This is a genomic window from Fodinibius sp. SL11, assembly GCF_052060035.1.
GTDB lineage: Bacteria > Bacteroidota > Rhodothermia > Balneolales > Balneolaceae > Fodinibius.
Window position 1 is genome coordinate 57,672 of record NZ_JBPOEA010000004.1, and the last position, 57,671, is coordinate 115,342.

The window sequence follows — 57,671 nt, forward strand, 5'->3', positions numbered from 1 at the left end:
CCGGTGGCCAAGCAGAAGTTATTGACGAGATGCTCAATCAACGTCGTTATGAACTATTCTTCGAAGGTCACCGATGGGTTGATATGCGTCGCTATGATCGACTCAATGACCTTCCTATTGACCGACAGGGGGATGAAGTATGGGTTTCCTTCCCCATCCCCGAAAATGAAAATATCAGTTCGTAATAAATAAATTACTACCCTTTAGCCAAGGTCATCTCAACAAAAAAATTTGGGATGGCCTTTTTTATTTATTTATCCCCAACCTCTGTTTTTGTATTTTAGGCGACTAATTATCGTGACGAATAAAATCAATCCATGCAAACATACGATTTCATCATCATTGGAGCCGGGATCGTCGGTCTTTCTACCGCTTATAAACTCTCCGAAGCGTATCCTGATTTAAATATTTTGGTGCTTGAAAAAGAAGACGAAGTGGCTGCCCATCAAACCGGAAATAATTCCGGCGTTATTCACTCAGGCATCTATTATCAACCCAACAGCTACCGTGCTAAAAACTGTGTGGAAGGGCGCCATCAACTTGTTGATTTTTGCAACCAACATGAGGTTAGTTATGAGATTTGCGGAAAAGTCATTGTCGCTACCAAAGAGGATGACCTTCCTCGTTTGGATAACATTTTTCAAACCGGTCAGATTAATGAGATTGAAGGGGTCAAAAAAATTGATCGACAGGAGTTAAAAGAAATTGAACCTTATGCCGAGGGCGTAAAAGCCATCCATGTGCCTTGCTCGGGCATCGTAGATTATGTGGGGGTCTGCAAAAAACTGCGACAGCTCATTGAAGCAAATGGCAATTATGTGAGTTGTAGCCAAAAAGTAACAAATATTAGTCAGAAGGCCGGCTCGCTTGTAGTTAAAACGACAACCGACTCCCTTACCGGCAAACATTTAATTAACTGTGCAGGGTTGTACAGCGACCATGTAGCCGAATCAGCAGGGGTAAATCCCGATATCCAAATTGTGCCCTTCCGAGGTGAGTATTATGAACTAAAGCCCGAGGTCCAGCATTTTGTCAACGGATTAATTTATCCCATGCCCAATCCTGCTTTCCCTTTTTTAGGCGTTCACTTTACCAAGATGGTTCGAGGCGCAATAGAATGCGGACCCAATGCCGTTTTCGCCTTCAAGCGCGAAGGCTACGACAAGCTCTCTTTTGATATGGAAGAAACCATCGAAACCCTCAACTTCCCCGGCTTCTATAATCTGGCCCGCAAATACTGGAAGATGGGTCTGGATGAATGGTATCGATCCTTTTCCAAAAGAGCGTTTGTCAAAGGACTCCAAGAACTAATTCCTGCCATTCGTTCCGAACATTTAAAGCCATCCCCATCCGGCGTGCGAGCCATGGCCCTAAAACCAAATGGCGAAATCCTTGATGATTTTCAGTTTGAGGTCACACAAAATGAAATTCACGTGCTCAATGCCCCAAGCCCCGCAGCCACTGCCGGACTTGCCATCGGTGATGAAATTCTAAAGCGAGCTGAAAAGGCTTTCATGTAGATTCGCTAACAAACAACACCTTAGTACTGCAAGATCCACTGCTTCAAGGAACATCCTTTTACCTTGCAAAGGCATCTAAATATTGGTATATCTTCCTTCTATGGATATACCTGTTCAAACCTCCGCTCCAAAAATTCACACTGACGAACAAACCCTTCGACTGTATGCCAATGATGCATCCAGCTATGAGGAATTGCCCGAAGGTGTAGCTTTTCCAAAGTCGCGAAAAGACATTACAAAACTTGTTCAATGGGCCAGCGAAAATGGCAAGAATATCACTGCCCGTGGAGCCGGTACCAGCCTTGCAGGGCAAACAACCGGCGGTGGCATCATCATGGATGTGGGACGAAATATGAACCGCATCTTTGCGATCAACCCTGATCGACAAATTGCCCACGTACAGCCGGGCGTTATTCGGGATAGCTTAAATCGCCAAGCCGACCAATATAATCTGCTATTTGGACCTGATACGGCAACGACCAATCGCTGCATGATTGGCGGGATGATCGGCAACAATTCTTGCGGCATATTTTCTATCAAATACCAAACCACCCGAGAGCACCTCCTTGAAATTGAGACTGTATTAAGTGACGGGTCACATGCTACATTCAGACCGCTTTCGGAGACAGAACTGGCAGCAAAAATGGAGCTCGATACCTTCGAGGGCCACATCTATCGAGAAATCATTTCGCTGGTCCAAGACCATCGCGACAAAATTCTGGAAAACTACCCGCATCCGGAAATCATACGCCGAAATACGGGATACGCCCTCGATCGCCTTTGCGAGATGCAGCCATTTAATTCGGACGGACGTAAGTTCAATATGGCTGAGCTGTTATGCGGTAGTGAGGGGACGCTGGCTATGACGGCTTCGGCCAAACTAAATCTACTGCCCCAAGATTCCGAATCCATAATTTTAGCGCCCCATTTTTCTACCATTCGAAAAGCACTTGAAGCCACGGTCGAAATCGTCGAAGAAGATCCCGCAGCCGTAGAACTGGTTGATGATGTTATCCTCAACGCTACTAAAGGAAATATCGAACAGCGCGAAAACCGATTCTTTTTGGATGGGGATCCCAAGGCAGTTCTCATTGTCCAGCTCGATGGGGATGATATTGATCAGCTCCGACCTAAAGCCGAGCGACTTTCTGAAAAGTTACAGAAGCTTAGGCTCAGTGAATATACGCCGATCATCACAGATGAAAGTAAAATGCAGCGTGTCTGGAATCTTCGTAAAGCGGGGTTAGGATTACTGATGGGACTCGGATCGGAAGGACGAACCCCTACTTTCGCTGAAGATACGGCTGTTCGCGTTCCTGATTTGCCTGACTATATTGATGATTTCCAAAAGATTTTAGATAAACACGACACCAACTGCGTGTTTTATGCACACGCTTCGGTGGGAGAACTACACTTACGTCCGGTGATCAACCTGCAAAAATCGGATGAGATTGAGAAAATGAAAACGATGGCCGGTGAAATTGCTGATCTGGTACGGAATTACCGCGGATCGCTGTCCGGCGAACATGGTGATGGCCGAGCACGAGCTCCATATATCGAAAAAGTACTTGGACCAGAAATGATGCCGCTGCTTAAAAAGGTAAAGCAGATCTGGGATCCCGAAAATATATTCAATCCCGGTAAAATTACGGAACCAAAGCCGATGGAACAGGACCTGCGATACTCTCCATCGTATCAAAAACCTAAAGTGAACACCCAGTTCAACTGGCGAAAAGAGGAAAGTTTTGCGGATGCTGTTGAGCTTTGCAATGGAGCCGGTGTTTGCCGAAAGCTGGCTGACAGCGGTGGAACCATGTGTCCAAGCTATATGGCCACGAAAGAGGAAAAAGATTCTACCCGCGGACGTGCGAATCTGTTTCGTCAGCTTTTTTCCGGCAAGCAAAAAGAAGCGTTTAAATCAGAAGAACTTAAAGATGCCCTTGACTTGTGCCTGAGTTGTAAAGCCTGTAAAAGTGAATGTCCTGCCAATGTGGATATGGCTAAGATGAAAGCTGAGTTTACCCAAGGTTGGCATGAAGAATACGGAATTTCGCTGGGAGAACGATTTTTCGGTCAGGCAGCTAAGCTCTACCCAATAGCTTCTCTGTTTCCAAAAGTTACCAATTGGGCTATAAACCAAAATTCTATCAAAGAATTATTGTACAAGTTTTTGGGAATCGACAAGCGGCGAGACCTACCGACTTTTGCTGATCAAACATTTCTAAATTGGTATAGAAATCGAAGTAAACAAAGCGACGGGAAAGAAGTAATGCTCTTAGTAGATATCTTTACCAATTACCATGAACCGCAAATTGGTAAAGCAGCTGTTCAGTTTCTGGAGTCGCATGGCTATAAGGTAATAGTACCTGGTTTTCACGAAACAGGCCGACCTCAAATTTCTAAAGGCATGCTTGATCATGCGAAACAAATTCTTGAGCAAAACCTGCCCAGGCTGGCACAATTTGCGAGCCGGGAAATTCCTATTGTGGGCCTTGAGCCCTCTGAAATTCTTACCCTCCGAGATGAATACCTCGATTTATGTGATGAAGAGCAGGTTCAATCAGCACAAAAAGTAGCTGATAGCAGTTACACCTTTGAGGAATTCGCGGCTAATATACTGGCCGAATCTCCTTTATCCCCAAAAAACAAGAAGGTATTTGTACACGGACATTGCCACGCCAAATCACTTATTGGCAATTCGGCCATTCGCAAAATGCTGGAAGGGGCCGGTTATGAAGTTGTAGTTGGCGACACCGGCTGCTGCGGGATGGCCGGCAGCTTTGGTTATGAGGCCGATCACTACGAGGTATCAATGAATATTGGGAAACAACGGCTATTCCCCGCCCTGCAAAATCTCACGGAAGATACACTAATCTGTGCACCGGGATTTTCGTGCCGTCATCAGATAAAAGATGGAAGCAATTTAGAAGCACACCATCCCGCACAACTGCTCGCTGAAAATTTAGGCTAAAAAATCATTCCGGAGGCAACCCTCATAACAATACTGCTGTATAGGTAAGAAACGGACTCCAGCAATCTAATCACAATTATGGGGGATTTATTATGCTTATCAGCAACCATCGCAATATACTTTTGACTATTGTTGTGTCTTTGTTTCTGACTATCGCAGGATGCAGCGAATCGAGTACAGACACCGGCAACGAAAACAATAACAACAACCAAAATCAATCTACAAGCTTTCAGAGCGGAAACATAGCACCCGGAGGAACGTTTAGCTACATATTTGAGGAAGAGGAAACAGTTGATTATTACTGTACTATCCATTCACCGGATATGACCGGTCAAATTACTGTTACGAGTAATGTGGCAGCCGTAGATCGAGATACCGTTAGCATGGAAGGCGACCAGTTTGTCCCCGAAAACCTTGAGGTAGCACCCAATACCGAGGTCGTATGGGTCAACAACCAAGATCACGATCATAATATACAAACAGGTAGTCCCTCCTCAGGTAGTAGCGGAGGTGACCCAAACTATTGATTCATTCAATGTAAATCTACACTGATCTCATCTGGTCCTAATCTGCAGACTTCTATTATCCAGCTTCCCTTGCTTTGAGGTTGGATGCGCAAGTATCCAACCTCTTTTTTATATCTTTTTCTTTTCAATCGGAAAACCGGCTTCCATCCAGGATCGAATTCCACCGGCCAGCGATTTCACATTGTGATATCCCATCTTCTGGAGGTTGTCAGCAGCCAGAGCTGAGCGATACCCACCCCCGCAGTACAATATAATTTCTTCATCCATATCGGGATACTCTTCTTCGATGTCACGTTCTAAAATTCCCCGTCCAAGATATTCAGCCCCTGCAATACGTGTACTTTCCCATTCATCCTGCTCGCGGATATCTAACAACACAAAATCCGCATTAGATTTCTGCTTCTTTCTCACTTCTTCAGGGGTGATTTCGTCAATACGGGTTTTGGAATCATCAACAAGTGTTACAAACCGATCAGAGTGAGGTTTTCCCATAACAAAATAATTTTTATCCTACCTGATTTGCACCAATGTTAACAGATTAGAATGTCAATACATTTTATCTATATGCTATCGGTAAAAATAGGTGGCAAATTCAAAAGATACTCTAACAAAAATCTGTCTCGGAGCCTCGGAATTCAAGATGACAGATTAATTTTTAAAAGTATTTTTATTGATTAATTCTTGTGCACTTTCAAGCGCAGCTTCCGTAATATCCTCGCCACTCATCAGCGTTGCTACTTCCGTTACATGCTCATTATCATTTAATGGAATTATACGGGATACCGTTCGCCCATCTTCTTCTACCTTCTGCACTTTGTAATGTTTGTGAGCCTGACTTGCAATCTGCGGCTGATGCGTAATAGCAATAATCTGGCACCGCTCAGAAAGTCGCCGCATCATACGCCCTACTTTTTCTGATATCTCACCACTAATTCCAGTATCAATCTCATCAAATATCATTACTGGCAAGCTCTGCTCGCGGGCTATAATAGATTTAAGCGCAAGCATTACACGGCTAATTTCTCCACCGGATGCAATTTTGGCCAGCGGCTTTGGCTCTTCGCCCTTATTGGTAGAAATATACAGTCGAACCTCATCACTCCCATGCTCGGTGCATGCCACCGGTTGACCATCAATCGTTATCCAGCCTTGAGATTCCGACGTTACCATCCAATCCACTCGCACCTCAAAATTAGCATGTGGTATTCCCAGCTTATTTAGTTCATTCTCAATCTGATTCGACAGTTGCTCACCAACCTTTTTGCGAACATTGTGTAAGGTCCGTGCTTTCTCGGTCAGCGCCTCAGCTTGGTCAGCAATCTTCTTCTCCAGCTTCTCAATTTCAAGATCAAAATTTTCGGCCAGACTCAGTTCTTTTTTTATCTCGCGCAAGTATTCTATCAGTTCCGGAATGCTACGATGATATTTTTTCTGCAAACTGTTAAGCAGGTTCTGGCGCTGACGAAGTTTTTCAAGCCGATTTGGATTAAATTCGATCTTGCTGCGATATCGTTCAGCAAACTGTACCGTTTCTCGAATACTAATGCGCGCCGAGGAAATTTCTTCTAAATAACTTTTAAATTCGGGTTCAATACGGGCAATGTCTTCTAAGTGCAACTTAATCTGATTCAGCAATTCCATCACATTGATCTCGTCACGGTCACCCATTTCCACGATTGCCCCTGCTTTCTGATCAAGTTCTTCGGCATTATCCAGCAGATGAATCTCCTCATCAAGTTTTTCCTCCTCATCAGGATCGAGCTCAGCGTCCTCCAGTTCTTCAACCTGGAATCGGTACAATTCAACTTTTTCCTGGAGCTCGGCCTCACGCTTTTTCAGGCTCCGCAATTCTTTTCGAAGTTCCAGCATCTCTTCATACGATTGACTATATGCTTTCAATGCCGGCTTCACATCAGCAAATCCATCAATAACCCCTCGATGATTTTCATCCTTAAGTAACATCTGATGATCGTGTTGCCCATGCAGATCTACCAAGTAATTTCCCACTTCTCGTAATACCGAAATATTTACCGGCGTATCATTAATAAAACCCCTGCTGCCCGACGAGCGAATCTCGCGTCTAAGAATAAGTTCAGAACGAACTTCAACGGCATTTTTTTCGAGAAGAGTATTGATCTCATCATATTTTCCAACCTGTATAATCGCTTCGGCAATAGCTTTATCGGCCCCCTGGCGAATGACTTCGGTATCAGCACGTTCACCTAAAATCATATTCAGCGCTCCGATGATAATTGACTTACCCGCTCCAGTTTGACCGGTTAGAATATTCAACCCTTCCTGAAACGAGACTTCCAGCTCATCGATCAGTGCAAAATCTTTTATGTAAAGTGATTGTATCATAGCCGTCTGTTTTTCAATTGGGAACTAAAAGTACAAAAAATTGAACACGGATTTTCGCAAAACTGGTTCGTGAACTTTAATTAAAAATATAACCATCCAACGCCACTTATCTCCTGATCATTTTGATCCTAAAATAAAAAAGGCCCCCGCTTTTACGGGAGCCTAATTTGTTTATGCCCTCAAGGTATCTATCTTAATGAACAGTCATAGGTAAGACCCTTAAGGAGGTCAATCCTTACAAAATAATTTCAAAAATTTTGTAATTTCTTTAGCAGTTATAAAAATATTTATTTAAAACCACCTGATGCCCAATAATAACAGCGATCAATTTCAAGAATACCATCTGAAAGTTCCGGTTAATGAAACAACGGGCACTCGTTTAGACAAATACCTGGCTTCCCAAATCGATGATACATCACGCACCAAGATACAGGCAGCAATTAAAGAGGGTTATGTAACAGTCAATGGGAAAGAAGAAAAATCATCTTATAATGTAGAGCCCGGTGATGTTTTGGATGTACGCATTCCCATTCCAAAACCTCCTGAAGTAACCCCTGAAGAAATACCACTGGATATTGTTTATGAGGATGATGATCTGCTGCTTGTAAATAAAAGTGCCAATATGGTTGTTCATCCCGCTACCGGGAACTGGTCGGGCACGCTGGTTAATGGGTTAATGTGGCACACCGATGAGCTTTCGGAGCCTGAGGAAGATACTGTTCGACCCGGCATTGTACACCGGCTCGATAAAGACACGAGCGGATTGCTCGTTGTCGCCAAAAACGACAAAACCCATCGCATTCTCAGTAAATATTTCAGGGAAAAGGATATTGAACGTACCTACTGGGCTATCGTCTGGGGTACACCGGAGGAAAAAGAAGGAACGATTACCGGAGCTATTGGGCGCGATCCGCATAACAGAAAACGAATGGCAGTAGTCCCGGAAGACAAAGGAAAAAGTGCCACGACCCATTACAAAGTTCTTGAATATTTTGATCATTTAACGCTGCTGGAACTCAAACTGGAGACCGGCCGCACGCATCAGATTCGCGTGCACCTGGCCGATAACAACCTGTGGGTTTTGGGGGATAAAAAATACGGCGGTGATTCAGTACGATACGGTCCCAACACCGGGAGCCGCAGGCAGATGTTCCAGAATCTTTTTGCTTCCCTTCAACGTCAGTGCCTGCATGCCAAAACGCTTGGATTTGAACATCCTACTACGGGAGAAATGGTGGAGTTTGATTCGGAACTGCCGGGCGACTTTCAACAGGTATTGGGGATGCTTCGACAGAATTGTAAGCCGAAGCATATTTATTAAATAAAAGCACCCTACTTTATTATACCCCTGATATATCTATATACAGAAGTATAAGATTAGAAATATCAGATATTAAAATAATATCCCTCAAAGTAGATCCTGAAACGAGTTCAGGATTACACTATAGTCGATTCTTCTGATAACTTTAGTTTTATTTTAAAAAGCCAATCAATAAAAAGGGAGTCCATTTTAAAATGGACTCCCTTTAATTTTCTGCGACCTGAATAAAAAACTAACTCTCGATATCAAAGCTCGCTTCTAATGCCGCTTTAATTCTTGAGATAGTCTCTTCTAAATGAGCTTTTGTATAATTGTTAAAGTCGTAAGTGGGTGGAGCAAGACGAGCTTCTAAATTATTTTGCAACATTTGAAGTTGCTGTCGTGCTATTGAACGAGCATCTGCAGGCATATCATCGGGCGTCACTGTTATCAGTTTCACCATTCTATTCAAGTGATTCCGTTGTAAATCCCGGCGGTTACTATCAATATTTTGTCCGGGAGATGTCAGTGCCTCCGACCAGATCGATTCGGTCAACACACTCATCAACTCTGGAATGGTCACCGTTTGGTCTGCCCCAAACTTTACCTCGGTATCTCTTATCCGGGACAACCGAACGGGATCTAACAGCTGCTCCAGCAATGAGCTCTGAATACCCAGCATCGTTTCGTGCAGCGGATAATCTACACGACCGCCGTAAGTTGTATTATTGCCCCAGTGGCTCCAGCGATTGGCTCCCATTTTCTGGAAAATATCCTGTGGTAACTGTACGGCATCTTCTGCAAATGCAAAATCCACGATCATATTGAGCGCTTCTTTCTGCTCTTGGTAATCCACCGGCTCAAACGGCATACGTCCATCAGGATCGCCTACATGATCACGATACTGATGCTGCCCGCCGATATATTTAATGGCCGGCGTCAGCACACGGGCATACTGGTACAGATAACTTTGAAACAGATCCGTCGCTTTATAATAGGGAGCGTTATCCGCTAATTTTATATCACTGATTTTAGGAATCAACCCTTTAAGCAACTCGGCTCGTTCCTTACCCCAGGCCAGTGGATCAGATCCCAAATCAAATACATTCACATGCGGATCTACGGCCCCTACTCCACGGGCATCTTCATCTGTGCCATAAGCGTGACCGGGTTGTGCTGCCTGGCGTGCAATTTCTTTAGCTTTTTCATCATCAGGGGTATATCCGTACGAAATCACCCACCGGTCATAAGATCCCACCCCAGGATTATAATAGTAAGCATCTTCGGATTTATCTTTAGGATGGAGATTGATCGACGGATATTCCATTGCCGAGCTGAACACTCCGTTTTCTTCTCCCCACTCCTTATCATAGAGCTTATCAAGGGGCGTATCTATAGACGAACGGAAGTTATGACGCAGGCCCAGCGTATGGCCCACTTCGTGCATGGTCACCCACTTTAGTGCCTGATCCACAAATTCCTTGGGCACCGGATCACCGGGCTTAATCTGTCCATTTGCCAACAAAAAGCTATGTATAAGATCAAACTGGGCATTCATTTCGCTATAGAAAGATTTCGTTTTAACTCCCTGACTCATGTAGGCCAACTCTTCTTCACTAACATTGAAAACCTCATCAATAGCCGTCCGGGGCTCAACCAGGTTTCGGTAAGCATCCTTGTCACCCAACAGCATTGAGGCTTCAAAAAGGATATCAGCATCCAGGATCTCCCCTGTCCGGGGATCAACCACTGACGGACCAATAGCTCCATAACCGGGCTGATCTGATGTACTCCAGCGCAAGGTTGGGTACCGAATATCTTCGGCCATTGCCTCTTCGGGCAACATTTTTGCCTGTACTGCATCTTTGAATCCGGCATCTTCAAAGGCATCAGACCACGCCTCGATACCATCCATCATTGCCTCACGATATTTTTCGGGAACGGTGTGATCGATATAATATGTGATCGGTTTTTTGGGCGTACAAAGCTCTCCTTCGTCTACTTCCTCTTCGCACTGCAGTCGCCAGCGGTTAACGTAGCGTTTGAAAAAATCGTTGGATTCATCCGAAAAGTCTTTATGCACTGTCATAAAATAGCCCGTCCGATCATCAGCCATACGAGGTTTCATCGGCTCCTCGGGAAGCTTCACCATCGTATAAAACAACGAAAGGGGGATATATCGTCCGTCAGGAACTGTTCTGGGAGCATTGTTTCCGGAGGGATTATTAAATGTCAACTTGGCCTGAATATTCACGTTATCAGGAAAGGCCTGTATTCTTTCAAGATGAGATCGGTTCTTATCAAACGTAACACGTCCCGGCTGACCATTTTCTCCGACCGTATACGCCAATCTCTGTGAAATTCCTGACAGGTCACCGACAAACCAATCATAAACGTTGATCAACATTTGCGAACTGTCGGCATTGAATGCCTCAACTTTCGATGTCTCTACAACAGAACTGCCATAAGCAAGATTCAGCGCCTTATTCAGTACCTTATCTCCGCCCGCTGTATAACGATGCGGATGTTGAATCAACATAATTTTACCTTCATGTTTTTCAAGGGATACAACCAGCCCTTCAAAAATAGAAAGCATGCTACCACCATAAAGTCCGGCTGCTCCAATACCGCGAGCAAGTTCAAAATTCATCAGGAAAAGTTCATTTAACTGATCCTCGGATACCGATAAATAAAGATCGCTGTCTTTTTTATAGAAATCGAAATAACCTTCGTACTTATCGGCGTCTTTGGTAAGCTCCTCGTATTTATTTTCCTGCTGTGCATCTTTTTTCTGTTTATTTACTGCTTGCTCGGACGTTGAACAACTCGTAAATACCAAACCGACGCACAATAGTATCAGAAATGAGTGTTTCATATCGTTTTATTTTTAGTGATAGATTAGGGTATAAATTATTTAAAAATATTAAAACAGAATGCTTTACGGTGAGAAATAAAAAATGTTTTGACATGTTAATATCAAACGCGAAAATTTCCAAGACAATAGAGTTGAAATGATATAAATATAGGCGTATCTTTGCCCTCTTATTGAATTGCGCCTGTAGCTCAACTGGATAGAGCACCTGATTACGGATCAGGAGGTTAGGGGTTCGAATCCTCTCAGGCGTACTTTTCTTTTTTAGCTCAAAAACCCCGTTTATTAACCGATAAGCGGGGTTTTTTGTTGGTATATACACTAACTACCATCCCACCTTTTCGGGAAACCTTTTCCCTATTCGCCCCTATTTTCCTTGTTCGGTACTACATATGGTACTACATTACTGGTGTATACTTAAACCAACACGATCCAATTTGTCATGGCCAGTTTAACCAAACGAAACGGGTACTACTCGATAGTTTTTAAAACCACCGTAAATGGAAAGTCTTACAAAAAGACCTATGCCCTCGGGACCAAATACAAAAAGATAGCCGATCAAAAAAAGCTGGAATACCAAAAGCTGTATGATGCAGGCAAAATAAATCCGTTTGACGATAATTGGAACCTCCAGGAATATGAAAAAGAACAAGAGCTGGAAGGCACCTCTCTTACCAGTCCAATTATTAGTACTCTTCAGAAACAGTTTTTAAAGGATAAAACAAACGTAACAGCCAAGACCAAAAAAACTTATCGGCAAATTATTAGCCAATTTATGGAAGAGGTGGGATACAGTATGCCTGTAACCATGATCAACAGTAGTGATATCAAAAAGTTTTGCTTGAAGCCTCACCTGGCCAACGCCTCCAAAAAGAACTATCTCATACATCTTAAAGCTTTTTTCAACTGGATCGTAGATAAAGAAATTCTGGATTCCAATCCTTGCGATAATATTGGCATCCCTAAAACGCGTGATAACCTCGTAGATAAAATTATCGATGAGGAACAGCTCAACGAAATATTCGAGAAGTTTAAAGCCTATCAGAAAAAGCACCAAGAGTCGGGAGCTATCAAAACCGATCAGCAAAAACAGCATTGGTTTATTCCACTTATCACCCTCGCCTTTTATACCGGACTACGAAGAAAGGAAATCATTCAGCTTCGATGGGAGCATGTAAATCTTGGTAGTCGGTTTCTCCGCGTTACCGACACCAAGAATGGTTACGAACGTACTGTACCAATTTTTGATACTCTTTACACCGAACTTAAACGATGGAAAGTATTTAACGGCAATCCTAAGAAGGGGCTCGTGTTTCCAAGTCCAATGTCAGTACCCGGTGGAGAAAAAGCCCTAAGAGGAGGTAATGTATCCAAACGCTTCAAATACTTTGCAACTGAAGAAGCCAACCTTAAAGACTCTATCCATTTTCATGGTCTCCGGCACTCTTGTGCTACATTTCTATTGCGCAACGGTTTCAACGTAATAGAAGTAAAGAACATGCTGGGACACAAAAGCCTGGAAGTGACTAACAAATATGTTCATTTGGTCGCTAATGACTTGCTGAATACGGCCAATAGAAATGGCCTTATAACGAACCAGACCGGATAGAGATTTTTCTTAAAAAATGTTGATTTAAAAAGTGCATTTTGTTCTGAAAAGTCATTTCTTTTTGCGGCAAAAAATAACGCATCAAAGGACGATTCATGACAGAACAGAACCCCAAAGATTCTCTGCTCCAAACAATAGCTACCCTCGAAGCCAAACTAGATTTCGTATTAGATTCCATCATGGTCAAACCTGACAAATCGAAATATATGACCGCTAAAGACATTCAGGTGGAATTTGGAATCTCTCATCGCACTGTCCTAAACCGAAGTAATTTTCTTCCAGGCCACAAAAAACATATTCCCAGTTTTCAGGCAGGTGATCGTCGTAAGTACTTTGAACGGCGTGTAATTGAACGGCTATTCAAGCAGAATGAATAGCATGCCTGCTACAACTAAATGGCCTTCTTCAACAAATCCAACAAAGCTGACATGACATCCGGATCCAGCTTGAGCTCCGGATGTTCTTCCAACTGCTGGTCGATATCTGACACCAATCCCTTGATCTCCTCCATCCTATTCTCAAGCAACTGCTTTTGTTTCAGCTCAGTTTTTAGCTCCTCTTCATTACCAATCACAAAATGTGGTCCCTCTCCTGTCAAGAGCCAGTTTATGTTGATACCCGCCTCTGCAAAATGACGTAAAGTGGAACTATTCACTTCACTCTTTGTCCCATTCTTTAGTTCAGAAATTACAGAGCGATTCGCTCCCGTTTGGCGTTGCATTTCTGAGACGTTCCCGTCATAATATTCATCCAGCAAATACTGGACATTTTCCCGGAGGATGTCTTCTTCAATTTCTTTCACTTTTTTTGTCCTTACTTAAGTGGTTGTTTTAGCCGTACTTGCACTCTCTCTTCATAGTAAATGACGCTTTCACGACATATTTATATTGTTTCGTTGTTATCGCATCACTAAATTAGCACCTGCGGTAACGGTAGTGCTTACCTACAACGCGCTTATAATACTACTAACCTACAATATTAAAAAGACAATTTTTCAGTGCATCCAGCTATAACAAAATATGATATAAACCGACTGCGGCTACACATGATCAAAGGTGAGATAATCGATCAATATGAAACATATAATGAGTTTAGGGAGACCCTCTTCCCTAACATTAAACTCAATACTTTCCGGCAGTGGTTCAAAAAACCCTACTACATTTCGGACGCTCGACTTTGCAAAATGGAGCAAGCTCTCGGCATTTCAACCCAGACATTATGTGATCGCATTACTGATGAGTTTGAGATTGCAACCGATGTTCTTTGTCAGGTAAAAGGAATCCGCCTTCCTAACTTTGAAAATCAGTTATAACCACAGATATGGCAAAGATTATCACCCGATATACCCTTGGGGATACCATCGAGTTTATCGATCCGGATGGAAACTATAAAACAGAAACCGTACGAATGATTGAAACAAAGCTGGTCGAAGGATTTGGCCTGTGGGTCATTTATGGCTTTGGGGATGATATTTATAACCCCACCCATGTTAGCGAACATCAAATTTTAATCTCTCAACAAAAGGTACATGAGCGCCGAAAAGCAGGCAATACTCCCCGATTATCCCGACACGGAAAATAACTCACAAACATCCTTTAAAAACGGAACAGATCCCTTTGAATATATTGATAGCTCAAATCATGTGGACTTCGGATGGTTCCGCAATGAGTCGGACGGCACAAGCCGGAAGATTGGTAGCTTCGACATTGAAATTCATTCTAAAATCATCCGATATAATCCTGAAACACTTAAATGGGATGAAACCCTATATGAGTGTCAGGTAAGTTGGCTGCTGCCCGATAGTCGTAGCCTTACGCAAAGCGAGCTATTTATATTGGAGCCCGTTGACCTACTCTCAAAGAAAGCATTCCAGGTACAGATTTTTAAGCATTCCTACCAGTCCGCCCGATTTAAGTCTGATGATGAGATCCTCTTCTTTATGAGTTTTCTGTGTAACCGGTGGCAGCCACAAACTGTGTATGAGTTTAATTATTACGGTTTCATCGAACACCATGGGTATAAATTCTATCTGACGCGCAATGCGTTAATCAATATTCCTAACGACCATCTTCGGGAGCCACAATATATTATCGCACCCAATGCAGATTCCGGCCTGTTCCCCATGGTAGCTGCGGACACTACCTTCTTTGTTAAACCCGGTCGAATTGAGCCCGCGCCCCAACTGGACCTTAAACGTCCTATTGATGGATTCTATACCGATGACGAGCATCATCTTTACACTGACCAAAACCTGCGATACTTCATTGATACCGTTCGGGATAAGTTTGGCGAACTCATAGCTGGACAACAGCCTGAAAAACGAGCAGAGGGTCACCTCATTTTCTCCTACATGCTCTCATTCCTATTCTTCGATGAAATTTATGATGTATTCAAACATGTGGTCTTTCTCTATTTGTATGGTGATCCCTCGACAGGTAAGGGACAGCTATCACAGATTATGCTGAACTTCTTTGGACAGTCGTTTACGGACGTGGATTCGAACCCCACCCTAAAGTCAGCAGAAAACAAGTTAGCGAACCACAGCAAGATACCAGTGATCATGGACGAGTTTGTCCCCGGAAAAGGCAAGATCACACCACAAGTGTTTAACATGTGGTACGAGTTGAGACAACGTGGCGTTAGTGCATCCCACGACCGCTCGAAGAATGCCTGGAGCCCGGTACGATCACAGCTGATGTTTATTTCCAACTACAAACCCAGCGAAGATCACTTCCGATCGCGGTGTATCATGATTGAATATGCCAAAGAAAAACGGGGAGACGTGCAAAACCTCTGGTGGTTTGAGAATCATAAGCGGGAGATGCAGCGACTTTTTATTTCTCTACTGTACAAGTTCAATGACTTTAACCGGACGCTGTTTAAAAGCGAACTTCACTGGATCAAACGCTTGCTTACCGAAGCCGTAGAGGAAGAGCTTGGCAAACGTAGCGACAAAGAAGGAACCCAATTCCAAATTAAAGACCGGCAAATCGAAAATATGGCGGCCCTTATTACGGTTGACCTATTTGTTTGCCGGCCAGGTGATGTTGAATTCGCTGAGTTTTTTACTCCTTCTCTTGATACTAAAAGTAACCGGCACGTGTCCAGTGAGGAAGATTTAAACGAACTGCAGGCCTTAATAAAAGAGAATCGCGTCAACTCTGAGATCTTTCGATATAGCGTGGAGTTTTTAGCAAATTCGGCCGAACGTGAGATTCAGCAAACCCCACTACAGCAATTTCTTTCCAGCCTCGAAATCATGAATGAAAATGGCGAACTCCCTAATCGCTATTACGGCTGGAATACCAAAGATGAGCTGGTAATATACTGGAGTGGCATTTGGGATGCCTACACCAACTATAACAAGGGACGCGACTATATTAGCCAAGATGTTATCCGGGAAGAGATAGAAGCGTTGGACCTGAACGGAAAAGCGAAAACCAATTATTACAGTTACGAGGATCCAATTAAAGGCACCGTCAAAGAAAACAGGCATGGTTACCGCATACCCAGAACGAACCTAACACCTTCGTGGCTGCGGGCTTTTGGTAAACGGGAAGAGGCCAACTTGATGATGGAACGAAATTCCCAAGAAACCACAGAATATGTTGTAGCGGAAACCGAAAGTACAGCACCTTTTTAACCAAAATAGCCTGAAATATGAGACATGCTAAGAAACTGAAATAACCATCTTATTTTCTTAGTAACTCAAATTTCGGGCCTAACAACATACCGTAAGTATATAATATATAGTTAGTTAGTAAATAATAATATAACTAAGAAATCCACTAAGAAACGACTAAGAAGTCTAAGATCGGTCTAAGATATCTAAGATGAATCTTAGCGGATTTCTTAGACAGTTAACCATCAGTTTTTATTGTACTTAACACCACCCACTAAGAAAATAAGAAAGATGATGTCTAATTTTGAAAATCCTGAAAACACCAACAATTCATCGACGGAAACCGGCTCCAACTATGAAGACTTTATGACCATCGGAGAAGCAATAAGCTATATGTGTGAGAAGCTGGGACGCATCTCCCGGACCACCTTTTACCGGTGCGGTTATCGCAAAATGATAACCGTGCGCAGTTACGGACGGAATAAAAGTACCGGGCGTGAAGCCGTTAAGTTATGCCGAAAGTCAGAAGTAGATTATATCATTCAGACCATTCAGGAGAATCCCCATGGCGAAAACCTATAACCGTATAGATGAAATGCCAATTACCAGACAAAAAGTGATAGAACCATCTATATCAGCTGAGCTTCTGGCAGCAAAAGTAGATGAAATCAACAGTCAGTACCATGATTACAACAAACTGCATCTCGCTGTAGATAAAACAGGTCAGTTACTGCAGATCAGCTATACAAATGATGAGGATATAGATGTAATCCTCACTGGTTGGCTCGATATGGAACAAGTTGGGACATACCTTGAGAACTACCAGCGTATGTTCTGCCTGGATCCCAACCATATAGATCATTTTTTCGATATGAATGAAGCTACGGCCATTATTCCCATCAGCTGGCTCCGTCCGACAAGAAAACGCCCAAAGGGAGTTGCTAATGCTTACATTTATATGCGTCAGGCATATCATGGAATAATACCCCGGCGAAAATCCATTTCTATTAGACCAAGTGAAGAAAAAGGTTTTTTTGATATCGTAGATGGAAATTCAACCTACTATGTGGCCAAACAAATTGGGATAAAATCTTTACCCGTTAACTGTTAAAATCTGCTTTTATTAAAAGTTTCTTTTCAAATGAGGGACATTTGTTGAAATGTAACTCATAAAGCAATATATATTGAAATTTTTCAAATTTCTTTATTTTTATTGTTTATAATGGTATTTTTAGATTGAAATATTTCAAATTTAATTAAGATAGTATGTCTGAGGAGATTTTTTTAGATCATATTAACAATATCCTGAAGTCATCAAGCCATGATCGTAACCTCCATGAAATCTATGACCAAAGGAAGGAAGAGCTTGATTTGTCTGATTCTCAGATAGCGAATGTCTTACAAATAGATTACAATACTTTAAAACGGATACTAAGAAAGGAAGCAAAAAAAATAGATTATTTTCTGCTTTTAAAGTTAAGTCATTTTCTAAAGATAGAGCCAAACGAACTAGCCAATATTTATCATCAAGATGATACTCACAAGGTTAGTGAATTGGGGTCAGTTAGCAAACGAACTTATCTTGTTGAAAATTTTGACCTAAAATCCTTAAAAAGTATTGGTTTCATTGATTCGATAAATGACTTTGAGTCAATCGAAAATAGGATTTTAGAGTATTTCGGCTTAGATAGACTTTCAGATTACGATAGGTTAATGACTGGGGTAATGTTTAGCAATTCTAACCAGAAACCTCAGGAAAAAATGAGGACTTTTTGGATTAAGTCCTGTTACGCCATGTTTGAAAAGATTCATAATCCTAATGAATATGACCGTAATAGCTTAAAAGAATTGATCCCTAAAATCAGACCTTATACTAAGGATTTAAAAAAAGGATTTAAAATTGTTATCCAAGCCCTGTACAACGCAGGAGTTACTGTAATTTATCAACCCTACCTAAAAAACACTCAAGTTAGAGGAGGTACTTTTATAGTTAATGGGAAACCATGCATAGTTATTACAAATTATCAAAAAAGATATCCAACCATTTGGTTTGCTCTAATACATGAGCTACACCATGTTCTTTATGACTTAGATGATATAAAAAGGAATAATACTTTTCATTTAACTGGAGAAGAACGATCAGAACTATTTCTACTACAAGAAGATAAAGCAGATGAATTTGCCCGAGAAATTCTATTCTCAGATGACAAAATGAAGTATGTCGAGCCTATGATTAATAACAAGCATATTGTGGAATCCCAAGCTGAAAAGTATAATGTACACCCATCAATAATATATGTATTCTATCAGTGGGATCATCAAGATGAGAATCCAAACATATGGGGAGCTTTTAACGATTTAATTCCAGATTCTGATGAGGCTGTAAATGACTTAAATTTAATTCCGTGGGAAAAAGAAACCATAGAACAAGGAGTTAAAGAGCTCAAAAGCAAAATTCAAACTTTCAACTAATTAGCATTATGAATAAAGAGGATTCAAATAATAAAACTGACCAAAAGCAAGAACAAGAGGTTTCAGAGGACGATTTAGAAAAAGCCTCCTTGTTTCAAGAAGCTGATAATATTAAAGGAAAACAGTTAGATATATCACCTGATGGGGATTTAATTAAGGTTGATGAAATTAACACAGCTGTAGAGAATATCGATGACCCAGAAAAGAAACACGATATTTACTATAAAGGTATTCAATCATTACTTATAGAACATCTCCCATCTGGAGACTATTACAAAGAAATGCGGGATACCATATATGAAGAAAAGAATATCCTGCTGACACGAGGACATAAATTAGATGAAAATGGTATTCGTGGGGCTGATAGCAGAATGGGGTATCTTGAGGATATGAAGATGGTTTTATCAATAGTTGCTGAATGGATTACGCAAAATGGTAGTCCTCAAGAAATCTATGATAAGTTTAGGGAAAAAAATATTGAACTTGGGTACCATGAAAACACTGAAGATTAGTCAATAACACTTAATCTAAACTACAGGAGCCCATTACATCCTTACCGGGAATTTGATCCCATTCCCGACCGTCTAATTCTCGGTCGGCTTTTGCTCTAATTCTTGAGTCCTAATATTTACCGGTTTGTTCAACATATTATAGGTCTCTGGCATAAGCACGATCTGAATAAAAATAGCTTTCCTTTTGGTAAACTAGTAGGCTTTCTAAAAGAACTATTCAAAAAATTTGGAATGAGGCTTACTTAACCCCATAGCGTTATTCCTTTTTGCTCTTTCCCCTCCCAGTCCTTAGAATGAGGTCAAACTAACGTTGGTTTATTTAACAATTACTGATGCAGATAGAGACGATTTCCCCAAGACGAGCTGTTGATAATGCGTTCCTACAAGAGTCTATTACCGAGACGGAATTCGAAACCTTTCGCCAGCGGCTGTTAAAACTATTGAACCAGGCTGACGATGCGGTGGAGGAAGGCGAATCCGAAGAGCATCTGAAAAACCTGATCAAACCCTTCTTCAGCAATACCAACTTTGAAGAAGACCACTACATCAACACCAAAGAGCGGCAGGATCTGGCCATCCATAATGGCAAAACCCGAAAGTCGAACGTGGGCGTCATCATTGAAGCCAAGCGTCCATCCAACAGCTCGGAGATGGTTACCGGGGATGACCTAAACCGTAAGGCATTTCACGAGGCTATTCTCTACTACCTTCGGGAGCGCATCGATAACGGCAACGAGGATATCAAACACATCATTATTACGGATGTGTATCACTGGTATATCTTTGATGCCCAGGATTTCGAACGTTATTTCTACGAATCTAAAAAGCTTCAAAACTGGTATGAGGAGTGGAAACAGGGACAAAAAGTAAGTTCCCGCACGCAGTTTGTCTATGATCACCTGGCGGAATTTGTGGAGGAGCTGGATGCAAACATTACAGCAGCCGAATTAGATCTGAGCAGGTACCGAAGGCTGCTGGAAAAGGACGAACTCAGCCGCGACGAGCAGAAAAAGCTGGTGCCGGTCTTTAAGCTCTTTACGCCTACGCACCTGCTCAAACAGCCCTTTGCCAGCGACAGCAACGAACTCAACAAAGCGTTTTACCGTGAGCTGCTCTATATTATGGGGCTGAAAGAATACAAGGAGAAAGGCACCCACTATATTACCCGGCTGGATGAGGAAAACCGCCAGCATGCTTCCTTAATTGAAAACACCATCACCCAGCTTAAAAGCCTGAACGTGATATCGCGACTCCCCAACCGATCGGAGTTTGGCGAAGATGAACAGGAGCAGCTATTTAATGTGGGGATCCAGCTATTGATCACCTGGATCAACCGTATCCTGTTTCTGAAGCTACTGGAATCCCAGCTCTTTAAATACCACAGGGAAGACGAGCGATTTCGATTTCTAAGCCATCGCGACATTGACGAATATGATGGATTAAATAAGCTCTTCTTCCAGGTATTGGCCGTCCCTCAGGAAGATCGCTCCGAGCGCATCAACCAACACTTTGGGCATATTCCCTACCTAAACAGCTCCCTGTTTGATGTGGCTGATATCGAGCAGGATACGATTCGCATCTCGGAGCTGGAGGACGGGCTACAAATGCCGGTGTACAGTCGCAGTAAAATTCGCAACCGTGACGGTGAGCGACTCAAAGGCGAAAAGCTGTCTGCCCTAGAATACCTGCTACGTTTTCTGGATGCCTATAACTTTAACACGGAAGGTACGGCTGAGGTCCAGAAAGAAGCCAAGACGCTTATTAACGCTTCGGTGCTGGGACGCATCTTTGAGAAGATTAACGGCTACAAGGATGGTTCGTTCTTTACTCCCGGCTATATTACCGAATACATGTGTCGGGAAACCATTCGTCGGGCGGTTGTTCAAAAGTTTAATGAAACCTACGAGAACTGGGGCTGTGAGGACATTGATGATGTAGCCGCCAAGATATCCCGCCACGAAATTCCATACGATAAGGCTAACGAAGTTGTTAATAGCATCACTATTTGTGATCCGGCCGTGGGCTCCGGACACTTTTTGGTTTCGGCTCTTAATGAATTGATAGCCATTAAAAGTGATCTTCGCATCTTTGTGGATGAGAATAACCACCGCATTCGGGATGTGGAAATCAGCGTGGACAATGATGAGCTTAGCATCTCGGTGGGACAAGATCCGTTTTTTGAATACCGTGCGCATTCGGAGTGGAAAGAAAATGGAACCATTGAACGTACGGTTGGCCCCGACACCCAGCGCCTGCAGAAAGCCCTGTTCCGGGAAAAGAATATCCTTATTGAAAACTGCCTGTTTGGGGTAGATATCAATCCCAACTCGGTCAATATCTGTCGGCTCCGGCTGTGGATTGAGCTGCTTAAGCATGCTTACTACAAGGAAAATACGGACTTTCAACAGCTCGAAGTGCTGCCCAATATTGATATCAACATCAAACAAGGTAACTCACTGGTAAGCCGCTTCGACCTAGATGCCGACCTTTCCCAGATCCTGTCTAACAACGAAGATCTGACAATTGAGGAATACAAAAAGGCCGTTCGCAGCTATAAGGAAACTGGCGACCGGGAGGACAAACGGGCACTAAAAGAACAGATTAAATCGATAAAAAATAATTTTGAAGCTGGCCTAAAGGAACAACATGAAGTACGACAAGAACTGAAAAAGCAGGAAGAGATACTAATACGTGAAGAAACTAAACTGGACCTATTTGAGGGTGAAAAGAAGAGCAAAAAGGAGCAGAAAAAGATAAAAAAGACCAAGAAGAAAATTGATAAACTGGAAGAGGAGCTCGAAGAACTTGAGAATGCCACCTTTTACGACCAAGCTTTTGAATGGCGTTTTGAGTTTCCCGAGGTACTGAACGAGGATGGTAGCTTTACCGGTTTTGATGCAGTAATTGGAAATCCTCCATATGGCACTTTATTTACTGGCAAACTGGATACATTTTTACGGGAAAAATTTAAAACCTCAGACTATCAAATTAATAGTTTTTCCATCTTCGTTGAAATATCGAAATCAATATTAAATACTAACTCGTATTGTAGCTTTATTATACCTACAAGTTGGATTGGAGCTAAATATGATCAGAGTTTCCGTGAATTTATTCTCAATGAGTTACGGATAAAAAAGGTTACTGTGTGTCCTAAAAACACATTTGAAGATGCCGTAGTTGAAACCTTAATCTTATTGTACCAGAAAGCTACTCCCGCCCAAGAGTTTGAAGTCAACCATATTACAAATACAGATGACGTAAAGAAATTTGAAACCAAGCATTTTGTTGAGGAATCGCACAAAATATTCCCTATTCATCTTTCCCCCTATGAACTACATTTAATCAAGAAAATTCAAAATAATACCAAAAGATTAAATGATATCGCAGAGGTTGTTTGGGGCGTCAAAGTATATGAGAAAGGAAAAGGAACTCCACCACAAAAACCTTCAGCTTCTAAAAACAAAATTTTTCATAGTGACAAAAAAGAAAATGATACATACCTAAAGGTAATTGGAGGGAGAGATATTGACCGATATAAAATCAATTTTAAAGATAAATATCTTAGTTATGGCCCTTGGCTAGCCGCCCCGAGGGATGAGGATTGGTTCAAAGATAGCAAAGTAATAGTTGTGAGAGAAATTACTACAGGTGGAAGAATTCAAGCTTCTATATCAGATGAGGATTTTGTTTTCACAAACTCAGTTGATGGTATAAGAATTAAAGACTCATCTGATATACCAATTGAATATTTGTTAGGCATTTTAAATTCAAAGCTCATTTCATTTTACCACAACATATCTTCATCTAATAGCCATAAAGATTCTTTCCCTAAATTACTCGTCTACGAAATAAGAGATTTACCTATCCCAGTAAATAATAATGAGAGTTACCATAAAAAGATTAAAAGTAAAGTAGAACAAATTCTCACCGCCAAAGACAAAGACCCCGAAGCCGACACCAGCGAGCTGGAAGAGGAAATAGACCAGCTTGTATATAAGCTTTATGGGTTGAGTGAGGAGGAGATTGGGATAGTAGAAGAGAGTGTTTAATTCATATCAATAAGGTATACAAAGATTATGATCAAAAGAATTCAAGAGATTAAAAGTGTTGGATGTTTTAAAGAAATGACAGCACATCCTTTACAGTTTGAACCTATTACAATTATCTACGGAGAAAATACTTATGGGAAATCTACTTTATGTGATGTGCTAAGATCATTAGCTGATGAAAATCCTGAGTATATCACAAATAGAAAAAGTATTCCTAATCCGAATAATATCAGCCAGTCTGTAGAAATTAATTTTGAACCCAATGGTGACAGTAGTGAAACTACTTATAAATTTAATGGAGGGGAATGGGATAAAACACTACCGGATGATTTACACCTGTTAGTCTTCGATACAAATTTTATATATAGAAATGTTTTTACTGGCTTAACAATTGAAAGAAACAATTATGAAAATGTCACCCAGTTTGTATTAGGAGAAGAAAGTGTTAAAAAAGCTGAAGAAATAGCAGAAATTAAGTCAAAGCTTCGAAAACAAAAGAAGGGGTTAAAAGAACTTGAATCTGAATCGTTTGAAGGGGTTCAAGATATTAAGAGATTTATAGAACTTGAGGTGCAGGAGGATTTAGAAAGTTTAGATAGACAACTTGAACAAGTTACATCAAAACTTACTAACCAGCGTGAATTAAGGGAGAACATCAAAGATATCCAATCAAGAGAAGAGCCAGGTTTTTTAAATTTAAACGCTGATTTATCTCTTTTTATAGAAGAATTCAATGCGATTTTAAAATCTTCTATTGAACAGATTCATGAAGAAGTAAAAAATAAAGTACTAACTCATATTAAAAATAAAACACAGAATTTAGATACAACTCAGTCATGGATCTTTAAAGGTTTAGATCATATCAAAGATGAAGAATGTCCTTTCTGTGGCCAAGAATTGGATGATGCTATTGAATTAATAGAACTCTACAAAAAGTTTTTTGACCTTTCTTACAAACAAAATGTCAAGGAGACCAAAAAGAAACTTAGCAATATTGAAAATGATATAAATGGTTTTCAGCTCAATAGTATTAGAGATACAATAGACAAGAATAAAGCCATTATCAATCAGTACGACGAGATAAAAAATGAAGATTTTAAAGATCTTGTAACAAAACTGGAGAAATTTAGTGAATCTTTAATTAAGAAAATCAATCACTGGGATAAGATATATCCCGAATTAAAAAAAGAGATTAAAGACAGAATACAGACTAAGCGAAATGCAATACAAGAGAAGATATCTCCATTTTCCTGTAACGATGAACTGAAGCTATTTAAAAATATAGAAAAAGATATTTCTCAGTATGAAACAGTTTTAAAAAAAATAATTGAAGGAATTCAAAATTTTAAAACTTCTCTTAATACAGAAGAAATAAGTGAAAAGATTTCTAATTATAAAACTGAACTAAGTAATATTGAATTACAAAAACGAAGAATTAATTCGAAAAATGCTTGCCAGAAATATATCGATTTAGAGCAACAGATTGATAAAACTCAATCTTTGAAAGAAAATTTAGAGGATCAATTAGAAAAGGAACAAACAGCATTTTTGGATAAATATTTTGATGATATAAATAAAATTTTCAATAAGCTTGGTAGCACAAAATTTAGCATATATAAAAAGGTTAGTAAACGGGGTGATTTACCAACTATTCAAATTAAGGCTAAATATGCGGGTAAAACTATCAAAAAGGATAAAATAAAAGCTTTTTTTAGTGAGTCTGATAAAAGAGCTCTAGCATTAGCTATTTTTTGGGCTAAAATCGAGTCCTTTACAGATGATCAAAGAAATAATACAGTTGTCGTACTTGATGATCCTGTAACTAGCTTTGATGATGGTAGGATTGAACAAAGTATACGTTTGTTCAATACAGAAAAATATAACTTGCGACAGTTAGTGATTATCTCACATTATCCCAGGTATCTTAAATCTTTTTTTGATCGACTGTACAATGATTCAGGTACCATCAAGCTATTACGATTAGAAAAAGACACAACTGGATCAAAATTAGTTGAAGCCAATAGGGCAGATTTTATCGAAACTCCCCATCAAAAAATGTTGCGCCGAATTAATGGATTTGTTGAAAGAAAACATACAGAAGATATTGAAAAAGATTTAAGAGTGTATCTCGAAAATGAACTGCGATCAAGATACCGTAAACAAATTCTCGAGTTGTCGTTAAAAAATGAACAATTTGGTAATCTAATTAATGAGTTAAATACTAATGGTATAATCAAGGATCCAATTGCTAAAGAACTCCATGAATTGAGAAAGTCACTTAATCCCTCTCACCATAAAATTAGAGACAGATCAGATGAAGATATGATCCTACTTGCGAGAGATGTTTTGGATTTTATTTACAATAAAATGTGATTGTATAATTATATCTACCATAAAAATCCATGGTATATAATTTCAGTTTACAAACAAAAATCTTCTCCAAAAACACATCAAACACAACTAAGAAGAAACAACTCAATCCCGACTAGTTCCAGGAAGATTGGTCCGAGCGTAAGATTTACTCTAAATGAGCAAACTTAAAAAAACAGATGTTGAATTTTATTCTGGGTATAATCCCAACCTTATGGGATTAGTTGATCCAATCAGGGAGGGTTATTATAGAGTAGGTGATGTTAAAGTCCCTGGGAATGCTCCCAAAGACTTTATCAGAATTTATGAATATGGAGAAGCCCGAAAAGACAGTCCCCTGAAGTGGCCTACCTATATTGCAAAAGTAGGTCACAAGTGGTATCCCAATGAATCTATAACTGAACAGTTCATGACGCGAGTTGGTCAGGAATTGGGTTTCAAAGTAGCAGATTCAAAGCTGATGCTGGCGAAAGGTCAGTTGCGTTTTCTTTCTAAGTATTTCCTCAATGCTGAAGATGAACAGTTAGTTCACGGTTCTGAAATATTTTCGGCTCATTTTGAAGATGAGGAGTTTGTTCAACAAGTTGATGAGGCCGAGAAAACAAAAGAACTTTTTACATTTCAGTCGATAAAAGACGCAATAACGGATGTTTATCCTGATTCTTCAGAAAACATTTTAAAGGATTTTGTAAAGATGCTGTTTTTTGATGCGGTGGTTGGAAATAATGACCGGCATTTTGAAAACTGGGGTGTCATTGAAAGTATTAAAGAAGATGCTGAGCCCAGGTTTTCTCCTATATATGATACTGCAAGGGGTTTGTTTTGGAATTATCCGGAGTCGAACCTTGATGCTTATCTCGATCATGAAAGCAAATTAGAGTCATATATTAATGGGTCAATGCCAACGACAGGATGGGATAAAAAGGGAGTATTGAATCATTTTGGGTTACTTGAACATGTGATTTATAACTCCTCAGAATATTGTGATTTTATACTTGCATTTGATTTCAATCAAGCGATAAGTGATATTAAAGTTGTACTAAATGACGAGTTTAAAGAATTTTTTAGTGCTAAAAGACGTTGTTTAATTGAGAAATGCTTAATTAAACGAGTTAACCGGATTAAGAGCTTACTCCCATAATATGCTTGAAAAAGCAAAAAATAAGTTATTTAAATATCTCAATCAGCATTCTGAGGGGCATGAAGATCTTGAAACACCTTCAGGTATCAAAGCTGAGTTTGAGTTAAAGTATAAATCCCTTACTGTCGGTTATTTAGAACTGAAAGATGGGATTTGGAAGTTTTCCTATTCTGATGAATTTAAAGAGCAGGATGAACTGCGTCCGATTGTACAGTTCCCGGATACCAACAAAGTGTATGAAAATGAGGAGCTTTGGCCTTTCTTTACTATCCGCATACCTGGTTTAAACCAACCTGAAATAGAGAATATTCTGGAATCTGAGAATATCGATCGATCAAATGAGGTTGAATTATTGAAGCGCTTTGGAGAAAAAACCATTTCTAACCCTTACGAACTTGTTGGTGCTGCCTAAAATTGTCTCCACAAAATTGTATTAAGATTTACAGTCTTCACGAGTTCTAGGGAGATTTAACAATCGTTAAAGCTTATCCCAATTCATAAGAAGTAACAACTAGTTCATAAGAAGTAACAACTAGGATATTAAGCCCACAACTTGAAGTTTTCTCCTTCAAAAAGATATTAATAAAGCTTATTAACACTCCTAATATGTCAAGTAAACAACGTAAAAAACTTGACATATCTAACGATTAAATGCTATATTGATACAAGCTGTTAAAAGGCCATTAGCATAACACCTAGCATTATGAGTACGGCACAAAGAATTAAAGACAAAGTTTCTTCCTTTGACGAAGGAACGACATTTAAATATGATCAGCTCAGCATAAAAAATAGCGAGTACGGGGCTGCTACCAAGGCCATCGAACGGATGATATCCAAGGGTACCGTCAAAAGGATTTCCAAAGGCCTGTTTTACAAGCCCAAGAAGTCAGTTTTTGGCGATTTAAAGCCTAATGAAGAGCAGCTGCTTAAACCCTATATGTACGAAGGTGACAATCGTATTGCCTATATCACCGGCTTGTCCTTGTACAATCGAATGGGGCTTACGACGCAGGTCCCCAAAACAGTTACCCTTGCCTGTAACAAAAAGAGAATCAATACAGAGATCGATAACCTGAAGATAAAATCGGTCAAAAGTTATGTGGATCCCACTGACGAGAACATCTGTTTCCTTGAGATCCTGGATGCTATAAAGGATTTCAAGAAAATCCCAGACCTGGATATCGATAATGCTATCGAGCAACTGCAAAGCCGCATTCGTGATTTGAGTAATACCGACAGAAATAAGCTGATTACCTATGCCCTGCAATATCCTCCCCGCGTACGTGCGCTGTTGGGTGCCTTGCTTACCGACCAGGAATTCAACAGTGCTTTCCCAAAATTGAAGAATAGCTTAAATCCGTTATCGAGTTATGAGTTCGGGAGTCTTGGCAGTAGCTTATCCACAGCCCAAAACTGGAATATTGTTTAGATGAACCTACACGAAGATGCCGAAATATTTCGGGATGCCATAAGGGCTACCGCTGACCAGAAGAATATTCGGGAAATCTATATTGAGAAAGACTACTGGGTAACCTATGCCCTTCACGCGATCTTTCATTCTGATATGAAAGACGTTGCCGTATTTAAGGGAGGCACCTCGCTCTCCAAATGCTACCAGGCGATCAACCGGTTTTCGGAGGATATAGATCTTGTGGTGTTAGAAGATCCCGACCTATCCAACAACCAAATGGACAAAAGAGTCCGGGACGTCAGCAAAGTGGTTAACGATACAGACTTAGAGGAAGTAGAATTACCGGGGATTACCATGAAACGTGGGAAAAATAGAAAAGTAGCCTACGAGTATGCGAAACATGGATATGACCAAACCTATGGCCAGGTTCGCGATAAAATCATTGTAGAGGTATCAAGGCTGGGACATTTTGAGCCTCATGAAGAGGTAGAGATTCATTCTTTTATCGCCGACATGATGAAAGCAAGAGGTCAGGAAGAGCTAGTTGAAAAATATGGATTAGCCCCCTTCCCTTTGAAAGTACTAACAATAGAACGGACCTTTTGCGAAAAAATAATGTCCCTGGTCCGCTTCTCACATGCCGAAAACCCATATGAGTATCTCGGAAATAAAGTCCGCCATACCTACGATATTCACATGCTCTTAAAGCAACCCGCAATTCAAGAATTCTTCGAAAGCAATAAGCTGGATGAAATGCTGCTCCAAGTTGGAGCCGACGATATCGAAAGCTATAGCGACCAGTACGATTGGCTATACGAGCATCCTGCCTCAGCTCTGCTTTTTGACAAACCCGAAGAGACCTGGGATAAGATCAAGTCCGTTTATAACGGTACTTTTAAGGAGTTGGTTATTGGCGATCTTCCAGAAGATGATGCTGTACTGAGAGATATTAAAAGGGTTGCCAAGCGCCTTAAATCTATCGATTGGGATCTTGGAGAGGTACTGTAATTAATTAGACAAACCAACTTACTCAGTATTTCCTATTCCAAAATACTTGCTGAAAAACTCTTTTGAACGCCTCTCCCCTTCTTCTGTTACTACGACTGATTTATTCTTGTTTTTGGGATCGCCGATATATCCTTTCTCATGGAGCCGATCCAGGTGTTCCCAGCTATGTCCCTTCCAAGCCCGAGTCCCAGGACTTTCATTAAATGTCGTTAGCCACAATAAGGCAAGTACTACTTCATCAACTTTCTCTTTGTCGTATTCCATAGCTTTTGTAGTTAATTAATGAAATAACAGCTTTCTGTTCTCATTTGATGTATAGAAAATAATGAAGTTTTCTGTTATAGTGATCAGTTCTAATCTATATGTGTTAGCTAGGTCACTCCGGCGGGTTCAGTAGCGTATTATACCACCGTAGTTGTAATCTAAAGGCGGGTTAGGTGGCTTACTTTTTAAACGTTTTAAATTCTTCGAGTTTATTAACAGGATCATGAACAAAATAGGTATAACGAAGTTGCCAGTGATCAGTTGAATCCTTTCTGAAAAAGAATGTGTAAGAACCTGTTGTTGGATTTCCTTTCACATTTATTGTAAAACGTCCAATATGATATGCTTCGCCATTTTCTTGATAAGAATATAGGGCATAGACTTCCAGTCCGTCCGTTTGTTCCATTTTGTTAATACTATCATTTAAAACAGCTTCTTTACCCTTCAACATGCTATGGCTACCATCAGCTGAACTAGCTACATCGTCAGAATAAAAGCTTTTGAGTGCCTGAGCATCGTCGGAATTCCATATATGTACCCACTTGTCCATCAGAGAATCTGCAACTGTTGAGGACGGTGTTTGTGCTATCGAGGGCTGTGAGAAAAGGACAAGGAGTACTAATAATGTAAGAAAACGCATAATATATTCTCTTTGATGAAAGTTATCGTTGAAGCCACCTAACGTTCTGGCGGATAAGTGGTGCACGTACTGTTGTTAAATCAATTTTCAGTTTACTATTTAGCAAAAAGAAAACAAAACGAGCAAGAGAGGGCGAGGTGCTTCCCCTTAATACGCGAGTTAGGCCGCTTTTCATAATGATATGGGATTAAATTATTGAGTTTATGATTGGATACATATTTTCTATCAACCATTCAGATGAAGTAAGCCACCAATCTGATTCAGCAGCCCATAAAAAACGAGTAAGTTTGAAAAATAAAAATCCAAGTCCTATCCAATAGACCTTATGGATACGTCCTTGTTTCCAGCGGTCATAGCCCATTGCAATAAAAACTGGGGAAAGGCTCACCAAAACTAAAACCAAAAAACCTTCAGGCATTCCTATTTCTCTTGCAATTCGAGCAACAGGAGCTTCCATGAGTGATGCGGTAGCCAATACCATGAAGCGTTTATGCATAGCAGCTTTTTTTCGGTATAGAATAGCAGCAGCAAGAAGAATAGCGAATGCTAACAAATCGCCGAGAGAAGCTATTAGTGGGACAGCATAATTTTGGACCTCATGTTCTTCTCCTATACCAGGAGAAATAACAGCAAAGGTAACGATAAACCCAAGTATCAGAAGGAGAATACCCCAAGGTATTCCAAAATAACTACCAATCTGTCGATGAAAATTGATTTTATCTTTGGAAGCGAGAATTGCCTGCCCAAGAAAAAGAACCAGCCAAGAACCAAAGACAACGACATGAACATGAATTAACCAATGAGCATCCAGTGAACCAAATAAGAAAGGGCCAAAATAATTGTTCCAAAAACCAATAATGGCGATTGCTATCATAAATAGGGCTAAACCCATATAAAAATAGCTATCTACTATTGGCTGGGAATCTTTATCTATAATACTGCCCACCCTTTGTGAAGTTTGAGTATCCATAACCACCCCATTATTTACTTTTGATCTTGATGACGTATGTTTTCACAAAAACATTAAAAACTAATCAAATTTTCTTAAAGGGAGCCAGAAATGCAAATTAAGAGCCCTTACGCATAAGGTGCCTTTAGATTATCGGTAGTAAAATAATCATATCTTGGAATAATCGAAGAGCAACTGGGAGCTGCCGGGGTGACCTAGATAAGGGGCTAGCTTTACGGGCTAGCGCGCGTATGAGTCCCCGGCAGTTTTCCGACCAAAGTGCACTAGTTAGAATGTAAGCTCCAAGGGAGCTAGTAAAGGTAATAGTGGTTGGTCGTAATCCCAGTTTAACATTCACTACATAATATAGGAGAAACCGTGATGGAAGGGAACTATTGGATTGGGATTGACATATCGAAACGGCAGCTGGATTGGCAAGTGAACAAGGTTCAGAATACACCATTAGCCGCCGGAAACGTTCAAAATAGTCCTTGCGGGATTACCAAGTTGCTGGACCAATGGTCTCGTCAGGGTATATGCCTGGAAGAGACGATCATTTGTTTTGAGCATACCGGTCCCTATGGATTGCTGTTGGCGGCGATGCTCGAAGAGGCCGGGGTTCGGTACGTGATGGTGGCCGCCGCCCAGGTTCAGCGCTCCCTTGGTATCCGCCGAGGAAAGTCGGACCCCATTGATGCCCGGCGGCTGGCCGAATACGTCTGGCGCTTTCGGGATCGCCTGCAGCCTAGCCGGCTTCCTTCAAAAGCGTTGCTAGAGCTACGTGGATGGCTGCTGTGGCGGGAGAAGCTCATAAAAATGCGAACAGGGTTAACCAATGGCATCAAAGCAAATATCCTTACCAGCCAAGTAGCAGATCTCGGCGAAATAAACGATCAAATGCAAGCCCACCACGAGGGGTTGACCGAGCAACTGAAGTTGGTTGATCGGAAGATTCGGGGTCTGCTTCGCCGGTACAATACCACCAGCGGTCAATATGATCTGTTGGTAAGTATCCCGGGCATCGGACCTGTAATTGCCGGTTGGCTGCTGGTATATACGGAAGGGTTTACCCGGTTTGCCAACGCCCGCCAGCTGGCCTGTTTTGCCGGCAGTGCTCCATTTCCTAACCAATCCGGCAACATCAAGAATCCCGACCGGGTCAGCGAGTGGCGTTGCGTACGACTAAAGACCCTGCTGCTCAATGGGGTACATTCGGCTATCCAGTATGACCCGGAGCTGCGAGCCTACTACCAACGTAAATGTGAGGAGGGGAAACATCCGAAGAGCGTAAAGAATGCCGTGGTTTGTAAGCTGTTGTATCGGGTCTTTGCGGTCATTAATCGTGGGACGCCTTATGTGAAATTATATGAGCACAAGACTACAACAATAGCTTGACTTAGTCTTAGAATACGTGCGCTAACATGTTGAAATTGTTTTAAAATGTACTTTGGAAACTGACGAAATCGAAACCGGCAGCCAACGGCGAGGCACGTCCCACTTAATGCGTATTCTAAGACTAAGTCAACTCATTTTATTGCCTCATGTTGATGTATCTTTACGTACGGAGTACCTCGATCAATAACGGCAAAGACCCGATACAGTAACTTACAGATGACGGCATTTCTCACGCTTTGGGGATGTTTTCCTTCGGCGCATTTGCGTTTGTAATACCCTCTCAGCTCCGGGTCATATTGGATGGCTGAGTGTACGCCATTCCCTAATAGTGATTTTAGTCGTTGGCATCTCCACCGGCTGACTCGGTCGGGACTCTTGTGTTGGCCCGATTGCTTGGGAAACGGGGCACTGCCGGCAAAACAGGCCAGTTGCCGCCCATTGGCAAACCGGGTAAATCCTTCCGTATAGACCAGCAGCCAACCGGCAATGATTGGACCAATGCCGGGAATGCTTACCAGTAGATCATATTGGCCTTCGGTGGTATTGTACCTGCGGAGGAGCCCATTAATGGTGCGATCGACTTGTTTTAGCAGGATTGTTAGTTGATCATGTTGCGCCTGCATCTGATTGTTAATTTCGCCCAAATCTGCTACTTGACTCGTTAGGGTATTTGCTTTGATGCCATTGGTAAGGGCCGTTCGCATTTTTACCAGCTTTTCACGCCATAGCAGCCATCCCCGCAATTCCAATAACGCCTTGGATGGCAGCCGACTGGGAGACAATCGGTCCCGGAAACGCCACAGATACTCAGCCAGGCGCCGGGCGTCAATGGGGTCTGACTTTCCCCGACGGATTCCCAACGAAAGCTGAACCTGAGCGGCCGAAACCATGACATAACAAACCCCGGACTGCTCTAAGAGCGTAGCCAATAACAGTCCGTACGGCCCGGTATGCTCAAAGCAGACGATGAGCTCGTCTAAACAAATCTTCCTTCGCTTCCATCGGGCTACCATCTTTTGGATTCCTTTTGGGGTGTTTGCAGCCTGACCGGTTGTGAGTGCAGTATTTTGGGCATCATTTACGTGCCAATCCAACCGATGTTTCCCAATATCAATACCTACATAATAGCTGGCTTCCATGAGATTTTCTCCTATATTTATTAGTGAATGACTACCGCTCACTGGATAGGACCAGCCACTATTACCTTTATGAGCTCGTTGGGCTTACATTCTAACTAGTGCCTTCTGGTCTGGAACCTGCCGGGGACTCATACGCATGATAGCTCGAAAGCTAGCGGGTTAGCTAGGTCACCCCGGCGGGTCCAGTGGCGGATATACCGCCAAAGTACGTCATTTTTGGATAGGAGTAATCTAAAGGCGGGTTAGGTTTACGTCAATAAAACTAATTTTCTGAATGCGTGTTATTAAATTTCTCATTTAACTTTTCAGCTATTTCTTCGGATGACAAACCATCAAATTGCATATTTACAATTTTTTTATTGAATTTTTTCCAAACAAATAAGGCTTTGTCTGAGCTCCATCCGTAATTTGTAGTTAACTCTTGTTCGATTTCCTGAAATAATTTTTTTCCTTTATTTCCAATTTTAATCCACCAAAAAATTACTATACCAACTAAAAGTATTAGGAAGAATAATTCCATAATGGATTTTGAAATTTCAGTTACAAGAAGTTGTATAGTTTTTCGGCTATTTTTTCTGGATCTGTATTATTTTTGTGCAAATCAACAACGAAACGTTGGTTTCGATCAAATAAAGCTATAGCCTCAACTCTATTTAAATCGTATTTATTTGTTAGAATAAAAATAACTTTGTCTTTAATAACATATGCTTCTCTAGCACCTTTAAACCACCATATTATAAAGAGTGCAATAAGACCAAGAATAATAGTAGTTGTGGACATGATAATTGATATTCAAAAGATTGAAGCAGAAAATTTTATGAAACTTGTTTCTTTAAATCCTCAACTGCTGTTTGGACAGAATCCCTTCTGACATATAGTTTTATTTCCTCATGTCCAAGAGAGGGTACGTTAACTTTATAGGGACCAACAAAAATATCGGTATTGAAGTCTAAATGCATACCGGAGTTATCAATGATTTTACAAATATTTGGCTTAGACTTTGCCCATTCATAAACTACTTGTGGTTGATTTCTTATTTTTTTGATTAAAAAGAGATCACCTCTTTGCGAAGCTTTTGAACGTAGAAAAAAGAAAAGAAGGCCAATCCCTATAACAATTACTATAATCCAAGTGCTCATAATAAATAGTTTAATTAAAATTTATTGGAAATTAGGCTTGATGTTTTTGAGTAAACCTAACGGTGGAGCGCATAACCGGAGCGATTAAGGATAATAGATAATTGAAAAGCAAATATTATGGATACTGAAAACAGTGAGCGCTTTAGAAATAAAATGAAGCAAGTGAGAGATATTTACGGACTTAATAAAACTGACATGAGTAGAGTTTGCGGCTTTGGGGCTAATACTTGGCGGCGTTATGAGGCAGGAAAGGCGACACCGGAAAGTTCTAATAAAAAGCTTATTGAGCAGACGTTTAAGCCGCATGGCATGGCAAAACTTTTAGAAATGGTGAGTGATGATGACCGTGCGAAAATGGGCTACAGATGGGAAAATGCCAGAAATAAAGCATTAAGATACAAAGAGGGTATTGAGCAAAAAGCTACTGAATATAAGAGCAAACTCGCTGACAACTTTTTAGCGAACGTTAGAGAAGGAAGCGACGGCGAGTCGCTTCCGACTTAATGCGCTGGTTATCTTTTAAACAAAACTTATACTGATTATGACACAAGTAAAATGGGACGAAATGAGCAAAGAAGAAAAAGCCGAATATTTGAGACAGGCTGGGAGTGAGATTAAAAGCCAACAGTTTTTAGATGGCAGTAAAAAAGTAGGCGACAATTCTGCTGTTAGCCGAAAATATAAAATGATTATGGGCGGTGTGTCTATGAGTGGTTGGTGTGACACTGAGGAACAAGCCAAAGAAGAGGGACAGCAAAACTTCAAAAGTTTTGTTTAAGAAGATAACCTAGTCTTATACATATGACTCACCATACTATTCATTGTCATCATAACATGCAAAATAGCCCTTATCTTTATTCAAAAGCACATTGGAAATATATTATTCATCCAAGAGAATTAATTCATTGTACAAATAACATGTACACATAATATTGTTTATTCATATCCTCACTTTTTCAGGTTATTTCTCAAATCTTCACATCCTGTCTCATCTTTTCCCATTCTGTCCCAAACGGAAACAGTCAATTACACTCTGTTCCAGCCCATCCCGGGGTATTTTTCCTGATTTGATTTAGTGTTACGTTAGCATCAGTTATTGACAACAGTGGTGCTATTGCATTACGCTAACCAACGTTAAACCGATGCCTGAAACGCTGGAAAATAAGCCACAAGAAACCCAAGATCGGGACTATGCCACCTGCCTAGAAGAATTAGAGCAGGGCCTACCGACTTTTGGCCGTATTACCGGTACCACCGACGAACTCCAGCAAGTAGAAAAGGAGCTCCCATTCAATTTCCGGCAGCCCTTCAATGTGGTAAAAGCCATATTCAAACTGGAACCGGGGCTCTACTCTCTCCACACGGGCATCTCAGAAGATATTGTGATCGGATTTCGCATTGAACCAGCAGATGAGAAGCCGGGTACTCTGATCCAAGAAACTGTAGATGTCAGCAGAACTGCTCCTGAGAATTATTACCAGCAACGGGCCCTACGCCTGGAAGGTGAGCTGCATGACGCCGACCGCAAAATTCGTCAGCTCGTCGATGAAATCATGGGCCTTAAGCGACAACTCTCCGAAGACAAAACGGCTACGCTATTGACCCACCAAAAAGAGCTGGGCGACCTCAAGGAATCCCACCGCAACGAAATTGACCGCCTCAAAGAAATTCAACGAAGTAACCTGAAGGCTCTCGAAAAGGAGCTTGGCGAACTGGAAAAGGTAAAATTCCGCATGGAGATGGAGCAGCGGGCCGGCGGCCGCGATGCCGGAAGCCGCATGCTGGATATGCTGGAAGAAAATGCCCCCATGTTTTTTACCGTAATCTCCCAACTGTTTGCGGGTCAGGGCGGGCAAAATCAACAATTAAATCCCACGCCTGCTGGCTCTGATATCAACGAAGAGCAGGCCAAGGCCATGGCTGAATCTCTTAAAAGCCAATTACGACCTACTTCCGGCTCGCTACCCCAACAACCCCATAGCCCCTCTACCGACGAGGCGAGCCAACCCAAAGGTGCCGGGGACCAGACTCCTCGGCACCTTCCCTCCCAGGAGAACTCAGAGGATTCCGATGAATTTAAAACATCACCTACGCTAAACGGCATGTTTGAACCGCCCCATACCAACGGCCACGCCGAACCAACCATTAGCCTGTAACGAACACGATGAACCCCGGACAACTTACCCTTTTGAAAATGGCCTTGGAATACCTGGCGGGTCAACCTTGCGGATACGCCTGCTATGCCAAGCGCATAACCTCGCAGCTGGCCTTAATGCAACAGGGCGGGAATCCCATCACTATGGCCGACTGGGTCCGGATGGCAAAGATACTTTCTGTGGAAGCGATAAGCAGGGATATAGGAGCCGAACGCATTGCAAAAACAATATATCCCCTTGTGGATGGATTAGGGCAACACGCTAATACGCTTTGCTATATCCCTGCCCCTTTCGCTTGTAATCAATTGTTGAGTTTCACGGGCACGACCGTCAGCCCACAAGTCCGGCGACTGCTCACTGATGTCATCGCCGAACTACAAAAGCTCGTCAAAACCAACCGGTAATCATATCCATATCAACGATATCAACAACTATTGAGTAGCAGCTATCCCATACCAACTTCCCGCAACGCAGTCACGACCCATGGTTCAGTGACGAGCACTAAGGCGGCAGCAAGCCCCCACCAAGGAGATGCTGCCGCCTCTATTATTGCCCAGCGCAAGCAATACCCGGGAATCGAAGGTGTCCTGGAACTAGCCTCGAAGCTGGTCACCAAATATACCGGACGCGAGGATATCCGCGGGTTAGCGCTAAAAATTACCCGCAAGGTTCCCCGAAATATTAACACCGGTCTTCCTGACCTGCGGAATGTAGATCAAATTTCGGGTGCCATTTACAAGTGGATAACCAAAAATATCAACTACGTGCGGGACCCATGGAATATCGAGCGGATTCAATCTCCGGACGTGACCATTCGGCAACAAGCCGGGGATTGCGACGACCACGCGATCCTTTCGGCGGCCCTACTGCAAAGCCTGGGCATCCAAACCGGGTTTCGCATTGTCAGCCGAACGGGGCGAACCTACGACCATATTTATACCGTCTTTCGCTCCCCGCAGGGGTGGAAATCTTTTGATACGACCGTCGCCAAATATCCCGGGTTCAGGTTTGACGAGCGGCTGATCAAAAAGTCCAAGCACCTGCCCAACCGGATGCCGGACGGATTAGGCATTGACCCCATTACCCTGACGGCTGCTGCCACGACAGCCTTGAAAACGGGAGCCGCAATGAAACCACTGTTTTCCAAGTGGTTTGGCGCCAAAGATAAGGGCGAACGCACCCAGCGCGGGCAATGGCGGGACTACCTGATGGCCCGAGGGGTTCGTTCGGACGTGATTTCATTTTCACAAAAAGATAACGCCATCCTCCAGCAGTATGCCATGATTATCCAAGACCATGGGCAACCGGCCGTTGATTACTTGAACAAATTTGGAAGCTTGGACAACAGTTTCCTGGCCAACCAACAACAATCTCGAAACAAAAAATGGCTCCTGTACGGCGGACTCTCGGCCGGGCTTGCCGCGCTCGGCGGGATTAGCTACTGGGCCCTCAACCATTAACAACTGTTTATGAGTAGTTCCTATCTGCAACCCGTTGCTATACAACCCGAAAATGATCAATTAATCATATCCAGCCAGCTGCCTAGCGGTGGATTAGGAGGCTGGGAAGAAGATGATCCCTGCCGGTATGCCAATCAAAGCTGTAAGGGCAAAATGTTCGGAAAACTCAAACGCTGCCGACGCAAACGCGAAAAATCGCAAGCCCTCTGCAAAGCTCACGAGCGTAAGCTATCTGAAAAGAAGAGAATAGAACAGGAAAAACAGCAGCTTATGACCGCCTTACAGCACAACGTCACCGATACGGCAGCCAAACAAGAGACCGCAAGCACGGCCATGATTGCGGGTGCAGCGGTGGGCGGGGTTGCCATCCTGGGAGCCGCCATCATGTTGGTCCTCAAAAAGAAAAAATCCAAATCCCAATAGCATACCCCAACCCCTATGAACAACAGCTCCTACGATCAGTTAGACTTTTTGCAAACGACCCAGCCGTTTAACTACACAAACAGTTTCCTCCCTCCCGTGGGATCCACAACCAGCACCTCAAAGAAAACCAAGTTTGGCAGTATCCTCAATGACCTGTCCAGCTTTTTAACCACAGCGGCCGATACCGCCGTAACTGTGGATGGAGTTATCAATGGCGGGAAATCCCAATCTGGGGGCAGTGCCCTGACGCCCGAGCAACAGATGGCGTTGATGCAAGCCCAGAAGTCAAATGGAAATATGACCTCCCTTCTACTTATTGGCGGCGTTGTCGTCGTTGGTGGAGCTGTCACGTACACCCTGTTAAAAAAGAAATCCTGATATGACCGAAGCTATTCAAACAACAACCCATCCGATTGGGATCTCTCACTTTATTGACGGACATATTCCCAACGGGCGGTATCCCAATCCAACGACCTCGCAAGAAACAGTGTATCTGCAACCCACCGTCCAGTTGCAAGAAGTAGCGAAGGGTGCGGAAGTAACGGACCAACCCAAGCAAACCCTCTGCGAGCGCCTGGTCGAAGGGGATCCCACCAAAGGCATTCGCGCATGGTTTGATCGAAACAAGTCTACGCTGGGATGGATCGCCGGGGGATACCTGACGCTTCGAATCATAACCCGAGGGAGGTAACCGATGAGCCATTCTAACTATAGTGACAACGGGTTAGGCTCCCCAGCTATATCGGGTAATATCATAAGCTCGGAGGCCGGAGAACTGCGCATCATCGGGCGTCACCCCGAGCGGGGACTACCGAAATCTGGCGTGCCTTTTTCGGTGGATGTGGAGGTCGATATCTATCGCACTTTTTGGAACTCCTTTCTTTTTGTCGTCTGCCCGGATGTAGTGGTTGCCGCCCTGGATCCTCAAAACCGGTCTGTCTTAGCGATCTCCCGTATTGTTACCAGCATGTGGGACGGCTGTCGCGGTCAAGCTCGATTAGTCTTCGGACGCTCGTTCCGACCAGATCGCAATCACCCTGTTATTTTTGAACTTCACTACAGCAATGTCACCGAGGCGAATGTATCCCAGGCCAAGCCCCTCGCCTCCTCGAACGTGATGACCCTTGATCTGGATATCCAGGAAGGCCAACAAAGCGGAGTGTACGCCCAGCCCACCGAGTCCTGGTATGACATCAACCTACCAGACCCACAGCATGCTTTCAGCGGCGTCAATAGCACGCTCACCAAAGCATTATGGCTGATTGGTATTGGCGCAGGTGCGTACTTCCTGGCTCCCCTCATGCCCGGGCTTAGAGATAGTGTAACCCGGCTTGCCGAGCACAACAAGAAACAAGAGGAGCAGCCCAATGGATGAACTTATTGAAGGCCGAGACTACCAAATCGTTGATGACGGAATGGGTGATCTAAGCAGTTACCTGCGCCAAACCAGTCGAAACGCTTTTAAAAAAGCAATCGGTCTGGCCGACCGTGCCCTAAGCGGGCGTAAAGGACAAGCCGCTACCACGGCCCTTGTCCTGGCTGATCTGACCAAAGACAGGCGCTCTTTCCAGCAGGTATTCAACCGAAATGCCAACGTCATCAACCAGTACTTCGAACACGTCGATCTGCAGGCGGTAAGCGATATGATCGGCTTAGAGGATTCAGTCGCTAAAAGCAAAACTGTGTCTATGATCAAACATGCGGGCATTCTCTCGGCCGGTATTGCCATCGGTGTCGCCGGTCTCTCTTTATATAACAGAAAACAATCTTCAACATGACTCTTAGCATAGGCGACAAAGGCCCCCAGGTAATGCACCTGCAATCAGCATTGAAAGCCCTTGGTATCGGGCTCCCCAAATACGGCGTCGATGGGATATTTGGCCCGGAAACCCAGCAGGCGGTCAAACAAGCCCAGCAAAAATTGGGACTACCACCAAGCGGAACAGCTGATGAAGTATTGCTCAATAGGCTCGGCATTACCCAGCAATCCCTACAGGTGCCAACGAAAAGTGCATTACCCAAACCAGCTCTCCTTGCCATTGGGACCATCGCCATTATTGGAATTGGAATCGCAATTAAACAAACCAGACAGAAGTAATATGGAATCCATGACTGCCCAGCAGCTTGCAAAACTGAATATCAAAGGCATTCGAGTAGCCCAACCTTACGGGAGACTTATCGGCGAACCCGAGAAGAATGCCGTCATTTTTATCTGGGGCGAAAAAGGCGCCGGAAAATCCACGATGAGCCTGGGACTGGCCGACACCTTAGCCGAACATGGCCGCATCGAATATATCCCCGCCGAAGAGCATTTTGGCAAAACGCTAGTCGACCGCGTAAAACGCCTTGGAGCCACCCACCGGAACCTGAATTTCACCAAATGGAAATCAATTCAGGCCCTCAAAGAAATTCTGCTTAAAAACCGGTCCTTCGCCTGCATCCTGGATTCCATTTCAGTGATTGATGCCAACGCCAAGGAAACCGTTGAGCTAGCCCAATGGTGTCGCGAAAACGGAATCATGTTTGTCATGGTCTCCCATGCCACCAAGGACGGGCAGTATAAAGGCAACACCAGCATCGCCCATGAGTGTGATATTGAGATCAAAGTCACCAAAGAAGGCGGGGCCGAAACCGAGAAAAATCGCTATCGAGAACTTACCGCTATCGCCGTGCCCTTTACGGCCCAAGACCGCGAGGTGACACCAGCTAACCCTGCTGCCAAAGAAGAAACCAACCCAGACAAACGCGAAAACCCAGTGAATACTCCTTTTAAGATTACCCTCAAAGAAATCGACACCCTTCACAAGATTCGATCCTGGAAACGGATCAACTCCATGTTTGGAAGCAAAATGCCATGCTATGCCCCGAAGCATTCCGGAGAATCCGAAAACGCCCACCTGTCTATCCGATACACGGCCGACTATCCCAAGAAGCGATACATCATGGACTTGCTGCTGGACGGCCATCTGGAATATCAAGCCTGCACGGAAGGCAAAGGGGGTGGACTCAAAGCGTGCTGGAAAAAACTTGTTAGCAAATATGGCGATCTGGAAATCCGAATTTATAAGCAGGACCACGCCAAAGTCGTGCTGGGCGCCAAAGAGTACAAGCGCCAGGAACGTGCGCTTGGTAAAAAGGAGACCAAGTCTACTGCACCCGACTCACCTACAACAAAGACCAAGAAGAAACCGGCTGCTAAACCCAAGCCCGCTTCTACCAAACAAGAAAAAACGTCGTCGAAAGAACAACCGACGACGAATAATATTTCATCTGACGAAAAACCCCAGCAGATAGACATCGAAGCGGCCAAAGATAGTCAGGCTAAGCTGGACGCCTTCCTAACCAAAGTATTAGGCTAACCCCATGCGAGACAATCCGACTGTTACTCCTTTTGAAGACATTACAACTGAGGACTACCCCGGCATTTTTGGCGACTTTGATGGAGACGGGATCCCCAACGCCGACGACCCCAACCCACAACAGTTCGGCGACACCGAAACTGTCGAAGAGACCAAGCTTACCGAAGAAATCAAACAATTGATCGACTTGCGAGGCAACTACCAACAGGCCTTGGACGAGGTAACCAGCAAGCTCAAAGACCTACAACCGGAAGCCACCGTAAAGGGCCGAGTAAAATCGCCCTACTCGGTCATCAATAAATTGCGTCGCAAGCGCATTAAAGGAGATATCAAGCAGGCTAATTCTGGTGAGCTCTATACTCAGGGGCTGACGGATATGGCCGGATGCATGATTGTGCTGGCGGGTCAAGCTGAGCTGGACCAAGTAGTCAAAGAAATTTTTTCAGGAACAATCGGAGAAGTATTTGAACATGAAGACAAATACGCCGAACCCGTCGGTGGCTATCGAGCACATCACTTCATCGTGATGGCTGGCACCGCCGGTGATATTCCGGTCGAGGTGCAGGTGAAGACCCAGCGTATGGCGCAAATAGCAAAAGCAGCTCACACGCCGTACAAAAATGGACAGCTTAACACTAATCGAATGCACCAGCTCACTGACCTGGCCTGGCAAGCTGATCAAGGTGACAAGCAAGCAGCCCGTAGTATTGACTCCCTCCTTGGAAATCCAGTAAAACTAACCAGCGAATTGACGACCCGCGAGAATCCTTCGAGTGACCTGCAGCAGCTTCAGGACTCCTTTACTGAAACCATAAAAAAACTGGCCCTCGCCTTTTCCCTCGACAGGTTTCCCAACGAACATCGCAAGCAAGCCTTGGAACTGTTTCGGGGCCATGGAAAAGTAATTGGCGTCGATTTCGACAAGATATTTTCATCAGCCCAGCAGGAAGCAAAAAAGACTGAAAATAATGGCGACCCATCATACCAACCCTCCGAAGATCGGCCGGGAGAATCGGGATTTGGAAGCCGTTTTTCCGGCCTCCAGCTGAAAAACTTTGCCCCCATTAAACTCTCGAAATCCGAGCGACGGAAAGCCAACGAAGCGGCACTGGCCGTCTTGGAAAAAGAGGACCGGGCGATTACCGAATCCGATCTGGATATGCTCCGACAATACACCGGCGCCGGTGGACTCGGATATGGCGAAGACGCAACCGGGACCGAGCGTGGCCTGCTCAACGAGCATTACACCTCCTACCCGTTAGTCAAAATGATCTGGGATAAACTCCAGGCCATGGGCGTGGATGGTGGCAACATTTTAGAACCCGGGGCGGGCGTGGGCAATTTTGCAGGCTTCCTTCCCAACCGCGAAACCTATCGCATGCTGATGGTTGAGCGGTCGGCGGTGAGCTCCCGCATTGCGGGGCTGTTATACCCAAGCCAGCTGGTCCGGCACGAAAACTTTGCCCAGACCGACCTGTCACTATACAACCTGACCGGAGCCATAGGCAATGTCCCCTTTGGCGATATCAAAATTCACACCCAGCGCGACCCGCTGGCTTCCCTCAATCCGCGCATCCACGACTACTTTATCTTGAAGTCCCTGGACGCCCTCCAACCCGGCGGATTTTTGGCGGTAATTACTTCAGTCGGTACCATGGACAAGAAGGATCCAGCCATCCGACAGGCCATGGTCCAGCGAGCCCGATTTGTGGGTGCCTACCGGTTGCCCTCGACCGCATTCAAAGACAATGCCGATACGCTGGTCACCACGGATCTGATCTTGTTTCAAAAATACCCTGATGTTGACGGCGAAACCCATCCAGATGTAGGCAGCGAATTAAATCAGCTCTTTGCTTACCAGGAACTTGCTGTCAGTATTACCGAACATAACGGCGAATCCTACGGGGCCTATTATAACCCATATTACCAGAAATATCCCCAGCAGGTATTAGGTGAGCATATTCAAGGCCACGACATGCAGTTTCTGACCCGCATGGGCGTAAAAGGCCAGGTGGATGAGGCTTTGACCGGTAAAGTTCTTGGAGACGGTCTTCGCTTTCCGTATCCGCTTCCGGGACAGTTGCCGTTCTACCGGATCCCCGATGAGGGCGTGTGCCTGGAGACGACCCGCGATTATCACGCCGGGAATATTGTCTGGCACGGGGAGAAATTCTACGAAAAACAGCGCCACTATTTTAAACCCATTGCTGTAGGAAGCACCGACAAAGCAGGTGAAGGGTTGCGTGAAAAAATCGCCTCGGCCTGCCAGATGCTGGATACATACGATGATTTTGTAACGGCACTGGCCCAAGACAGCGAGCAGAAAGAGCCGCTTCGTGGGGAGTTTAAGGAGCTACTTCAATCTCATATCGATGCCTACGACATTCCAGATGAAGACGAGGATATCCGCGAGATATTCCGCTATGACAACCGGTTGTATAAACTCACGACCTTTGTGAAACGCGATCCCATTAGTGGCCAGCTCGTATATGCCGATATCATCGATGCCGACTCCCTATTTAACCGCAACTACGTGCCGGCGGTTTCCGACTCCGATGACCTGGCTGAAATTGCCATGTATGGCCGCTCCATCGGCGAAGAGCTGACGCTTGATTTCTATCAGTCCACCTATAAGGGCGGCACAGCCAGCCGGACCGAACTCACCGAAGCAATTGAGAACCACCCTGACTTCTTTTACAATCCCGAGACCAATAATTACGAGTTTCGTTACCAATACCTGGCCGGAAATGTTCGGCGTAAGTTAGAGCTGGCCGAAGACAACCAGCTGGAGAAAAATACCGAGGCCCTAAAAGCAGTGCTCCCTGAGTGGATTGATGCCTACAGCATTACCGTCGATCCGCGCCACATTTTTACCTACTTGCCAACGAAAGTCCTTACCCAGTGGATCAAAGATGAGCTGGGCTACCGGGACGTACATATCGGCCTCGTCAAAGATAAAGCCGAACTCGGCAACCGGTTCTATATGAAGCTCCGCAAAGGCGGACGGTATATAAAAAATAGCGAGGAAACGGCCGATGACTGGAACCAAGGTTGGGGCGAGACGCCACTTAGCAAGATTATCAATAATTATATTCAGGATTCCAGTTTCCCGCTGGTATTCTACGATGAGGACGACAATGTGCTCCCGAATATGACGCTCAAACGAGCGGAGCAAACCGGCCAGCAGGCGCTCATCGAACGAGCCCGAGCCAAACAGCGGACCCATAATGACCAGATGCTCACGCGCGTGCCTCAAAAGTTCAACCAATGGGTACGCACCAAAGCCTCTACCGAAATTCGTGACCTCATTGAGGAGGCATATAATCACGAGTACAACGCTCATATCAACCCGCAATTCGATGGGAGCACCCTCCGTGTGCGTGGTATGTCTGACACCTTTTACGGCGTCAAAGACTTTGCGGTGTATAAACACAACCGTGCGGTCGCCGAGAAACTGGTTTGGAACGGGCGCGGGGCCAACTGCCATGACGTGGGCGCCGGGAAAACGCTATCCTCCATTATTACCTCCCAAGTCCTGCTGCAACAGGGAGCCTGCAACAAGCCCATGTTCGTCGTGCCCGGGAAAGTTCAGGAAAAGTGGGTCGAAGAGTACGCCATGCTGTTCCCGGAAGCCAAAATCCTCAATATGAAAATGACGGGTTCCGAACGCCACAAGGAACTCACTATGGCCCAGCTCTACAACTGGGACGCAATCTTTATCGCCGACCACGCCTTCAAGAGCCTGCCACTCTCTCCGGCCGTCCAGCAGCAAATGTACTCGGAGCGCGTCGAATACTTCGATCAAATGATTGACAGTTTTGACGAGCTTATCGAAGAGGATGACGCGCTAAGCTCAACGGCCAAAAAGTCGATGATAACCCGCCTGGAGAAGATGAAAGAAGAATGGGAGGCTAAGCTGCGCAACGTAGCCAGTGCCCAGCGCCTGGATACCGATATCTTTTTTGATGAGCTCGGTGTGGACGCCCTATTCTTTGACGAAGCCCACTTCTACAAAAATGCCCTGGGCAGCGCCAAAGCCGCCAAGTTGGGCATTGCAGCTAATAAACCGTCCCAACGAGCCGAAGACGCCCTCCAAAAAACGAAGTGGCTGTTTTCCAAAATAGGCTTTAAAAACGTCTTTGTACTGACCGCTACTCCGGTCGTCAACTCTCCGGTGGAAGTATGGCACATGCTCAACCTCTGTGCTCCGAACCTGCTCGAAAAATACCAAATTGCCAACCTGGATAACTTTATTAACCAGTTTGTTCGCGAGGAAGAAAAGATCGTCAAAAAGACCAACGGCGAATACCGAACCGAGCGCGTAGTAGCCGGATACTATAATCTCCCAGAAATGCGGGCGATTATTGACGAAGTCATGGACATCAAAAGCTATGATCAGCTGGTGGGATTTTACGAGAAGTTTCCAGACCTACTCAAAGATGAGTCTGGAAAAGTCGTAACCGACAACCAGGGCAATCCCCAAGCGCTAAAACCAAAATTCAAGCGCCCCGAGGCCGAAACCAAACAGGAGGTGATTGAACCCAGCGAAATTCACAAATTGTTATTTGATGATATCATCCTCCGGGCCGATAACATCTTGGACTGCATGCGCCAGCGCGGATGCCAGACCAAAGACAATTTCCTGGTCATTACCGGCGATGGCAGCAAAATTGCGACCGACCTCCGCGTCTATGACCACAGTTTCGCAGGCGTGGATGGAAAATTCCTGAAACTGGGAGCCCTGGTCGATAACGTAGCCGAAAGTTACGCCTACCGTGAAAACCCTGCTCCAAGCAGAGTACCGGAAAGCATCTATGGGGACTTCTTCTCCAAGGGTACTCTTCATATGCGAGAAAATCCGAACCCATACAACGATCCCCGAATCCCACGCCATGAACTTATCGAAAAACTTCAGTCTCTCAACTACTTTGATGAAGTAGTCCAAGAAATGAAGGCCACTGAAGGTAATCTCCACGAGGTTCCAGTAGGCAAGCAGTTCCTGTTGAATAAAATCGAGAAGCAACGCGAGAAACTCTCCGATGGCAGCGATCAGATGGAAGAAACCTTTGACCGGGCTGTTATGATTGTCGAGGCGTTGTATAGCGGGCGCAAGAATCCAGCGGCCCCCGTATTTCGCAATCAAATCATTTTCTGCGACTGGATCTCTGTGGAAGGCCAAAAAGGTGGCAGTTATCACCAGCTGATTAAGCAGGAACTCGAAAAAGAAGGGATTCCAGCCAAAGAAATAGCCATTATTAACGGCTCGATTATTGGTACTGACGGCAAAGGTGATGACTATTTTGTCTCCTCCTCCGATGACAAGGAAGCCCTCAAAAAAGAGGTCCAAGACGATTTTAACCTGGGCAAGTACAGAGTACTGATTGGCAACCAGTCTATTGCCGAAGGCATGAACCTGCAAAAATGGACCACCGACCTGCATCACATGGACGTGCCCTACACCCCTTCGCAAATTCAGCAGCGCAACGGCCGCGGGCTCCGGCAGGGAAACCAACACAGAAAAGTGAAAATCCACTTTTACCTGATGAAGGATTCCTTCGATCAGTATCGCCTAGAGCTAGTCAGCAAGAAACAAAGCTGGATCGACGAACTCTTCTTTGGCGACGGTCGGGAAACCTCTGCCGACTCCGAGGGAGAGTCTCTGGAATACGAGCAGATGGTGGCCGCCACCAACTCCGATCCCCGAGTCAAAGAATTCTTCCAATCCAAAGCCCAAACCAAGGTGTTGAAGGCCCGCATCGACTCCCTGCTAAGCGAGACACAGCGTCTAGAGTCTTCCCTTGGGCAAGCAAGCCAGGACGTGACCAAACGTTCCGAGCGAATGGAGTCTGCTATCCAAAGAGAACAAGCACTAATTGATTCAAAACTACCAACTTCAGCCACCGAAGCCCTTGACCAAGGACTCATTCGCATCGGCTGGTTAGACTACAGCGGGGAGATAGGAACCATTGAAAACAACCTGTCTTCCGACGGCAAACGCATTCCCCGGTTCCGCCACGAGCTGGCTTTGGAAGTGCCCAAAAATAACGCCAATGGCCGGGTGCTGTTTAACCTGATTCCTGATCCGAACGCACCCAATCGAAGCTTCTACAATAAGATTAAATGGAGTTCCATCAAACAGATGGCAGGCGACCAGCTAAATAACCAATTCGGCTGGAGCATGGACGAACCAGTCCAATCAGGCCGAAGTCTGGCGGGAAACAAAGGGAATATCATCGCCGACGAATCTGACTTTTTCGCCCATTATGAGGTAGATATCGAGGCCGAAAAACAAAAAACGGATCCAGACGGAACCGAAGCAACCTATGACCAGATCAAGCAACGGCTCGGCATGTACAAAACCCAGCGCTGGCTGCCAATCATAAAACACAAACTGGCCGGACTCTTCCTAGCCCTGGAACAAGGCTGGCAGCAATCGGCCCAGACTCGCATTGAGCAGATTACCTCCGAGCTGGAACGCTCGAAGAAAACCCTGCGTGAACTTGAGGCCAGTCATCAGCAAACCCAAAAAGAATTGGAGCAAGCCCAATTGGATCTCACCTCCAACCAGGACACCGTAACCAAATTGCAAGATGTGGTCAACGAGTTGGTAAAGACCAAATTTTCTGACCGTACGGAGCTTTATGAAGAACTCAACCGCATTGCACCCCAATATGGGGTGAAAGGAACGGTTCGCGTGCGTGTGGTTGGTATTTATCGCGACAGTTCACCGGACGAAAAAATACGCCCAAACCGATCCGGCAAACAATCAACGAAATCTCTCCCCATGCCTCTGAAAACCTTATTTGGCGACCCACTGGTGTACGCGGGCTCCGTTGGTGAACTGGAATTTATTGACACCAAAGGATTTATGCAGCGCATTGTCTCGGAGGATGAGGGTCTAGCCATGATTATCGACGCCGAGGGAACCACGCTGTTTGCCTTCCCGACTGAACGCATGAAGCTCCTAAAAGGAGCCTTTAACAACGGAGATGCCGAACAGATGTACCAGGAGTTCCACCATTTCCCGGCCGACGGCTACGACTATGAACTGTTTCCACCGGCTGGCGCCGAGCTGATCTCGATTGGTCATGCCGAGCGCATCATGTACAGCAGCGACAAGGTGATCTACTCCGGCGACCAGAAAGGAGACGACCACCACTATTACCACTATTTCGACGACGGGAAGCGTCCTGTCTTCCAATATGGGGACGTGTATATCATCACCAACCTGAATATTGACGGCCGAGGCATCCTTAATTAACCCTTATCGAACCAACCTATGACCCAACGAATATTTGCAAAAAATCCAACTCACTTGGATATAATCGAAAACCCAACAACCCCTAAACCTGCAACTATGGCAAAACAAACAACTACCGAAAAAGCGGTAAGCGAATTTAAGCAGCAGCTTATCACTGCCGGATATATTGTGGGCGGCCAGGCAATTGGTGCGCAGCTCAACGGGCTGGCCGTTCCCGCTATTCTTGGCGGAAGCTCGGCTACCGTCCAGCAAGCGGCCCGCGTTGGCCTGCCTCTTACCCTCGGCATGGTCTTCACCATGTTTACCAAAAACACTCACCTTCGCGGCTTGGCTATGGGCCTCGGCGTGCAAGGCGTAATGGAACTCATCAAGTTCATCATGCCCGACTGGACGCCTTCCCAGGGCCTGATGGAAGGCAGCGAATACCTATGGGATGAGCAAAACCTATCCCCTGAGCCAGCGCCACCGGTATCCCTCCCCAAAGAAACCGGCCACATCTCTCAAATCGAAACTGTATTTGAAGATACCGTGGAGGTGTAATCGGCAACCCATTTTTCTCATAGCTCCTGCTGAACAAGGGACTGCCTGCGGGAACAAGCAGTAGGCCAAAGCGGCCCCATTTACAACCCTTTTAACTAACAACGAACTATGAGTAACCAAATTTCTAAAAAAGCTATTGTCCCCGCCAGCGCGCGCATCAAAACCTATTTTGATACCCAGCAAGTCACCAAAAACGGCGCTGTCGTTAACTTCTTTCCGCCCAACTCCACGCGGAAAATCACCCGCAACAATTACGTGGGTAATCCCTTCCCGGGGGAACTCAAGCGACGTATCCTTGCGCTTTCCTTCGAGGTAACCAAACAGTTCATTGAGGATGATGAAGCTAACAGCATCGATGCCCGCGGGATCGTCAACTCGCTGAAGGATGCCGGCGTTATTTTGCAGGCCGATAATGACAACAAGGAGTTCCTGCGCGTGCCCATCTCCAAGCACTCCAACTTCTCCGGCACGGACGTGCAGTTGGTGGCCGGCACGGCGAATACCGTAGATGCTCCGGTGGTCTTCAAACGTATCGCCGCCCTTCGCTCAGCGGACGAGTATCGCCTGGCTGACCCATTCGATCTGGCTGTAAATCAGACCTTGTCGCTGTCAGTTCACTTTGAGGATTCCTCGGTGTTCCCAAGCGACGAAAACTGGACAACTTCCGGCCAGGGCCTGTTGTACCTGCGCGCCAGCATTGTCGTGGCTGAAATGAAGCCTGAAAAATAACCCCTCTGTCCGGCAGCGGCCTTCGGGTCGTTGCCGGCTTTTTTATTGCCCTAACTCCTAGCTGACCGTAATGAAAATTGTAAAAAATTTTATTCCACCAACCGAATCTACGCCTTTTAATCCGGCCAAAGCAATTGAAATCCCAGCCGGTGGCACCCGGCACATGATGATGAATGGCATGGGCGGGGAAAGTTTTGGCGTCCAAAAGATATTGCCCTACGCCTTAGACATGAATAAGGTGTTTGTATCCGCTCGACTTAACGAGGATTTGTACCTGTTTCGCGACCTGCAATTATCGGTTGTTCATCAGTTGTTTCGCCACATTGATGGCCTGCTGGCCCCATTCATTATCCAAAAAAGTAACAGCCTGGTCTTCGAGCTGACCAATACCCACAACGCCCCTCAGACGGTCAACATCCAGCTGGTGGGCTATGACCATTATAGCCTTACAAAACTGATCAACATCTACTCTGAAATTAGCAGTCCGATGCCCCAACCGCGCTTTCTCTACGGGCAAGCCGCATTAGCCCCGGGTGCAGTAAATATCGATATGGGCGTAAAAGCCAAAAGCATCGACGTAGAAGCCCGACGCCTGGCAATGAGCAGCGACCGGCCCGGCGATATCACCGCCAGCCTGAAGGTCTACAACACCACCATTCGCAACGAAGTGTATTTGGAGCAGATTAACGACGAGTTTGGTCAGTTCTATGCCAATGTGCCCTTTATCATTGGCTCCAATATGCCGTTCCAGGTGTACGCCTCCAACAAAGGAGCGCAGCAGGCTGGCGTAAGTTTTCTCTGTGAATCCTACGCGGTACAGAAGTCTGAGCCGAACCCACTGGAGGTATAACCATGTGGAACAGCCTCATCCAGTCGCTTTGCGAGCTCACCCAGAAAATGGATGCCCTATTAGATCAACTCAAGGTAAATGCCCCTTCCATCGGAATCGGACCCGCCGGACGTATCGGGACCTCTATTTCGCCGGTCCTCAAGCAGGGGACAAATCCTGTCAAGCTCGTGAACGGCAACCCCATGCGCCTTGGAGTCATCATCCAAAATAACAGCGACGGGGAGTTTATGGTCGCCCTTGACGAAAATCGCATTGACGAGCGGTACTACACCTTCCGGCTGAAACCGGGCGAAACCCTCCATATGGACGAGCGTCAGTTCAAAGAACTCTACAAAGGCGGCATGATGGGCCTGTGGGATGAGGAGTCCGGAGCACTCGAAACCTCGAAAGCCCTCGTAACCGAAATCTTCTGGAGCGCCTGACATGAGCGAAATTACCGGCAAAGAGTTTTCCGAAGGATTTAAAATGCGTGTGGTCAGCGGCATGCTGGTCGACGGTTCCATCCAGGTCTCATGGGCCACCGGCCAAAAAGCCTCATCCCAAATGGATTGGGGATTGGATCCCGATAACATGGCTACTACCCCTGAATACCACCGCGAACCTGCGGAGATGGTCCGCTACCACACGCTGTATTTCCCCATTACCTATTTGGATGCCCGGCACTATTTCCGAGTACGTTCCAAGACTTCCAACGAACTAGTAGGGCAATCCCCTATCTATTCAGTCATTACTCCGGATGATGTCAAAATAACAAGCGACAATCACTTAAAGAGTATCGTTCAGCTAATAATCACCCCCATTCCGACTACAGACATGATAACTGATACCTCTATCAAAAATATTTCAACGACGGATTACGAACCAACATCATTTACTCAAACCGCAATATCAGAAATAAACACTGACTCAAATATCTCACCACATCAGGGCCCAACCTCTTCCAACTATTCCACCAACCCAATAACAACAATTCTGTAATCCATGGATACTATTAGTCATACACTATCAATAGGAACTCCCAATCAAGGAATGGATCTTTTTTGTAATGTGAGCATAGACGGAACACATCTCTTCCGTATGCACTGCGAGTCTTTCGTCGGAAATTTTCTGCGTGATATTCATGGTATGATGCACGGGGGCAGAACCAAGCGTCTGATATCTCCTATCTCACAATATATTCCAGATTATTCTATAACAAGCATACGTATTCACGAAGGAGCAGTTGAGCTATACCGATACTCGCTTTCAAATATATTTAACAGTGGTAGCCAAAGCCCAAACCCCAATGGAGTAGAACCTGTATGGGTTCATATTTGGGGATGTCAATCGGTTCCTCAATTAAATGGAACCTGGGAGGTAGAGGGCACACATTCAAATGGTAACTATGTTCGCCTCAAAGATGCACCAACTACCATTGATCCTACTTCCTATGTAGCCGATGATGCTACCGTCATTGCAAAATCTTATCAATCTATTGGAGTAACCCAGCGATATTGTGCTCCAATTCGAAAGCTTTATCCAACACTTGGCACTGGAAACAGACCTGTCAGCGTATCTGATGTCGGATTAGAAAATGTAGTTGATGCCCTCTTGTCAAGAGGGGCCGTCTCCGTTTCAGGAGTAATAACAGACCAAGAGAAATCTATTTTCACGATATCTGCCCCCTTCACGAATGCATCAGGACAGGATATTTCTATACAAGAAATGGGACTCATGACCTACCTCAATACAGATCGATCAGCGGGATGTAACATTGGCAACCTATATGCTAGAGATATACTTCAATCAGCCATTAACTTACCTGATGCTAAGACGTTAACTCTCGATTACGAATGTAAATTTGAGCTCGAAAACTTTAATCAAAATACCAATTTAAATGGCACTAATGGAGGATTATTAGCTGAATTTGCAAATGCCGTGCGAACACAAGCCGTAAACACAACAAACTCAAGTTGGGCCCGAATTCTTATGGCTTCACTAGGCGGTGGGACTTCGATGTGTTCCCTTGAAGAAGTCGCTTCTGATAATGACCAAGGGTGGAAATTAGGATTACGTCTTGGACAAAGCAATAAATTTGTCTCCATGACTGATACCGCTCTCTCCCCTGATGCAAACCAAGATACCCCCTATAACATTGGTGGAATCACGCACGGAAGTGGGGATGGACAGTTGATTCACCACGGCATGTATATTGATGATAATGTGACCATTGATGAGGCCAATAATGAGGCATACTTCAACATATCCCGCGTTTTTGAAAATCGGGGGACGACTGATATTACCATCAAAGAAATCGGGTTATATACTAAAAAAGATAATACCTCAAACCGATTTCAATCGAAATTAGTTGCTCGTAAAGCTTTAGCACCTGCCGATCAATTCACGATTATGGCTGGCCAGATGCGAAAGGTCAATTATAAAATGAAATTGACCGTTTGATGACCCTGTCCCTTTCCTTGTCAACCGAACTTACCTACGTGCGCTTGCGTGGCCTGATGCCTTACTTTTCCGAAGCATCAAAGCGATATGGTATCCCGCTGATGTTATTATTGGCTATCGCTTCCCGAGAAAGCCGAATGGGACTGGCCTTATCTGCTGATGGTACCGGAGATCATGGAAACGGCATCGGTATTATGCAAATTGACCGGCGATATCACCCCGGATTTACCAACCGCCACAACCCACTGGACCACCAAGCCAATATTGATTATGGGGCAGAGTACTTGGCAAAGCTACTCCGAGAGTTTGAGGGCAACCAAGCCCAAGCCGTAGCAGCCTATAACGCTGGTCCAAATAAGGTTCGGTCCGCTATTTACGCGGAGCTTCCACCCGATTCGGTAACGACCGGCCGAGACTACAGCCGCGATGTCCTGCAACGAAAACAGCTTATTGGCCAGCTACTCGGCCTTTCCAAAGCAACCAGTTTGTCCGTGTACGTCCTTCCGATGACCGCTATAGCCTTTGCAACTTATAACTACTACATGACCACAAAAGACCATGAACAGCGAATCTAGTTTTATCTATTATGATTCCCAGGAAGATGAAGGGCTGGGACGAATCCCAGCCCTTCCCCTCAGTCGCAGTTTACCAACTATCAATAAACCAACCCTGCGCAATAGAAGGATTATTCAACCGAAACGAAAAACCCTTCCTAAACCAACTATAAAACCTCGGCCCCTACCAAAAAAGCGACCCGTTATTGACAGCAACCCCGTACCCCCACCTGCTAGAGTCAAACTTACACCCAAAAAAATCAAATCCAAGAAACGGTCTAAGTCGGATGAAAAAACGACTTCCCGTGTCCGCGTTCAGAATTCCGCAAACCCAGCTGCTACAAAAACAGCCAGTGGAAGCGGAGGTATACTGGATGGAACGGTCAAGGTCGGAGGCATAGAAATTCAAAAGAAACATGCCGCAGTAATCGGTGGTGCCACGACCGGCGGGCTCTTGCTTTGGAAACTACTGTTGTAACTCACTTCAAATTAAACACTGAAATAGGTACCCAACTATGGAAACAGAATATACCCACGCCAATAAATGTAATTGTAGATGCAATGCCAGCGGACTCGGTAACTCAACCGGATACATTAGCAAACCCTGCAGATGCGGGCAAGGCTTAGGAGAACCTACGAAAGAGAATACCACCGAAACCCAAAAAGATCTCATTACGGAAGCTAAGAAATACATCAACGGAGAAATCCCACCAAAAGTAAAAGTGGCAGTGGGTATTGGAGTTATCGGACTACTACTGCTAGCAAAAAGGAGAGGACGCTAACATGAAAATCAAAGATTTTACAGCGCTATTGGACAGCTACGGAAACCACTTCGCACTGACCGAATTTGAAATTCAAGGGCCTGGCACAATCAAAAGAATAGACATTGGGTTTTTGCGCTCCTTTTTGGCCTGGCGCCGATGGCACGAGCTGCCAACTCTTATCAGCTCTGCCTGGCGAAAAGGAGACCAAAAGTCCCATGGCCACGGAATGGCATTTGATGTACTGCTATTTGACCAATGGCTTAAACACCAACCCTCAGCCCTACAGCACTGGCTCCTCGCCACAACCTGGGGATTCCAAGGCGTAGGCTTGTACTTTGATTGGAGCTACACGAACAAAGAAGGTAACAACGTACCGGCTATCGGCTTGCACGTGGACGGATGGGCAGGAAACGGGCGGTCCCCGCGCCCACTACGGTGGCTACGAATTGGCGGCCAGTATTATTACCAGTCGTTAACCGGTGGACACTTCTATTGCAAATCGAATAAACAATCCATTACGCTGGATGAGGCGATAAAGCGGTACGCCCCATGAGCAACTCCCAAGCAGATGGCTTTTTCCAAAAATACAAGGAGCTGATTGTCACTACGATTATCTGCTTGTTTCTGACCGGTATCTACGATTCCATTAACAACCAAACCGCTGAAATCAAAAAGTGGTATGAGCTGATGATCGGGATCAACGAAAAAGTCAAAGTGCAAGCTGACAATCTAAACAAATTAGAAAAAAACTTGGAAACACATGTAGAGCGTACGAACGTCCGCTTCAACGATCATAACAAGCGAATTAGAACAATCGAATTTGAGGTCCTGCCATACAAGCCATCCTCAAAGACTTTCCCTTCAACCCATGACACTTCACATGCCAAAGATCATTCACACCATCATTAAGACAGTACCGTCCTTAATCAGTTTGTTTAAAAGCAAAACTCCTGAAAACGGGAAAAGAATTGTAAAAAGTGGCGTGGCCAGCCTTTCAATAGCTGGACTTATCTCCACAGGAAAACTGTCTGCATCTGGAGTTGATACAACACTTTTGCTCATCCTATCTATCCTAGAGATCATAGGATATCTCTATGGCATGGTAGCCATTTCTTCAGGTATGGCCCAAACCAACGGCATTGACCAGCTACTCCAAGGCCAGGGAGAAGGTTTACAAAAGCAACAGGCAAAAAACCTGGGACGCCAGTGGCTCACACAAATCCAGAAGAACCAACATCAAAAGCTACCAGGCAACTCTTTGTTTGATGACGACTGCTCCGACCTCCGAATCAAAGCCATGGATATTTCCCGTTACAAAACCCATAACCCAAATGAGAACAACTAATGACTATTTTCTTAACATTATTATTTACAGCCATCCTGTTTCTTACCATCCCCGAATGGATAACCAGCCTGGTATCTCCGAATAACCTGGCCGAGATAGGTGTGATTATACTCGGAATGGTTGCCTTGTCGGCCTCGGTTCAAATCCGAATCCTGTTTGAAAAAGCCCAAAATATTCTTCGCCTGTACGGGCAATACACCAATCCCAACAGTACAAAAGGAAGAAAACTCTCCCCTCAAGAAAAAGAGCGGCTATTAGATCTTTTCTTGAATGAGCTGCGGGTTGTTATGGACCAGTTTGGTGGAAAGGTTTTGATACGGATAGGAGATTTAACTAAAAAAATCTTAAATAAAATCTTTTAGGTATTCAGTAGGGCTCTTGCTATTAGAGCCCTACTCTTTTATTTCCAAGCATCAATAAAACACCAAATAAAATACTTCTTCATAAAGAACATGATTCCTACTTCAGCCCAAAACTAAATTGAAAAAATAACCGGACAGGATCATTCCCAAGCCTATTG

59 protein-coding genes and 1 tRNA gene (2 of these 60 cut by a window edge) are annotated in these 57,671 nt (G+C 44.2%); 48 read left to right on the plus strand and 12 right to left on the minus strand.

Going from position 1 to position 57,671, the window contains the following annotated elements:
- From ACQ76V_RS07375 to ACQ76V_RS07390, 4 genes are all read left to right on the plus strand, one after another.
- Positions 1-185, plus strand: partial view of a RagB/SusD family nutrient uptake outer membrane protein gene (locus ACQ76V_RS07375; protein ID WP_440999846.1) — the final stretch only. Its footprint begins 1,189 nt before the window's first position; the window shows 185 of its 1,374 coding nt (coding positions 1,190-1,374); its start codon lies off the left edge, out of view; the stop codon is at positions 183-185.
- Positions 186-317: 132 nt separating this feature from the next.
- Positions 318-1,520, plus strand: coding sequence for an L-2-hydroxyglutarate oxidase (lhgO, locus tag ACQ76V_RS07380; RefSeq protein ID WP_440999847.1), 1,203 nt, complete (start codon positions 318-320; stop codon positions 1,518-1,520).
- 100 nt (positions 1,521-1,620) lie between these two features.
- Entirely contained in the window at positions 1,621-4,491 is a 2,871-nt protein-coding gene (locus ACQ76V_RS07385) for an FAD-binding and (Fe-S)-binding domain-containing protein (protein WP_440999848.1), read from the plus strand.
- Between the two features lie 92 nt (positions 4,492-4,583).
- Positions 4,584-5,018, plus strand: a complete 435-nt coding sequence (locus tag ACQ76V_RS07390) for a plastocyanin/azurin family copper-binding protein (RefSeq protein ID WP_440999849.1) — start codon at positions 4,584-4,586, stop codon at positions 5,016-5,018.
- A 108-nt stretch (positions 5,019-5,126) separates the two neighbouring features.
- Here ACQ76V_RS07390 and ACQ76V_RS07395 read toward each other — a convergent pair whose 3' ends face one another.
- Together ACQ76V_RS07395 and recN are read right to left on the minus strand one after the other, a co-directional pair.
- Positions 5,127-5,510: a rhodanese-like domain-containing protein gene (locus ACQ76V_RS07395; RefSeq protein ID WP_440999850.1), complete on the minus strand. Its 384-nt coding sequence runs from the start codon at positions 5,508-5,510 to the stop codon at positions 5,127-5,129.
- A 156-nt stretch (positions 5,511-5,666) separates the two neighbouring features.
- On the minus strand, positions 5,667-7,379 hold the full coding sequence (recN, locus tag ACQ76V_RS07400; protein ID WP_440999851.1) for a DNA repair protein RecN: 1,713 nt from the start codon (positions 7,377-7,379) through the stop codon (positions 5,667-5,669).
- A 304-nt stretch (positions 7,380-7,683) separates the two neighbouring features.
- On the opposite strand from recN, the gene ACQ76V_RS07405 reads away from it, so the two are divergent.
- Positions 7,684-8,700, plus strand: coding sequence for an RluA family pseudouridine synthase (locus ACQ76V_RS07405; protein WP_440999852.1), 1,017 nt, complete (start codon positions 7,684-7,686; stop codon positions 8,698-8,700).
- Between the two features lie 232 nt (positions 8,701-8,932).
- Here the strand turns inward: ACQ76V_RS07405 and ACQ76V_RS07410 are convergent, their stop codons facing one another.
- On the minus strand, positions 8,933-11,554 hold the full coding sequence (locus tag ACQ76V_RS07410) for a zinc-dependent metalloprotease (protein ID WP_440999853.1): 2,622 nt from the start codon (positions 11,552-11,554) through the stop codon (positions 8,933-8,935).
- Between the two features lie 177 nt (positions 11,555-11,731).
- Between ACQ76V_RS07410 and ACQ76V_RS07415 the strand changes: the two genes are divergently transcribed.
- The 3 genes from ACQ76V_RS07415 to ACQ76V_RS07425 all read left to right on the plus strand — a co-directional run bounded on the left by ACQ76V_RS07415 (position 11,732) and on the right by ACQ76V_RS07425 (position 13,537).
- A tRNA-Arg gene (locus ACQ76V_RS07415) sits at positions 11,732-11,805 on the plus strand.
- A 188-nt stretch (positions 11,806-11,993) separates the two neighbouring features.
- Positions 11,994-13,160: a tyrosine-type recombinase/integrase gene (locus ACQ76V_RS07420; protein ID WP_440999854.1), complete on the plus strand. Its 1,167-nt coding sequence runs from the start codon at positions 11,994-11,996 to the stop codon at positions 13,158-13,160.
- Between the two features lie 95 nt (positions 13,161-13,255).
- Complete coding sequence (locus ACQ76V_RS07425; RefSeq protein ID WP_440999855.1) at positions 13,256-13,537, plus strand: hypothetical protein; 282 nt, start codon at positions 13,256-13,258, stop codon at positions 13,535-13,537.
- A gap of 14 nt (positions 13,538-13,551) precedes the next feature.
- On the opposite strand, the gene ACQ76V_RS07430 is transcribed toward ACQ76V_RS07425, so the two are convergent.
- A complete protein-coding gene (locus ACQ76V_RS07430) occupies positions 13,552-13,962 on the minus strand; it encodes a hypothetical protein (RefSeq protein ID WP_095606348.1) in 411 nt (136 codons plus the stop codon).
- Between the two features lie 243 nt (positions 13,963-14,205).
- On the opposite strand from ACQ76V_RS07430, the gene ACQ76V_RS07435 reads away from it, so the two are divergent.
- From ACQ76V_RS07435 to ACQ76V_RS07495, 13 genes are all read left to right on the plus strand, one after another.
- A complete protein-coding gene (locus ACQ76V_RS07435; RefSeq protein ID WP_440999856.1) occupies positions 14,206-14,472 on the plus strand; it encodes a hypothetical protein in 267 nt (88 codons plus the stop codon).
- 8 nt (positions 14,473-14,480) lie between these two features.
- Positions 14,481-14,741 carry a hypothetical protein gene (locus ACQ76V_RS07440; RefSeq protein WP_440999857.1) on the plus strand — a complete coding sequence of 87 codons (261 nt, stop codon included), beginning with the start codon at positions 14,481-14,483 and terminating at the stop codon, positions 14,739-14,741.
- Entirely contained in the window at positions 14,689-16,803 is a 2,115-nt protein-coding gene (locus ACQ76V_RS07445) for a hypothetical protein (RefSeq protein ID WP_440999858.1), read from the plus strand. The genes ACQ76V_RS07440 and ACQ76V_RS07445 overlap by 53 nt, the downstream gene beginning before the upstream one ends.
- Positions 16,804-17,073: 270 nt before the next feature.
- The gene (locus tag ACQ76V_RS07450) at positions 17,074-17,364 is read left to right on the plus strand and encodes a hypothetical protein (RefSeq protein ID WP_141239904.1); all 291 of its coding nucleotides are present in this window, start codon (positions 17,074-17,076) and stop codon (positions 17,362-17,364) included.
- Positions 17,348-17,893 (plus strand): hypothetical protein, encoded by a 546-nt coding sequence (locus ACQ76V_RS07455; protein ID WP_440999859.1) that lies wholly within the window; start codon positions 17,348-17,350, stop codon positions 17,891-17,893. Before ACQ76V_RS07450 ends, ACQ76V_RS07455 begins: the two co-directional genes overlap by 17 nt.
- A 155-nt stretch (positions 17,894-18,048) precedes the next feature.
- Positions 18,049-19,254, plus strand: coding sequence for an ImmA/IrrE family metallo-endopeptidase (locus ACQ76V_RS07460; protein ID WP_440999860.1), 1,206 nt, complete (start codon positions 18,049-18,051; stop codon positions 19,252-19,254).
- 8 nt (positions 19,255-19,262) lie between these two features.
- Positions 19,263-19,766 carry a hypothetical protein gene (locus ACQ76V_RS07465; protein ID WP_342521028.1) on the plus strand — a complete coding sequence of 168 codons (504 nt, stop codon included), beginning with the start codon at positions 19,263-19,265 and terminating at the stop codon, positions 19,764-19,766.
- A 332-nt stretch (positions 19,767-20,098) separates the two neighbouring features.
- Positions 20,099-23,815 (plus strand): type IIG restriction enzyme/methyltransferase, encoded by a 3,717-nt coding sequence (locus ACQ76V_RS07470; protein ID WP_440999861.1) that lies wholly within the window; start codon positions 20,099-20,101, stop codon positions 23,813-23,815.
- 27 nt (positions 23,816-23,842) lie between these two features.
- The gene (locus ACQ76V_RS07475) at positions 23,843-26,188 is read left to right on the plus strand and encodes an AAA family ATPase (protein ID WP_440999862.1); all 2,346 of its coding nucleotides are present in this window, start codon (positions 23,843-23,845) and stop codon (positions 26,186-26,188) included.
- Positions 26,189-26,342: 154 nt separating this feature from the next.
- Positions 26,343-27,326, plus strand: coding sequence for a HipA domain-containing protein (locus tag ACQ76V_RS07480; RefSeq protein WP_440999863.1), 984 nt, complete (start codon positions 26,343-26,345; stop codon positions 27,324-27,326).
- Between the two features lies 1 nt (position 27,327).
- Positions 27,328-27,738: a HipA N-terminal domain-containing protein gene (locus ACQ76V_RS07485; RefSeq protein WP_440999864.1), complete on the plus strand. Its 411-nt coding sequence runs from the start codon at positions 27,328-27,330 to the stop codon at positions 27,736-27,738.
- 291 nt (positions 27,739-28,029) lie between these two features.
- Positions 28,030-28,755, plus strand: coding sequence for a type IV toxin-antitoxin system AbiEi family antitoxin domain-containing protein (locus ACQ76V_RS07490; protein WP_440999865.1), 726 nt, complete (start codon positions 28,030-28,032; stop codon positions 28,753-28,755).
- Positions 28,756-29,745 carry a nucleotidyl transferase AbiEii/AbiGii toxin family protein gene (locus ACQ76V_RS07495; RefSeq protein WP_440999866.1) on the plus strand — a complete coding sequence of 330 codons (990 nt, stop codon included), beginning with the start codon at positions 28,756-28,758 and terminating at the stop codon, positions 29,743-29,745.
- An 18-nt stretch (positions 29,746-29,763) separates the two neighbouring features.
- Here ACQ76V_RS07495 and ACQ76V_RS07500 read toward each other — a convergent pair whose 3' ends face one another.
- The 3 genes from ACQ76V_RS07500 to ACQ76V_RS07510 all read right to left on the minus strand — a co-directional run bounded on the left by ACQ76V_RS07500 (position 29,764) and on the right by ACQ76V_RS07510 (position 31,619).
- Positions 29,764-30,009, minus strand: a complete 246-nt coding sequence (locus ACQ76V_RS07500; protein WP_440999867.1) for a DUF6429 family protein — start codon at positions 30,007-30,009, stop codon at positions 29,764-29,766.
- A 178-nt stretch (positions 30,010-30,187) separates the two neighbouring features.
- Positions 30,188-30,649 (minus strand): YybH family protein, encoded by a 462-nt coding sequence (locus tag ACQ76V_RS07505; RefSeq protein WP_440999868.1) that lies wholly within the window; start codon positions 30,647-30,649, stop codon positions 30,188-30,190.
- Positions 30,650-30,836: 187 nt separating this feature from the next.
- On the minus strand, positions 30,837-31,619 hold the full coding sequence (locus tag ACQ76V_RS07510; RefSeq protein WP_440999869.1) for a hypothetical protein: 783 nt from the start codon (positions 31,617-31,619) through the stop codon (positions 30,837-30,839).
- 360 nt (positions 31,620-31,979) lie between these two features.
- Here ACQ76V_RS07510 and ACQ76V_RS07515 point away from each other — a divergent pair, with 360 nt between their 5' ends.
- Positions 31,980-32,993, plus strand: coding sequence for an IS110 family transposase (locus ACQ76V_RS07515; RefSeq protein WP_440999870.1), 1,014 nt, complete (start codon positions 31,980-31,982; stop codon positions 32,991-32,993).
- Between the two features lie 131 nt (positions 32,994-33,124).
- On the opposite strand, the gene ACQ76V_RS07520 is transcribed toward ACQ76V_RS07515, so the two are convergent.
- The 4 genes from ACQ76V_RS07520 to ACQ76V_RS07535 all read right to left on the minus strand — a co-directional run bounded on the left by ACQ76V_RS07520 (position 33,125) and on the right by ACQ76V_RS07535 (position 35,271).
- Positions 33,125-34,132: an IS110 family transposase gene (locus ACQ76V_RS07520; RefSeq protein ID WP_440999871.1), complete on the minus strand. Its 1,008-nt coding sequence runs from the start codon at positions 34,130-34,132 to the stop codon at positions 33,125-33,127.
- Positions 34,133-34,394: 262 nt separating this feature from the next.
- Positions 34,395-34,652 (minus strand): hypothetical protein, encoded by a 258-nt coding sequence (locus ACQ76V_RS07525; protein WP_440999872.1) that lies wholly within the window; start codon positions 34,650-34,652, stop codon positions 34,395-34,397.
- Positions 34,653-34,672: 20 nt separating this feature from the next.
- Positions 34,673-34,912 (minus strand): hypothetical protein, encoded by a 240-nt coding sequence (locus ACQ76V_RS07530; RefSeq protein WP_440999873.1) that lies wholly within the window; start codon positions 34,910-34,912, stop codon positions 34,673-34,675.
- Positions 34,913-34,947: 35 nt separating this feature from the next.
- On the minus strand, positions 34,948-35,271 hold the full coding sequence (locus ACQ76V_RS07535; protein ID WP_440999874.1) for a hypothetical protein: 324 nt from the start codon (positions 35,269-35,271) through the stop codon (positions 34,948-34,950).
- A 117-nt stretch (positions 35,272-35,388) separates the two neighbouring features.
- Between ACQ76V_RS07535 and ACQ76V_RS07540 the strand changes: the two genes are divergently transcribed.
- The 26 genes from ACQ76V_RS07540 to ACQ76V_RS07665 all read left to right on the plus strand — a co-directional run bounded on the left by ACQ76V_RS07540 (position 35,389) and on the right by ACQ76V_RS07665 (position 57,513).
- Positions 35,389-35,775 (plus strand): hypothetical protein, encoded by a 387-nt coding sequence (locus ACQ76V_RS07540; RefSeq protein WP_440999875.1) that lies wholly within the window; start codon positions 35,389-35,391, stop codon positions 35,773-35,775.
- Positions 35,776-35,812: 37 nt separating this feature from the next.
- Positions 35,813-36,049, plus strand: a complete 237-nt coding sequence (locus tag ACQ76V_RS07545; RefSeq protein ID WP_440999876.1) for a hypothetical protein — start codon at positions 35,813-35,815, stop codon at positions 36,047-36,049.
- Between the two features lie 364 nt (positions 36,050-36,413).
- Positions 36,414-37,427, plus strand: coding sequence for a hypothetical protein (locus ACQ76V_RS07550; RefSeq protein ID WP_440999877.1), 1,014 nt, complete (start codon positions 36,414-36,416; stop codon positions 37,425-37,427).
- An 8-nt stretch (positions 37,428-37,435) separates the two neighbouring features.
- On the plus strand, positions 37,436-37,831 hold the full coding sequence (locus tag ACQ76V_RS07555) for a hypothetical protein (RefSeq protein ID WP_440999878.1): 396 nt from the start codon (positions 37,436-37,438) through the stop codon (positions 37,829-37,831).
- Between the two features lie 30 nt (positions 37,832-37,861).
- Positions 37,862-38,887, plus strand: a complete 1,026-nt coding sequence (locus tag ACQ76V_RS07560) for a transglutaminase-like domain-containing protein (RefSeq protein WP_440999879.1) — start codon at positions 37,862-37,864, stop codon at positions 38,885-38,887.
- 9 nt (positions 38,888-38,896) lie between these two features.
- Complete coding sequence (locus tag ACQ76V_RS07565; RefSeq protein WP_440999880.1) at positions 38,897-39,310, plus strand: hypothetical protein; 414 nt, start codon at positions 38,897-38,899, stop codon at positions 39,308-39,310.
- A 15-nt stretch (positions 39,311-39,325) separates the two neighbouring features.
- On the plus strand, positions 39,326-39,688 hold the full coding sequence (locus ACQ76V_RS07570; protein WP_440999881.1) for a hypothetical protein: 363 nt from the start codon (positions 39,326-39,328) through the stop codon (positions 39,686-39,688).
- A 1-nt stretch (position 39,689) separates the two neighbouring features.
- Entirely contained in the window at positions 39,690-40,001 is a 312-nt protein-coding gene (locus ACQ76V_RS07575) for a hypothetical protein (RefSeq protein WP_440999882.1), read from the plus strand.
- A 3-nt stretch (positions 40,002-40,004) separates the two neighbouring features.
- Positions 40,005-40,685, plus strand: a complete 681-nt coding sequence (locus tag ACQ76V_RS07580; protein WP_440999883.1) for a hypothetical protein — start codon at positions 40,005-40,007, stop codon at positions 40,683-40,685.
- Positions 40,642-41,088: a hypothetical protein gene (locus ACQ76V_RS07585; RefSeq protein WP_440999884.1), complete on the plus strand. Its 447-nt coding sequence runs from the start codon at positions 40,642-40,644 to the stop codon at positions 41,086-41,088. The genes ACQ76V_RS07580 and ACQ76V_RS07585 overlap by 44 nt, the downstream gene beginning before the upstream one ends.
- Positions 41,085-41,408 carry a peptidoglycan-binding domain-containing protein gene (locus ACQ76V_RS07590; RefSeq protein WP_440999885.1) on the plus strand — a complete coding sequence of 108 codons (324 nt, stop codon included), beginning with the start codon at positions 41,085-41,087 and terminating at the stop codon, positions 41,406-41,408. The genes ACQ76V_RS07585 and ACQ76V_RS07590 overlap by 4 nt, the downstream gene beginning before the upstream one ends.
- A gap of 1 nt (position 41,409) precedes the next feature.
- On the plus strand, positions 41,410-42,669 hold the full coding sequence (locus tag ACQ76V_RS07595; RefSeq protein ID WP_440999886.1) for a hypothetical protein: 1,260 nt from the start codon (positions 41,410-41,412) through the stop codon (positions 42,667-42,669).
- 4 nt (positions 42,670-42,673) lie between these two features.
- Positions 42,674-49,930: a helicase-related protein gene (locus tag ACQ76V_RS07600; protein WP_440999887.1), complete on the plus strand. Its 7,257-nt coding sequence runs from the start codon at positions 42,674-42,676 to the stop codon at positions 49,928-49,930.
- Between the two features lie 18 nt (positions 49,931-49,948).
- Entirely contained in the window at positions 49,949-50,470 is a 522-nt protein-coding gene (locus ACQ76V_RS07605; protein ID WP_440999888.1) for a hypothetical protein, read from the plus strand.
- Positions 50,471-50,578: 108 nt separating this feature from the next.
- Entirely contained in the window at positions 50,579-51,199 is a 621-nt protein-coding gene (locus ACQ76V_RS07610; protein WP_440999889.1) for a hypothetical protein, read from the plus strand.
- Between the two features lie 70 nt (positions 51,200-51,269).
- On the plus strand, positions 51,270-52,049 hold the full coding sequence (locus ACQ76V_RS07615) for a hypothetical protein (RefSeq protein WP_440999890.1): 780 nt from the start codon (positions 51,270-51,272) through the stop codon (positions 52,047-52,049).
- A 182-nt stretch (positions 52,050-52,231) separates the two neighbouring features.
- The gene (locus ACQ76V_RS07620) at positions 52,232-52,471 is read left to right on the plus strand and encodes a hypothetical protein (RefSeq protein ID WP_440999891.1); all 240 of its coding nucleotides are present in this window, start codon (positions 52,232-52,234) and stop codon (positions 52,469-52,471) included.
- Position 52,472: 1 nt separating this feature from the next.
- Positions 52,473-53,027, plus strand: coding sequence for a hypothetical protein (locus ACQ76V_RS07625; RefSeq protein WP_440999892.1), 555 nt, complete (start codon positions 52,473-52,475; stop codon positions 53,025-53,027).
- 3 nt (positions 53,028-53,030) lie between these two features.
- A complete protein-coding gene (locus ACQ76V_RS07630; RefSeq protein WP_440999893.1) occupies positions 53,031-54,488 on the plus strand; it encodes a hypothetical protein in 1,458 nt (485 codons plus the stop codon).
- The gene (locus ACQ76V_RS07635) at positions 54,488-55,063 is read left to right on the plus strand and encodes a transglycosylase SLT domain-containing protein (RefSeq protein ID WP_440999894.1); all 576 of its coding nucleotides are present in this window, start codon (positions 54,488-54,490) and stop codon (positions 55,061-55,063) included. The genes ACQ76V_RS07630 and ACQ76V_RS07635 overlap by 1 nt, the downstream gene beginning before the upstream one ends.
- Positions 55,047-55,520: a hypothetical protein gene (locus ACQ76V_RS07640; protein ID WP_440999895.1), complete on the plus strand. Its 474-nt coding sequence runs from the start codon at positions 55,047-55,049 to the stop codon at positions 55,518-55,520. Before ACQ76V_RS07635 ends, ACQ76V_RS07640 begins: the two co-directional genes overlap by 17 nt.
- Positions 55,521-55,557: 37 nt before the next feature.
- Positions 55,558-55,824 (plus strand): hypothetical protein, encoded by a 267-nt coding sequence (locus ACQ76V_RS07645; RefSeq protein WP_440999896.1) that lies wholly within the window; start codon positions 55,558-55,560, stop codon positions 55,822-55,824.
- A gap of 1 nt (position 55,825) precedes the next feature.
- A complete protein-coding gene (locus ACQ76V_RS07650) occupies positions 55,826-56,359 on the plus strand; it encodes a hypothetical protein (protein WP_440999897.1) in 534 nt (177 codons plus the stop codon).
- The gene (locus ACQ76V_RS07655; protein ID WP_440999898.1) at positions 56,356-56,715 is read left to right on the plus strand and encodes a hypothetical protein; all 360 of its coding nucleotides are present in this window, start codon (positions 56,356-56,358) and stop codon (positions 56,713-56,715) included. The genes ACQ76V_RS07650 and ACQ76V_RS07655 overlap by 4 nt, the downstream gene beginning before the upstream one ends.
- Positions 56,687-57,151 carry a hypothetical protein gene (locus ACQ76V_RS07660; protein ID WP_440999899.1) on the plus strand — a complete coding sequence of 155 codons (465 nt, stop codon included), beginning with the start codon at positions 56,687-56,689 and terminating at the stop codon, positions 57,149-57,151. Before ACQ76V_RS07655 ends, ACQ76V_RS07660 begins: the two co-directional genes overlap by 29 nt.
- A complete protein-coding gene (locus ACQ76V_RS07665) occupies positions 57,151-57,513 on the plus strand; it encodes a hypothetical protein (RefSeq protein WP_440999900.1) in 363 nt (120 codons plus the stop codon). Before ACQ76V_RS07660 ends, ACQ76V_RS07665 begins: the two co-directional genes overlap by 1 nt.
- Positions 57,514-57,615: 102 nt before the next feature.
- Here the strand turns inward: ACQ76V_RS07665 and ACQ76V_RS07670 are convergent, their stop codons facing one another.
- A protein-coding gene (locus ACQ76V_RS07670; RefSeq protein WP_440999901.1) for a permease crosses the window boundary here: on the minus strand, positions 57,616-57,671 show its 3' portion. Its footprint extends 922 nt past the window's final position; 56 of the gene's 978 nt are visible here — the last part of the coding sequence; its start codon lies beyond the right edge, outside the window; its stop codon occupies positions 57,616-57,618.

Excerpts from the sequence above, each read along its gene's own strand:
- ACQ76V_RS07495 (WP_440999866.1), top strand. The coding sequence starts at position 28,756 with ATGAACCTACACGAAGATGCCGAAATATTTCGGGATGCCATAAGGGCT.
- ACQ76V_RS07540 (WP_440999875.1), top strand. The coding sequence starts at position 35,389 with ATGGATACTGAAAACAGTGAGCGCTTTAGAAATAAAATGAAGCAAGTG.
- ACQ76V_RS07440 (WP_440999857.1), top strand. The coding sequence starts at position 14,481 with ATGGCAAAGATTATCACCCGATATACCCTTGGGGATACCATCGAGTTT.
- ACQ76V_RS07535 (WP_440999874.1), bottom strand. The coding sequence starts at position 35,271 with ATGAGCACTTGGATTATAGTAATTGTTATAGGGATTGGCCTTCTTTTC.
- ACQ76V_RS07590 (WP_440999885.1), top strand. The coding sequence starts at position 41,085 with ATGACTCTTAGCATAGGCGACAAAGGCCCCCAGGTAATGCACCTGCAA.
- ACQ76V_RS07410 (WP_440999853.1), bottom strand. The coding sequence starts at position 11,554 with ATGAAACACTCATTTCTGATACTATTGTGCGTCGGTTTGGTATTTACG.
- ACQ76V_RS07600 (WP_440999887.1), top strand. The coding sequence starts at position 42,674 with ATGCGAGACAATCCGACTGTTACTCCTTTTGAAGACATTACAACTGAG.
- ACQ76V_RS07450 (WP_141239904.1), top strand. The coding sequence starts at position 17,074 with ATGATGTCTAATTTTGAAAATCCTGAAAACACCAACAATTCATCGACG.
- lhgO (WP_440999847.1), top strand. The coding sequence starts at position 318 with ATGCAAACATACGATTTCATCATCATTGGAGCCGGGATCGTCGGTCTT.
- ACQ76V_RS07555 (WP_440999878.1), top strand. The coding sequence starts at position 37,436 with ATGAACCCCGGACAACTTACCCTTTTGAAAATGGCCTTGGAATACCTG.
- ACQ76V_RS07425 (WP_440999855.1), top strand. The coding sequence starts at position 13,256 with ATGACAGAACAGAACCCCAAAGATTCTCTGCTCCAAACAATAGCTACC.
- ACQ76V_RS07640 (WP_440999895.1), top strand. The coding sequence starts at position 55,047 with ATGAACAGCGAATCTAGTTTTATCTATTATGATTCCCAGGAAGATGAA.
- ACQ76V_RS07605 (WP_440999888.1), top strand. The coding sequence starts at position 49,949 with ATGACCCAACGAATATTTGCAAAAAATCCAACTCACTTGGATATAATC.
- ACQ76V_RS07610 (WP_440999889.1), top strand. The coding sequence starts at position 50,579 with ATGAGTAACCAAATTTCTAAAAAAGCTATTGTCCCCGCCAGCGCGCGC.
- ACQ76V_RS07595 (WP_440999886.1), top strand. The coding sequence starts at position 41,410 with ATGGAATCCATGACTGCCCAGCAGCTTGCAAAACTGAATATCAAAGGC.
- ACQ76V_RS07520 (WP_440999871.1), bottom strand. The coding sequence starts at position 34,132 with ATGGAAGCCAGCTATTATGTAGGTATTGATATTGGGAAACATCGGTTG.
- ACQ76V_RS07665 (WP_440999900.1), top strand. The coding sequence starts at position 57,151 with ATGACTATTTTCTTAACATTATTATTTACAGCCATCCTGTTTCTTACC.
- ACQ76V_RS07405 (WP_440999852.1), top strand. The coding sequence starts at position 7,684 with ATGCCCAATAATAACAGCGATCAATTTCAAGAATACCATCTGAAAGTT.
- ACQ76V_RS07465 (WP_342521028.1), top strand. The coding sequence starts at position 19,263 with ATGAATAAAGAGGATTCAAATAATAAAACTGACCAAAAGCAAGAACAA.
- ACQ76V_RS07575 (WP_440999882.1), top strand. The coding sequence starts at position 39,690 with ATGACCGAAGCTATTCAAACAACAACCCATCCGATTGGGATCTCTCAC.
- ACQ76V_RS07630 (WP_440999893.1), top strand. The coding sequence starts at position 53,031 with ATGGATACTATTAGTCATACACTATCAATAGGAACTCCCAATCAAGGA.
- ACQ76V_RS07545 (WP_440999876.1), top strand. The coding sequence starts at position 35,813 with ATGACACAAGTAAAATGGGACGAAATGAGCAAAGAAGAAAAAGCCGAA.
- ACQ76V_RS07455 (WP_440999859.1), top strand. The coding sequence starts at position 17,348 with ATGGCGAAAACCTATAACCGTATAGATGAAATGCCAATTACCAGACAA.
- ACQ76V_RS07620 (WP_440999891.1), top strand. The coding sequence starts at position 52,232 with ATGCGCCTTGGAGTCATCATCCAAAATAACAGCGACGGGGAGTTTATG.
- ACQ76V_RS07650 (WP_440999897.1), top strand. The coding sequence starts at position 55,826 with ATGAAAATCAAAGATTTTACAGCGCTATTGGACAGCTACGGAAACCAC.
- recN (WP_440999851.1), bottom strand. The coding sequence starts at position 7,379 with ATGATACAATCACTTTACATAAAAGATTTTGCACTGATCGATGAGCTG.
- ACQ76V_RS07580 (WP_440999883.1), top strand. The coding sequence starts at position 40,005 with ATGAGCCATTCTAACTATAGTGACAACGGGTTAGGCTCCCCAGCTATA.
- ACQ76V_RS07530 (WP_440999873.1), bottom strand. The coding sequence starts at position 34,912 with ATGTCCACAACTACTATTATTCTTGGTCTTATTGCACTCTTTATAATA.
- ACQ76V_RS07385 (WP_440999848.1), top strand. The coding sequence starts at position 1,621 with ATGGATATACCTGTTCAAACCTCCGCTCCAAAAATTCACACTGACGAA.
- ACQ76V_RS07500 (WP_440999867.1), bottom strand. The coding sequence starts at position 30,009 with ATGGAATACGACAAAGAGAAAGTTGATGAAGTAGTACTTGCCTTATTG.
- ACQ76V_RS07510 (WP_440999869.1), bottom strand. The coding sequence starts at position 31,619 with ATGGATACTCAAACTTCACAAAGGGTGGGCAGTATTATAGATAAAGAT.
- ACQ76V_RS07395 (WP_440999850.1), bottom strand. The coding sequence starts at position 5,510 with ATGGGAAAACCTCACTCTGATCGGTTTGTAACACTTGTTGATGATTCC.
- ACQ76V_RS07420 (WP_440999854.1), top strand. The coding sequence starts at position 11,994 with ATGGCCAGTTTAACCAAACGAAACGGGTACTACTCGATAGTTTTTAAA.
- ACQ76V_RS07570 (WP_440999881.1), top strand. The coding sequence starts at position 39,326 with ATGAACAACAGCTCCTACGATCAGTTAGACTTTTTGCAAACGACCCAG.
- ACQ76V_RS07505 (WP_440999868.1), bottom strand. The coding sequence starts at position 30,649 with ATGCGTTTTCTTACATTATTAGTACTCCTTGTCCTTTTCTCACAGCCC.
- ACQ76V_RS07475 (WP_440999862.1), top strand. The coding sequence starts at position 23,843 with ATGATCAAAAGAATTCAAGAGATTAAAAGTGTTGGATGTTTTAAAGAA.
- ACQ76V_RS07625 (WP_440999892.1), top strand. The coding sequence starts at position 52,473 with ATGAGCGAAATTACCGGCAAAGAGTTTTCCGAAGGATTTAAAATGCGT.
- ACQ76V_RS07460 (WP_440999860.1), top strand. The coding sequence starts at position 18,049 with ATGTCTGAGGAGATTTTTTTAGATCATATTAACAATATCCTGAAGTCA.
- ACQ76V_RS07485 (WP_440999864.1), top strand. The coding sequence starts at position 27,328 with ATGCTTGAAAAAGCAAAAAATAAGTTATTTAAATATCTCAATCAGCAT.
- ACQ76V_RS07615 (WP_440999890.1), top strand. The coding sequence starts at position 51,270 with ATGAAAATTGTAAAAAATTTTATTCCACCAACCGAATCTACGCCTTTT.
- ACQ76V_RS07635 (WP_440999894.1), top strand. The coding sequence starts at position 54,488 with ATGACCCTGTCCCTTTCCTTGTCAACCGAACTTACCTACGTGCGCTTG.
- ACQ76V_RS07660 (WP_440999899.1), top strand. The coding sequence starts at position 56,687 with ATGCCAAAGATCATTCACACCATCATTAAGACAGTACCGTCCTTAATC.
- ACQ76V_RS07655 (WP_440999898.1), top strand. The coding sequence starts at position 56,356 with ATGAGCAACTCCCAAGCAGATGGCTTTTTCCAAAAATACAAGGAGCTG.
- ACQ76V_RS07645 (WP_440999896.1), top strand. The coding sequence starts at position 55,558 with ATGGAAACAGAATATACCCACGCCAATAAATGTAATTGTAGATGCAAT.
- ACQ76V_RS07515 (WP_440999870.1), top strand. The coding sequence starts at position 31,980 with ATGGAAGGGAACTATTGGATTGGGATTGACATATCGAAACGGCAGCTG.
- ACQ76V_RS07470 (WP_440999861.1), top strand. The coding sequence starts at position 20,099 with ATGCAGATAGAGACGATTTCCCCAAGACGAGCTGTTGATAATGCGTTC.
- ACQ76V_RS07480 (WP_440999863.1), top strand. The coding sequence starts at position 26,343 with ATGAGCAAACTTAAAAAAACAGATGTTGAATTTTATTCTGGGTATAAT.
- ACQ76V_RS07565 (WP_440999880.1), top strand. The coding sequence starts at position 38,897 with ATGAGTAGTTCCTATCTGCAACCCGTTGCTATACAACCCGAAAATGAT.
- ACQ76V_RS07390 (WP_440999849.1), top strand. The coding sequence starts at position 4,584 with ATGCTTATCAGCAACCATCGCAATATACTTTTGACTATTGTTGTGTCT.
- ACQ76V_RS07550 (WP_440999877.1), top strand. The coding sequence starts at position 36,414 with ATGCCTGAAACGCTGGAAAATAAGCCACAAGAAACCCAAGATCGGGAC.
- ACQ76V_RS07525 (WP_440999872.1), bottom strand. The coding sequence starts at position 34,652 with ATGGAATTATTCTTCCTAATACTTTTAGTTGGTATAGTAATTTTTTGG.
- ACQ76V_RS07490 (WP_440999865.1), top strand. The coding sequence starts at position 28,030 with ATGAGTACGGCACAAAGAATTAAAGACAAAGTTTCTTCCTTTGACGAA.
- ACQ76V_RS07445 (WP_440999858.1), top strand. The coding sequence starts at position 14,689 with ATGAGCGCCGAAAAGCAGGCAATACTCCCCGATTATCCCGACACGGAA.
- ACQ76V_RS07435 (WP_440999856.1), top strand. The coding sequence starts at position 14,206 with ATGATCAAAGGTGAGATAATCGATCAATATGAAACATATAATGAGTTT.